Origin of the sequence: Caballeronia sp. LZ034LL, from assembly GCF_031451215.1 — a bacterium.
GTDB lineage: Bacteria > Pseudomonadota > Gammaproteobacteria > Burkholderiales > Burkholderiaceae > Caballeronia.
The window spans coordinates 1180032-1236196 of sequence record NZ_JARUXR010000004.1; the positions used below are offsets into that span (position 1 = coordinate 1180032).

At 65.6% G+C, this 56165-nt stretch carries 53 protein-coding genes and 1 riboswitch (2 of these 54 cut by a window edge); of the genes, 30 read left to right on the forward strand and 23 right to left on the reverse strand.

Annotation, left to right across the window (positions count from 1 at the left end):
• The 3 genes in view from QCE83_RS32855 to QCE83_RS32865 are tightly spaced (at most 20 nt apart) and all read left to right on the forward strand, a layout consistent with a single transcriptional unit that may run on beyond the window.
• A protein-coding gene (locus QCE83_RS32855; protein ID WP_309820800.1) for a M20 family metallopeptidase crosses the window boundary here: on the forward strand, nt 1-930 show its 3' portion. 498 nt of this gene lie to the left of the window's left edge; only the last 930 of its 1428 coding nucleotides appear in the window; the start codon falls outside the window, past its left edge; its stop codon occupies nt 928-930.
• 9 nt (nt 931-939) lie between these two features.
• On the forward strand, nt 940-2232 hold the full coding sequence (locus tag QCE83_RS32860; RefSeq protein ID WP_309820802.1) for an MFS transporter: 1293 nt from the start codon (nt 940-942) through the stop codon (nt 2230-2232).
• A 20-nt stretch (nt 2233-2252) separates the two neighbouring features.
• A complete protein-coding gene (locus QCE83_RS32865) occupies nt 2253-3308 on the forward strand; it encodes a serine hydrolase (protein ID WP_309820804.1) in 1056 nt (351 codons plus the stop codon).
• A gap of 4 nt (nt 3309-3312) precedes the next feature.
• On the opposite strand, the gene QCE83_RS32870 is transcribed toward QCE83_RS32865, so the two are convergent.
• The 4 genes from QCE83_RS32870 to QCE83_RS32885 all read right to left on the reverse strand — a co-directional run bounded on the left by QCE83_RS32870 (nt 3313) and on the right by QCE83_RS32885 (nt 6618).
• A complete protein-coding gene (locus tag QCE83_RS32870) occupies nt 3313-3756 on the reverse strand; it encodes an ATP-binding protein (RefSeq protein ID WP_309821208.1) in 444 nt (147 codons plus the stop codon).
• Nucleotides 3660-3872, reverse strand: a complete 213-nt coding sequence (locus QCE83_RS32875) for a PAS domain S-box protein (RefSeq protein WP_309820806.1) — start codon at nt 3870-3872, stop codon at nt 3660-3662. Before QCE83_RS32875 ends, QCE83_RS32870 begins: the two co-directional genes overlap by 97 nt.
• A 383-nt stretch (nt 3873-4255) precedes the next feature.
• Nucleotides 4256-5221 carry a 2-hydroxyacid dehydrogenase gene (locus QCE83_RS32880; protein ID WP_309820808.1) on the reverse strand — a complete coding sequence of 322 codons (966 nt, stop codon included), beginning with the start codon at nt 5219-5221 and terminating at the stop codon, nt 4256-4258.
• 41 nt (nt 5222-5262) lie between these two features.
• Nucleotides 5263-6618, reverse strand: a complete 1356-nt coding sequence (locus QCE83_RS32885; RefSeq protein WP_309820809.1) for an MFS transporter — start codon at nt 6616-6618, stop codon at nt 5263-5265.
• 134 nt (nt 6619-6752) lie between these two features.
• Here QCE83_RS32885 and QCE83_RS32890 point away from each other — a divergent pair, with 134 nt between their 5' ends.
• On the forward strand, nt 6753-7904 hold the full coding sequence (locus QCE83_RS32890; protein ID WP_309820812.1) for a citrate synthase family protein: 1152 nt from the start codon (nt 6753-6755) through the stop codon (nt 7902-7904).
• Nucleotides 7905-7998: 94 nt separating this feature from the next.
• Here QCE83_RS32890 and QCE83_RS32895 read toward each other — a convergent pair whose 3' ends face one another.
• The 4 genes from QCE83_RS32895 to QCE83_RS32910 all read right to left on the reverse strand — a co-directional run bounded on the left by QCE83_RS32895 (nt 7999) and on the right by QCE83_RS32910 (nt 13265).
• The gene (locus tag QCE83_RS32895) at nt 7999-10221 is read right to left on the reverse strand and encodes a TonB-dependent receptor (RefSeq protein WP_404986057.1); all 2223 of its coding nucleotides are present in this window, start codon (nt 10219-10221) and stop codon (nt 7999-8001) included.
• A 280-nt stretch (nt 10222-10501) separates the two neighbouring features.
• Entirely contained in the window at nt 10502-11725 is a 1224-nt protein-coding gene (locus QCE83_RS32900; RefSeq protein ID WP_309820814.1) for a PepSY-associated TM helix domain-containing protein, read from the reverse strand.
• Between the two features lie 187 nt (nt 11726-11912).
• Complete coding sequence (locus QCE83_RS32905) at nt 11913-12287, reverse strand: H-NS histone family protein (protein ID WP_309820816.1); 375 nt, start codon at nt 12285-12287, stop codon at nt 11913-11915.
• A gap of 105 nt (nt 12288-12392) precedes the next feature.
• Nucleotides 12393-13265, reverse strand: coding sequence for a LysR family transcriptional regulator (locus QCE83_RS32910; protein WP_309820818.1), 873 nt, complete (start codon nt 13263-13265; stop codon nt 12393-12395).
• A 138-nt stretch (nt 13266-13403) separates the two neighbouring features.
• Between QCE83_RS32910 and QCE83_RS32915 the strand changes: the two genes are divergently transcribed.
• The gene (locus tag QCE83_RS32915; RefSeq protein ID WP_309820821.1) at nt 13404-14648 is read left to right on the forward strand and encodes an MFS transporter; all 1245 of its coding nucleotides are present in this window, start codon (nt 13404-13406) and stop codon (nt 14646-14648) included.
• 1 nt (nt 14649) lies between these two features.
• Here QCE83_RS32915 and QCE83_RS32920 read toward each other — a convergent pair whose 3' ends face one another.
• Both QCE83_RS32920 and QCE83_RS32925 read right to left on the reverse strand, forming a co-directional pair.
• On the reverse strand, nt 14650-15141 hold the full coding sequence (locus QCE83_RS32920) for a YbaK/prolyl-tRNA synthetase associated domain-containing protein (RefSeq protein WP_404986060.1): 492 nt from the start codon (nt 15139-15141) through the stop codon (nt 14650-14652).
• Nucleotides 15141-16109 (reverse strand): threo-3-hydroxy-L-aspartate ammonia-lyase, encoded by a 969-nt coding sequence (locus tag QCE83_RS32925; RefSeq protein WP_309820823.1) that lies wholly within the window; start codon nt 16107-16109, stop codon nt 15141-15143. Before QCE83_RS32925 ends, QCE83_RS32920 begins: the two co-directional genes overlap by 1 nt.
• A 188-nt stretch (nt 16110-16297) precedes the next feature.
• On the opposite strand from QCE83_RS32925, the gene QCE83_RS32930 reads away from it, so the two are divergent.
• Nucleotides 16298-16930, forward strand: coding sequence for a PAS domain-containing protein (locus tag QCE83_RS32930; RefSeq protein ID WP_309820824.1), 633 nt, complete (start codon nt 16298-16300; stop codon nt 16928-16930).
• Between the two features lie 14 nt (nt 16931-16944).
• On the opposite strand, the gene QCE83_RS32935 is transcribed toward QCE83_RS32930, so the two are convergent.
• Nucleotides 16945-17829: an NAD(P)H-binding protein gene (locus QCE83_RS32935; protein WP_309820826.1), complete on the reverse strand. Its 885-nt coding sequence runs from the start codon at nt 17827-17829 to the stop codon at nt 16945-16947.
• 105 nt (nt 17830-17934) lie between these two features.
• Between QCE83_RS32935 and QCE83_RS32940 the strand changes: the two genes are divergently transcribed.
• Nucleotides 17935-18378: a helix-turn-helix domain-containing protein gene (locus QCE83_RS32940; RefSeq protein WP_309820828.1), complete on the forward strand. Its 444-nt coding sequence runs from the start codon at nt 17935-17937 to the stop codon at nt 18376-18378.
• A 7-nt stretch (nt 18379-18385) separates the two neighbouring features.
• Here QCE83_RS32940 and crcB read toward each other — a convergent pair whose 3' ends face one another.
• Nucleotides 18386-18778, reverse strand: coding sequence for a fluoride efflux transporter CrcB (crcB, locus tag QCE83_RS32945; RefSeq protein WP_309820830.1), 393 nt, complete (start codon nt 18776-18778; stop codon nt 18386-18388).
• A 57-nt stretch (nt 18779-18835) separates the two neighbouring features.
• Nucleotides 18836-18897, reverse strand: a riboswitch (Fluoride riboswitch).
• Between the two features lie 207 nt (nt 18898-19104).
• Here crcB and QCE83_RS32950 point away from each other — a divergent pair.
• A complete protein-coding gene (locus QCE83_RS32950; protein WP_309820832.1) occupies nt 19105-20016 on the forward strand; it encodes a sterol desaturase family protein in 912 nt (303 codons plus the stop codon).
• Between the two features lie 70 nt (nt 20017-20086).
• Here QCE83_RS32950 and QCE83_RS32955 read toward each other — a convergent pair whose 3' ends face one another.
• Both QCE83_RS32955 and QCE83_RS32960 read right to left on the reverse strand, forming a co-directional pair.
• Entirely contained in the window at nt 20087-20284 is a 198-nt protein-coding gene (locus QCE83_RS32955) for a hypothetical protein (RefSeq protein ID WP_309820834.1), read from the reverse strand.
• A gap of 274 nt (nt 20285-20558) precedes the next feature.
• Nucleotides 20559-22070 (reverse strand): MFS transporter, encoded by a 1512-nt coding sequence (locus QCE83_RS32960; protein WP_404986064.1) that lies wholly within the window; start codon nt 22068-22070, stop codon nt 20559-20561.
• A gap of 168 nt (nt 22071-22238) precedes the next feature.
• Between QCE83_RS32960 and QCE83_RS32965 the strand changes: the two genes are divergently transcribed.
• Nucleotides 22239-22730 (forward strand): DUF2753 family protein, encoded by a 492-nt coding sequence (locus tag QCE83_RS32965; protein WP_309820836.1) that lies wholly within the window; start codon nt 22239-22241, stop codon nt 22728-22730.
• A gap of 29 nt (nt 22731-22759) precedes the next feature.
• The gene (locus QCE83_RS32970) at nt 22760-23386 is read left to right on the forward strand and encodes a superoxide dismutase (RefSeq protein WP_309820839.1); all 627 of its coding nucleotides are present in this window, start codon (nt 22760-22762) and stop codon (nt 23384-23386) included.
• Between the two features lie 40 nt (nt 23387-23426).
• Here QCE83_RS32970 and QCE83_RS32975 read toward each other — a convergent pair whose 3' ends face one another.
• Together QCE83_RS32975 and QCE83_RS32980 are read right to left on the reverse strand one after the other, a co-directional pair.
• Nucleotides 23427-23825, reverse strand: coding sequence for a hypothetical protein (locus QCE83_RS32975; RefSeq protein WP_309821212.1), 399 nt, complete (start codon nt 23823-23825; stop codon nt 23427-23429).
• A 214-nt stretch (nt 23826-24039) separates the two neighbouring features.
• Nucleotides 24040-24663 (reverse strand): TetR/AcrR family transcriptional regulator, encoded by a 624-nt coding sequence (locus QCE83_RS32980; protein WP_309820841.1) that lies wholly within the window; start codon nt 24661-24663, stop codon nt 24040-24042.
• Between the two features lie 286 nt (nt 24664-24949).
• Between QCE83_RS32980 and QCE83_RS32985 the strand changes: the two genes are divergently transcribed.
• From QCE83_RS32985 to QCE83_RS33000, 4 genes are all read left to right on the forward strand, one after another.
• Nucleotides 24950-26068, forward strand: coding sequence for an efflux RND transporter periplasmic adaptor subunit (locus QCE83_RS32985; RefSeq protein ID WP_309820843.1), 1119 nt, complete (start codon nt 24950-24952; stop codon nt 26066-26068).
• On the forward strand, nt 26065-29196 hold the full coding sequence (locus tag QCE83_RS32990; protein ID WP_309820845.1) for an efflux RND transporter permease subunit: 3132 nt from the start codon (nt 26065-26067) through the stop codon (nt 29194-29196). Before QCE83_RS32985 ends, QCE83_RS32990 begins: the two co-directional genes overlap by 4 nt.
• Complete coding sequence (locus QCE83_RS32995; RefSeq protein ID WP_309820847.1) at nt 29193-30662, forward strand: efflux transporter outer membrane subunit; 1470 nt, start codon at nt 29193-29195, stop codon at nt 30660-30662. The genes QCE83_RS32990 and QCE83_RS32995 overlap by 4 nt, the downstream gene beginning before the upstream one ends.
• An 87-nt stretch (nt 30663-30749) precedes the next feature.
• Nucleotides 30750-32324 carry a methyl-accepting chemotaxis protein gene (locus QCE83_RS33000; RefSeq protein WP_309820849.1) on the forward strand — a complete coding sequence of 525 codons (1575 nt, stop codon included), beginning with the start codon at nt 30750-30752 and terminating at the stop codon, nt 32322-32324.
• On the opposite strand, the gene QCE83_RS33005 is transcribed toward QCE83_RS33000, so the two are convergent.
• Nucleotides 32321-33640, reverse strand: coding sequence for a chloride channel protein (locus QCE83_RS33005; protein ID WP_309820851.1), 1320 nt, complete (start codon nt 33638-33640; stop codon nt 32321-32323). The genes QCE83_RS33000 and QCE83_RS33005 overlap by 4 nt on opposite strands.
• A gap of 172 nt (nt 33641-33812) precedes the next feature.
• Here QCE83_RS33005 and QCE83_RS33010 point away from each other — a divergent pair, with 172 nt between their 5' ends.
• Both QCE83_RS33010 and QCE83_RS33015 read left to right on the forward strand, forming a co-directional pair.
• Nucleotides 33813-34319: an AraC family transcriptional regulator gene (locus QCE83_RS33010; protein WP_309820853.1), complete on the forward strand. Its 507-nt coding sequence runs from the start codon at nt 33813-33815 to the stop codon at nt 34317-34319.
• Complete coding sequence (locus QCE83_RS33015) at nt 34316-34732, forward strand: VOC family protein (protein ID WP_309820856.1); 417 nt, start codon at nt 34316-34318, stop codon at nt 34730-34732. The genes QCE83_RS33010 and QCE83_RS33015 overlap by 4 nt, the downstream gene beginning before the upstream one ends.
• A 17-nt stretch (nt 34733-34749) precedes the next feature.
• Here QCE83_RS33015 and QCE83_RS33020 read toward each other — a convergent pair whose 3' ends face one another.
• On the reverse strand, nt 34750-35772 hold the full coding sequence (locus QCE83_RS33020; RefSeq protein ID WP_309820859.1) for a sulfate ABC transporter substrate-binding protein: 1023 nt from the start codon (nt 35770-35772) through the stop codon (nt 34750-34752).
• Between the two features lie 90 nt (nt 35773-35862).
• Complete coding sequence (locus tag QCE83_RS33025; protein WP_309820861.1) at nt 35863-36495, reverse strand: alpha/beta hydrolase; 633 nt, start codon at nt 36493-36495, stop codon at nt 35863-35865.
• A gap of 178 nt (nt 36496-36673) precedes the next feature.
• Here QCE83_RS33025 and QCE83_RS33030 point away from each other — a divergent pair, with 178 nt between their 5' ends.
• The gene (locus tag QCE83_RS33030) at nt 36674-37453 is read left to right on the forward strand and encodes a GntR family transcriptional regulator (protein WP_309820863.1); all 780 of its coding nucleotides are present in this window, start codon (nt 36674-36676) and stop codon (nt 37451-37453) included.
• Between the two features lie 9 nt (nt 37454-37462).
• On the opposite strand, the gene QCE83_RS33035 is transcribed toward QCE83_RS33030, so the two are convergent.
• Both QCE83_RS33035 and ilvD read right to left on the reverse strand, forming a co-directional pair.
• On the reverse strand, nt 37463-39286 hold the full coding sequence (locus QCE83_RS33035; protein ID WP_309820865.1) for an ATP-dependent DNA helicase RecQ: 1824 nt from the start codon (nt 39284-39286) through the stop codon (nt 37463-37465).
• A 144-nt stretch (nt 39287-39430) separates the two neighbouring features.
• The gene (gene ilvD, locus QCE83_RS33040) at nt 39431-41290 is read right to left on the reverse strand and encodes a dihydroxy-acid dehydratase (RefSeq protein ID WP_309820868.1); all 1860 of its coding nucleotides are present in this window, start codon (nt 41288-41290) and stop codon (nt 39431-39433) included.
• Nucleotides 41291-41600: 310 nt separating this feature from the next.
• Between ilvD and QCE83_RS33045 the strand changes: the two genes are divergently transcribed.
• From QCE83_RS33045 to QCE83_RS33055, 3 genes are read left to right on the forward strand one after another with little or no spacing between them, the layout of a single operon-like run.
• Nucleotides 41601-42731 carry a hybrid-cluster NAD(P)-dependent oxidoreductase gene (locus tag QCE83_RS33045; protein ID WP_309820869.1) on the forward strand — a complete coding sequence of 377 codons (1131 nt, stop codon included), beginning with the start codon at nt 41601-41603 and terminating at the stop codon, nt 42729-42731.
• An 18-nt stretch (nt 42732-42749) separates the two neighbouring features.
• Nucleotides 42750-43934 (forward strand): Xaa-Pro peptidase family protein, encoded by a 1185-nt coding sequence (locus tag QCE83_RS33050; RefSeq protein ID WP_309820871.1) that lies wholly within the window; start codon nt 42750-42752, stop codon nt 43932-43934.
• Between the two features lie 31 nt (nt 43935-43965).
• Nucleotides 43966-44556, forward strand: a complete 591-nt coding sequence (locus QCE83_RS33055; protein ID WP_309820873.1) for a dimethylsulfoniopropionate lyase — start codon at nt 43966-43968, stop codon at nt 44554-44556.
• 13 nt (nt 44557-44569) lie between these two features.
• On the opposite strand, the gene QCE83_RS33060 is transcribed toward QCE83_RS33055, so the two are convergent.
• Nucleotides 44570-45856, reverse strand: a complete 1287-nt coding sequence (locus QCE83_RS33060; RefSeq protein ID WP_309820875.1) for a diguanylate cyclase — start codon at nt 45854-45856, stop codon at nt 44570-44572.
• A 421-nt stretch (nt 45857-46277) separates the two neighbouring features.
• Between QCE83_RS33060 and QCE83_RS33065 the strand changes: the two genes are divergently transcribed.
• Both QCE83_RS33065 and QCE83_RS33070 read left to right on the forward strand, forming a co-directional pair.
• Complete coding sequence (locus QCE83_RS33065) at nt 46278-46481, forward strand: cold-shock protein (RefSeq protein ID WP_309821213.1); 204 nt, start codon at nt 46278-46280, stop codon at nt 46479-46481.
• A gap of 290 nt (nt 46482-46771) precedes the next feature.
• The gene (locus tag QCE83_RS33070; protein ID WP_309820877.1) at nt 46772-46906 is read left to right on the forward strand and encodes a hypothetical protein; all 135 of its coding nucleotides are present in this window, start codon (nt 46772-46774) and stop codon (nt 46904-46906) included.
• Nucleotides 46907-46947: 41 nt separating this feature from the next.
• Here QCE83_RS33070 and QCE83_RS33075 read toward each other — a convergent pair whose 3' ends face one another.
• Nucleotides 46948-47934 (reverse strand): LysR family transcriptional regulator, encoded by a 987-nt coding sequence (locus tag QCE83_RS33075; protein ID WP_309820878.1) that lies wholly within the window; start codon nt 47932-47934, stop codon nt 46948-46950.
• Between the two features lie 216 nt (nt 47935-48150).
• Between QCE83_RS33075 and QCE83_RS33080 the strand changes: the two genes are divergently transcribed.
• The 8 genes from QCE83_RS33080 to QCE83_RS33115 all read left to right on the forward strand — a co-directional run.
• Complete coding sequence (locus QCE83_RS33080; protein WP_404986073.1) at nt 48151-48894, forward strand: ABC transporter permease; 744 nt, start codon at nt 48151-48153, stop codon at nt 48892-48894.
• On the forward strand, nt 48891-50078 hold the full coding sequence (locus QCE83_RS33085; RefSeq protein ID WP_309820880.1) for an ABC transporter ATP-binding protein: 1188 nt from the start codon (nt 48891-48893) through the stop codon (nt 50076-50078). The genes QCE83_RS33080 and QCE83_RS33085 overlap by 4 nt, the downstream gene beginning before the upstream one ends.
• Nucleotides 50075-50791 (forward strand): ABC transporter permease, encoded by a 717-nt coding sequence (locus tag QCE83_RS33090; protein WP_309820881.1) that lies wholly within the window; start codon nt 50075-50077, stop codon nt 50789-50791. Before QCE83_RS33085 ends, QCE83_RS33090 begins: the two co-directional genes overlap by 4 nt.
• Nucleotides 50792-50814: 23 nt before the next feature.
• Nucleotides 50815-51738 (forward strand): glycine betaine ABC transporter substrate-binding protein, encoded by a 924-nt coding sequence (locus QCE83_RS33095; RefSeq protein WP_309820883.1) that lies wholly within the window; start codon nt 50815-50817, stop codon nt 51736-51738.
• A gap of 3 nt (nt 51739-51741) precedes the next feature.
• Nucleotides 51742-52623, forward strand: a complete 882-nt coding sequence (locus QCE83_RS33100) for a nitrilase-related carbon-nitrogen hydrolase (RefSeq protein ID WP_309820884.1) — start codon at nt 51742-51744, stop codon at nt 52621-52623.
• A gap of 85 nt (nt 52624-52708) precedes the next feature.
• Nucleotides 52709-53962 carry an aromatic ring-hydroxylating dioxygenase subunit alpha gene (locus QCE83_RS33105; RefSeq protein WP_309820886.1) on the forward strand — a complete coding sequence of 418 codons (1254 nt, stop codon included), beginning with the start codon at nt 52709-52711 and terminating at the stop codon, nt 53960-53962.
• Nucleotides 53955-55022: an iron-sulfur cluster-binding domain-containing protein gene (locus QCE83_RS33110; protein ID WP_309820888.1), complete on the forward strand. Its 1068-nt coding sequence runs from the start codon at nt 53955-53957 to the stop codon at nt 55020-55022. The genes QCE83_RS33105 and QCE83_RS33110 overlap by 8 nt, the downstream gene beginning before the upstream one ends.
• Nucleotides 55019-56165, forward strand: the 5' portion of a protein-coding gene (locus QCE83_RS33115; protein WP_309820891.1) for an MmgE/PrpD family protein. It continues 257 nt past the right edge of the window; 1147 of the gene's 1404 nt are visible here — the first part of the coding sequence; the start codon lies at nt 55019-55021; the stop codon falls past the right edge of the window. Before QCE83_RS33110 ends, QCE83_RS33115 begins: the two co-directional genes overlap by 4 nt.

The following is a 56165-nucleotide window of genomic DNA, read 5'->3' on the forward strand; positions in this document are numbered from 1 at the left end:
CCGGGGCTGTGGGCGATCTGCGAGCAGTTGCGCGACGAACTCTCGGCGGACGTGCTGATCGCCTCCGACGGTCCGCGTCTTGCCGCGCATCGTCCGACGCTGTTCCTCGGCTCGCGCGGCGTCCTCAATTTCCGGCTCGACGTGAAGCTGCGCGACGGCGCGCATCATTCGGGCAACTGGGGCGGGCTGCTGCGCAATCCGGCCGTCGTGCTCGCCAACGCCATCGCCTCGATGGTCGATGCACGCGGCAAGATCCTGATCGAAGGACTGCGTCCGCCGCCGATTCCGGATTCGGTGCGGCGCGCGTTGCAGGACATCGAAGTGGGCGGCAATCCGGGCGAGCCGGAAGTCGACACAGACTACGGCGAGCCCGGACTCACGCCCGCCGAACGCGTGTTCGGCTGGAACAACATCGAAGTGCTGGCCTTCAAGACCGGCAATCCCGAGAAGCCCGTCAACGCGATTCCCGACCGCGCCTTCGCGCACATGCAGATCCGCTTTGTCGTCGGCACGGACTTGCTCAATCTGCGCGACATCGTGCGCCGTCATCTCGACGCGCACGGCTTTCCGCTGGTCGAGGTCGAGATCGAACGCGGCATGCCCGCCACGCGAGTTGATCCCGACAATCCCTGGGTGCAATGGGCGTTGCGCTCGCTCACCGAGACCACGGGTGCTGCGCCCGTGCTGCTGCCCAATCTCGGCGGCACGCTGCCCAACGACGTCTTCGCCGACATCCTCGGCATGCCCACGCTCTGGGTGCCGCATTCGTATCCCGGCTGTTCGCAGCATGCGCCGGACGAGCATCTGCTCGGACCCGTCGTCTCCGAAGGCCTGCGCATCATGGCCGGCCTGTTCTGGGATCTCGGCGCGCGCGAAGGCGACGCAGCCGCGATCAATCCCGCGTTTCATCTTCCCCGCCAAGCGAAGTGAGGCTTCTTCATGAGCACTGATTCCGTCGGCATGACCGAGGCCGCCTCCGGGCACGCCGAGCAGAGCAAGATCGCGAGGCTCATCGTCGCGACCTCGATCGGCAATGCGCTGGAGTTCTACGACCTCGTCGTGTACGGCTACTTCGCCGGGATTCTCTCGAAGCTGTTCTTTCCCGCGCAGAACCATACCGTCTCGCTGCTGCTGACGCTCGGCACCTTCGCGCTGTCGTATCTCGCGCGGCCCGTCGGCGCGCTCGTGCTCGGCTCGTACGGCGACCGGCACGGCCGCAAGGCCGCGCTGACGCTGTCCATCGCGATGATGACCATCGGCACCGGCATCGTCGCGCTGATGCCGCCGTATGCAACCATCGGCATTGCGGCGCCGATCCTCATCTTCGCGTCGCGCCTGCTGCAAGGCTTCTCGGCGGGCGGCGAGTTCGGCAGCTCGACAGCCTTCCTCGTCGAGCACAAGCCGGAGCGCAGCGGCTTCATGTCGAGCTGGCAGTTCTCGAGTCAGGGCGCGAGCACCCTGCTCGCCTCGCTGTTCGGCGCGGTCCTCACCAGCACGCTGACGCCCGCGCAGCTCGAAGGCTGGGGTTGGCGCATTCCGTTCCTGTTCGGCATGCTGATCGGTCCCATCGGGCTGTATATCCGCCGCCGCATGGACGAGACGCCGGAGTTCGAGCACGCAGAGAAGCTCGCCTCGCCCGTGCGCGTGATGCTCGCGACGCAGAAGGAACGGCTGCTGGTCTCCATCGGCTCGCTGATCCTCACGACCACGGCCAACTACATGCTGCTCTACATGCCGACCTACGCCACGCGGCAACTCGGGCTGTCGCCTTCGTCGGGCTTCATCGCGACGCTCTCGGCAGGCTTCATCATGATGGTGCTCGTGCCGGTGGTCGGGCATCTGTCGGACAAGTACGGGCGTTATCGCATCATGATCACGACCGGCGTGGTGTTCTTCCTGACCGTGTATCCCGCATTCATGTTCATGAACGCGCATCCTTCGCTGCCGACGCTCATTGCCGCCGTCGTCTGGGTCGCGTTGCTCAAGGCCACCTACTTCGCGCCCATTCCCGCGCTGATGGCCGAGCTGTTCCCCACCGCCACCCGCACGACCGGCATGGCGTTCGGCTATAACATCGGCACCACGGTGTTCGGCGGCTTCACGCCGCTCGCCGTGGCCTCGCTGATCGCCGTCACGCACAACAATCTCGCGCCCGGCCTGTATCTGATGATCGCGGCCGTCCTGAGCCTGTTCACCCTGGTGTGGGCGAAGCGGCGCCTGAACATTCGTTGAGTACCGAAGGAGTCAGCAGCATGAATGAGGCTTTGCAACGCGCGATCCGCTTTTCGATCGACCATGAATCCACCTGGGATCGCAAGGTCGACGGCAATTGGGGCGTGCATGTCAACGATCCGCCGCCGTGGAACCGGCTGCTCGGACCCGTGCACGATCGCGGCGGCGTGTCGGGGGCCATTGCCCTCGATGGCAAGCTCATCGCCAGCTGGGGCGAGCCGGACCGCGCGGACCTCACGTTCAGCATCGCCAAGACCTATCTCGCGCTGCTTGCGGGCGTCGCGTTCGATCGCGGCCTGCTGCCCGATCCCGACGAACCCGTGCGCGAACGCATTCGCGGCATCGGCTTCGACGATGCGCACAACGCTCAGGTCACCTGGACGCAATTGCTGCAGCAGACGAGCGAATGGACCGGCGAATGCTTCGGCCTGTCCGATCAGGCGGACCACTATCGCGCGGTCACGTTCGGCGACCCGCCCGCCGGCAAGAAGGGCGAGCGCCGGCCCTTGAACACGCCCGGCACGTACTGGGAATACAACGACGTGCGCATCAACCAGCTTTCGCTGGCGCTGCTGCATCTGTTTCGCGAGCCGCTGCCGGAAGTCTTTCGCACGGCCATCGCGGAGCCGTGCGGTCTCTCCGGCAACTGGAACTGGGCGGGCTATGACCACGCATGGACCGAGATCGACGGCAAGCGCATGCAGTCCGTGCCCGGCGGCACGCATTGGGGCGCGGGCATGTCGATCAGCGCGAACGATCAGTTGAAGATCGCGCAGATGCTGCTCGACGAAGGCGTCTCGAACGGGCGGCGCGTGCTGTCGGCGGAATGGATCGCGCGCATGCGCACGCCGGTGGCGCTCGCGCCCTACTACGGCTACCTCGTGTGGCTCAACAGCGGACAGAAGATGTTCCCGCGCGTGCCGGCATCGAGCTATTTCGGCGTGGGCGCGGGCAGCTCGTTCATGTGGATCGAGCCGCAAAGCCGCCTCGCGCTGATCGTGCGCTGGCTCGACTCCGCTTACGCCGGCGAATTCTTCGGCCTCGTGCATGAGGCGCTGGAACCGCTGCGCCGATGACACTTCAGTGCGCGGCCTCGCGGACCGCGCAACGCGGCAGGTCGAAGTAAAAGCGCGCGCCTTCTTCTCGGTCTTCCGTGCCGATCATGCCGTCGTGTTCCTGGACGATGGACCGGCAGATGGACAGACCGAGACCGATGCCTTCGGGTTCGGTCGTGAAGAAGGGTTCGAAGAGATGCTGCCTCGCATCGAGCGAGAGCCCCGCGCCCGAATCCGTGACGGCCACCCTGAAGTAGCTGTCGCCGACGGTATCCACCGTGATCAGAACGCAAGAAGCTGCTTCATCTCGTCGGCGATGCTGGCCGTCAGTTCCGTCAGCACCGGGAGGCGCGTCACGTGAGTGAGGTTGGTCTATGCTTCCATCAGCGCGTTCTGCGCGTTGCGGGAGTCGGTGACGTCGGCCAGCGCGCCGACGTATTCGACGGCCCCGCTCGTGGCCCGGATCGATCGCGCGACCATGCGCAGATAGCGCAGCGCGCCTGATTTCGCCGTCAGCCGGAACTCTTGCTGGATCGCGTCGTCGCTGGGTTCGTTGCGGAAGAACGCGGCGGCGACGCCTTCCACGTCATTGCACGGCTTTCAGCGTGGAGAATGCCGGCCAGCCTGTCCTGTCTCAGCACCGGCAGAGACTGGCCCGACTTCGGACGATGAGGGGTGTTCATGACCGTGTGAGCGATCGTCATCGGCAGCAAGGCACTGAAGATTTCGTTCGCGCGACAGCTGAGCATCGCCGCAGTCTCGGGGCACGGGAATCGATTCTGGAGATCGTCGATCGCTCGTGTCCATGGTTTCCACCAGGTCAGGGTTCGTCAGGGCGTCTGGCGTGACGAAGCCGGCGAGCAGCGTCGATACGGCGCGGGCGATGTCAGGCAACCCGCATGTTAGGGCCAATGCCGCACGCCTTCTTTCGAAAGCGCACGGCATTTGCGGACGGACACGGAGCCGCGTTACGTGTATTGAAGCGAAGGCGCGCCCATCGCGCGGGTGCGCGGACCGTCGATGTCGAAATGCCTGGCGAGCGCATCCACGACGTGTTCCGCCATCGCGTGACGCGTTTCGTGCGTGCCCGAGCCGATATGCGGCGTCAGCACCAGCCTGCGATCGCGCAGCAGCGCCTCGGGGACCTCGGGTTCATGCTCGAAGACATCGAGCGCGGCGCCCGCCAGTCCATCCACCGCCAGCGCCGCGATCAGCGCGCGTTCATCCACCACCGGACCGCGGGCGATATTCACGAGGAAGCCATCGGGCCCGAGCGCGCGGATCACGTCCGCATTCACGAGATGATGCGTCGCGGGCGAAAGCGGGCACGTGAGGATCAGCATGTCGCTGTCGTGTGCGAGGCGGGTCACGTCGTCGTACCAGGGCAGCTCGACATTCTTGCGGCTCGGCCCGAAATACGCGACGGTCGAACCGAAGGCATGCAGGCGCTTGGCGATCGCCGAGCCGATGGTCCCCAATCCGACAATGCCGATCTTCATCCGCGAGATCGAGCGCCCCAGCCGGTACTGGGCCTGCGTGAGCCATTGGCCCGAGCGCACGAAGGCATCGGCGTTGACGAAGTCGCGCGTGAGCGCCAGCGCCAGGCCCACCGCCGCATTCGCCACGTCTTCAGCCAGGATATGCGAGGTGTTCTCGATGCTCACCCCACGCGCGCGCACCGCGCCGATGTCCACGTTGTCCAGTCCCGCGCTGTAACTCGAGATGATTTCCAGCGCAGGAAGCGCATCGAGGAAGGCGGCATCGATCTTCGTCTTGCGCAGCGCAATGCCGCGAATCTTGCTGCCCTGCTCTTGCAGGAACGCGCGTGCGGCGGCGGGATCGTCGGGCAGATCGAGCACCGTGAAGTGCGTTCTCAACTCCTCGTGAGTCCACTCGGGCAGGTCGGCCGCATTGAGAATGATAGGTCGGGTCATGGTTCGGAATGAATGTTGAAGGCGCTGCCTGCCAAGGCGATTCAGGCCATTTTCACGCGCTCGATCTTGCCCATGAAGAACAGGTAGACCACCGCGGCAACGAGGCAATGTGCGGCGACGAAGTATAGTCCGGCCGTATAGCCGCCCGTCGCCTGCACGATGTAGCCGAAGACGATGGGCGTCACGATGCCGCCGATGTTGCCGATGCAGTTGAAGATCGCACCGGCGAGGCCCACGGCTTCGCGCGGCGCGGTGTCGCTGACCACGGCCCAGGTGCCCGCGCCCGCCGCCGCGCCCTTGCCGAAGAAGGCCAGCGTCATCAGCAGGACGATCACGGCATTGCTTTCGACGACCGCGGACAACACGAGACTGCATCCCAGCCCCATGCCGACGATATACGGCGTCTTGCGCGCCGACGAGACGATCCAGCCGCGCCGGATCATCCAGTCCGAGTTGGTGCCGCCCGCAATGCCGCCGACGAAGCCCGCAATGGCCGGAACCATCGTCGCGAAGCCGGCCTGCATGACGTTCATGCCGCGCGCCTGCACGAGGTAGATGGGAAACCAGGTGATGAAGAAATAGCTCAGCGCGATGGTGCAATACTGCCCGACATAGGCGCACCACAGCATGCGATTGCCGAGCAGCATGCGCATGACGCCGCGCGAGAGCGGCGGACGCGCCTTGAGCGACTGCTTCGAATCGATATCGATCATCGCGCCGCCCGCGATGATGTGCTCGAGTTCGCCGCTGGACACGCGCGGATGATAGCGCGGCTCATGCATGACGACGGCCCATGCGCCCGCCGCCGCGATCCCGATCACGCCGAGCGCGATGAACGGCGCGGGCCAGCCGAACTGCGACGTGAGCCAGCCGGCGAACGGCGAGAAGATCGCCACCGCGAAATACGAAGCCGATGCGAACAGCGACGTCGCCAGCCCGCGTTCCTCCTTGGGAAACCACATGACCGCGACGCGGCCGTTGGCGGGAAAGCTGGGCGCCTCGATCAGCCCGAGCGCGAAACGCAGCGCGAACAGCAGGCTCAGCGCGATCGAGAGATCCGACGTGAAGTTGCCGATGAACCCGACCAGCATCGTAGCGATGGACCACAGGATCAGCGTGGCGCCGTACATGGTCTTGGTGCCGAAGCGGTCGAGCAGCAGGCCGCCGGGAATCTGCCCGACGACATAGGCCCAGCTGAATGCGGACAGCACGTAGCCCAGCTGCACGTGATTCAGGCCGAACTCCTTCGAGATGCCGGGGCCTGCAATCGAGAGGATCGCGCGGTCTGCGTAGGCGACGGTCGCCAGCAGCAAAATCATCGCGAGAATCGAGTAACGCGTGCGCGTCGTGCGGGCCGTGGTGCCCGCTATATACTGGGTCGTCCGATCTGTTGCCACTGTCATCTCCTGTTTCCATGTCCCTGAAGCGGTCGCTTGAACGCGCCGCCCGATGCCCTTGCTCGAACTGCCGGGTCTTCTTTCGGGGTGGTGTGTTTGCTGGATTAAACCGGCGTGGTAGATGAGCGTCAATCTTGATTGATTCGATCAACGTGAAGAACTGGATCACGCAGGAAGAAGCCTGCGAAGCCCTCGGCGTGCGCAAGCAGACGCTGTACGCCTATGTCAGCCGCGGCCAGATCGAGGTGCGCGACGACCCGCAGCAGGCGAACCGCAATCTCTATCGCGCGACGGATATCGCCGGGTTGCTGAAGAAGCGCAGCCTCGGACGCGGCCGCAAGAAGATCGCGGCCAGCACGATGGCCTGGGGCGAGCCGATCATCGATACGCGCATCTCCACCATCGCGCGCGGCACGCTCTATTACCGCGGCAGGGATGCGGTGCAGCTGGCGGCATCGGCGAGTTTCGAGGACGCCGCGCAGCTGCTGTGGGACACGCCCGGGCTGCCGCACTTTCCTTCGTTCGAGCCGGTCGCGTTCGCCGGGGCCGCCGAAGCGCGGGTCTATGCCGCGCTGGCGCACGACGCCGCCCGTCCCTCGCGCGACCATGCTCACCGCTTCGGCGAAGCCTCGCGGCTCGTGGGACTGCTCGCGAGTCAGTTCTTCACATCGCGTTCGGATGAAGGACCGCTGCACGAGCGCATCGCCGATGCATGGAGCGTACCGCGTCACGCCGATCTGTTGCGCCGCGTGCTCGTGCTGCTCGCCGACCAGGAGCTGACGAGTTCGTCGTTTGCGGCGCGTGTCGCGGCATCGACCGGGGCATCATTGGGCGCGAGCATGATCGCGGGACTGGCGGCATTCTCCGGACCGATGCACGGCAACGCCATCGTGCGCGTGCGCGCCTTCATGGACGAAGCACGGCGTGCCGGAACCGAAGCCGCCGTGCAGGAACGCATCGCGCGAGGCGAGCCGCTGCCGGGCTTCGGACACGAACTCTATCCGCAAGGCGACCCGCGCGCCGCCAATCTCCTCTCCGCCTTTGACGCGCCTCACGCCGCGCGCGAGTTGATCGAATGCGTCGGGCGGCTGACGGGCAAGCCGCCCGCCATCGATATCGCGCTCGCCGCGCTCGTCGAGCATTGCGCGTTGCCGGAAGGCGCGGCGTTCGCGCTGTTCTCCATTGCGCGCAGCGTGGGCTGGATGGCGCATGCCATCGAACAGATCGAGGAAGGCACGCTGTTGCGGCCGCGCGCGCATTACATCGGGCCGGCCGTCGTCGATTGAAGCGGAAAGCCCCGCGCCAATGAAAAACACCCCGATCGCCGGAGCGGCATCCGGCTTTCGAGGTGTGCTTTCAGGCTTTCAGTTCAGGCTACGTTCAGAAGTCCGTCGTCATCGAGAGCAGCAAGGTGCGCGGCGCGCCCTGCGTCAGATATCCGCCGATCGTCGAGGCCCAGTACGACTTGTTCGCCACGTTGAGGACGCTGGCGCGGAAGGTCGTCGGCTTGCCGAACACCACGGTCGCATAGCGCGCGCCCAGGTCGAAGCGGTTCCAGTGCGGAATCGACAGCGTGTTGGTCGTGTTCAGATACTGCGAACCCGTGTAGATCCAGCGCGCCGTCAGCGTGAGGCCTTGCAGCATCGGCACGTCGTATTCCGCGTTCACGTTGAACATGAAGGTCGGCACGCCGATCGGCTTGTTGCCGTCCGTCGTCCCGCTGCCGGTGTCGATCTGCGTCGCGTGGATGTACGTGCCGCCCGCGATCAGGCGCACGCCCTTCACCGGCTCGCCGAACACCGACGCCTCGATGCCGCGATGGCGCTGCGTGCCGTCCGCGACGAAGAAGTTGGCCGCGTTCGTGTAGGTCAGCGGCTTCTCGATCTGGAATGCGGCGACCGTCGCGCCGTACTGGCCGTTGTCGTACTTCGCGCCGACTTCCCATTGCTTCGACTTCTCCGGCGGCAGCAGTTGGCCAGTGTTGGCCGCCGTGGACGGCGCCGAATCGCCGATCGTCAGCGCCTCGCTGCGGTTCGCGAACAAGGAGACGTTCTGCCACGGCTTCACGACAAGGCCGAACAGCGGCGTCGTGACCGAATCGTTATAGGCTTCGGTCTGCTTGCCGGTGTAGTCGAAGTTGTTCGCGTGCAGGTCCTGATGACGCACGCCGACCGTGAACAGCACGCGGTCGTTCAGGAAGCCGAGCGTATCCGACACCGACACGCTGCGCAGCAGGCTCAGCGAGACGGTCTGCGGGTCGCCGAGATCGCCGGCCGAACCGACGGTCGCCGGATACGGCACGCGCGGCGTGTCGTAGATGCTCGACGGGAACGAGCTGCTGTAGGTGTAGGCGGACATCGAATCCACCCGCACGATCGACGCGCCCGCCGTCACGAAGTGCGACACAGGACCGGTGTTGAAGCGGCCGCGCACGCCGGCTTCGGCCGAGCTGCCGTCTTCCTTGTGCGGCACGCCGAGGCGCGACTGGGTGATGCCGGTCGTGTTGATGCTCGGCGACGCGTATTCGCCATGCTCGTCCGTATGGCGCATGCCGCCGGCGACATAGGCGGTCCAGCCGGGCAGGAAGTCGTACTCGGCGCGCAGGATGCCGACCGTGTCCTCGATCGAGCTATAGCCCCACGACTGGCCGTAGTTGTAGGTCGCGGCGGGCGGCGCCGGGATGTAGTTTGCGTAATCATAGACCGTCGAACGGCCGCCGTTGATCCGCTGCCGCTGATACAGGAAGTCGGCGTACAGACGCAGCTTGTCGCCGCGCCAGTCGAGCGAGACGGCCGTGGTGTTGTCGCGCTTGTGCTCGCCGTCGATCGCGGTTTCGCCATCGTGATTCGCCTGATTCACGCGAATGCCGAACTGGCCTTCGCTGCCGAATCGACGGCCCACGTCCACGTGCGCGCCGATCATGCCGGACGCTTCGCCGTCCACCGTCACGCGCGTGAGCGGCTTGTCGTCGGCACGCTTCAGTTGCAGGTTGATGCCGCCGCCCACCGCCGAACCGTTCGGCGACGCGCCGTTCAGGAACGCATTGGCGCCCTTGAACAGATCGACGCGTTCGAGAGCATCGGTGGCCACGAGCTGACGCGGCGTGATGCCGTACAGGCCGTTCAGCGAGATGTCGTCGCCCTGGAGTTCGAAGCCGCGGATCACGTAGGTTTCGGCGAAGTTGCCGAAGCCGAACGCCGTCCGCACCGACGGATCGTTCGCCAGCACGTCGCCGATCGTGCGCGCCTGCTGGTCCTCAATCAGCTTCGAGGTGTAGGTCGTCATGCTGAACGGCATGTCGAGGTTCTTCTGCTTGCCGAGCACGCCGTAATCGGCGCCGCGTGCGACCTGGCCGCCGGCGAAGGTCGGCGAGAGATCGCCGGGCAGTTGTTCCTTGCTCGCCTGCACCTTGACGGCCGGCAGCGCGTTGTCCTGCGGCGCGGCAGCGGCCGTGCCGGTGCTTCCGGTATTGCCGGTATTACTCGTATCAGCCGATTGCGCGTGAGCCGACAGGGAGAAAACCATCGCCACCGCGGCGACGATCGCGGCGCGCTGCGCCAGCGCAGGCGTCGCCTGCGAGGTGTAAGAACGGAATGCGGACATGAATCAGGAAAGGGCGTCGGTGATGGTCGGTCTTCCGTCCCGGGGCGTCGTCTGGAATCCGGGCGGCATTGTTCTGCGTCGCAAGACCGGGCGCGCACGGTGCGCGCCGGATGAGACTGGCGTTGTGCGCCGGATTATAGGGTAAATGCGAGTCGTTATCATTTATTGATTGCGCGATTTGCATCGACGCAACATCCCACCCGGCAGGAACTACCGTGTCGAGCATTATTCGAGGGATGGGCGCTGGCTTGAAGAGTGTCGCCAGCGCCTCAAAAAAGACTTACGAAGCGACGGAGCGGCCGCGCGCTGCCCGTTCGCTGGACGCCGCCGCCGATTGCCGGCGTGCCGCGCGCTTGCGGACCCAGATCATCAGGCCGGTGATGCTCAGCACCGCCACCGCGATGCCCACCGCGCTCACGAGAATGCGCCCGCCGACGCCCACGATGCGCCCCGAGTGCAGCGGAAACTGCGCCTGCATGAAAATGTCGCCGGCCGAGCCGCGTCCGGGAATGGTCGAACCGGCCAGCGCGCCGGTCTGCGCGTTGTAGTAGAGCCAGGCGTTGCCGAGGCCCATGTCGCCGTGATCGTGGCCCGGCGCGAAGAAGCCGACGCCGTAGGCCTTGAACATCGGCGCGTAGTAGAGCGCGCCCATCGGCTGGGTGAGGTTCTGACGTTGCGCGTCCTGCGCGGCCTTCTGGAGGATCTCCTCGCGCGTGGCCAGCGGCTGGCCGGGCGCTCCGGCGCGCACCAGCGCGGGGTTGTCGAGGAAGGACGGCGAGAGCTTCGAGAACGCCGAGACGACCGGGCGCACCACCGGTTCGGAGAGGTTCATCGAGATGGACGTGAGCGCCATCATCAGCAGCAGACCCCAGATCCAGACGCCGCCGGAGCGATGCAGGTCGAAGGTCAGCGCGTAGCCGCCGCGCTTCACGCGAAACGCAAACGACTTGCGCCACGCCTTCACGCTCGGGAACGACAGAATCAGCGCGATGCCGCTGTCGAAGAACCACAGGATCCCGACGATGCCGAGCAGCCAGGTGCCCACGTCGATCCCGCCGACGAACGGCAGATGCAGCGTGTAGTGCAGCTTGTAGAGGAACGGCATCAGGTCGATGCGCGCGAGCGACACGGCGCCCCACATGCGCTGCGCTTGCACCTGGCCGGTCGCGGGATCGACGGCGATCTGGTTGTACGCGACATCGAACGGCGCGTTGGTGGCCGGATTCGTGCGCGGCATGACCATCATCTGCGCGGTGTGGCCCGGCTCGACGCCGAGCGGCATGTAGGTCACTTCCACACGCGGATCGGCGGCTTCGATACGGCGCGCGAGTTCGAGCGGCGGCAGCGCCGGGCCGTCCGTGCGGGCGTGGAAGAACGCGGGATTGAGCCACGCGTCGATCTCGTGATCCCACGCGATGATGGCGCCCGTGAGGCCCGAGACGAACAGGAACAGCGCGGTGGCGACGCCAAGCCAGCGATGCAGGCGAACCATGACCGGCCTCATGCCTGCGGGTCCTCGGAACAACGGTCGTACGCGACGGGTTTCATCGAAATCTTGCGACGTAAATAGGAATTGTTCGCAAGTTTATCGACGGCAAGCCTGATTCACAAGGCTTTCGTAAGGTACTGAAGAAATTTCGGGATGTACGCGGCGCTCAGTGCGTGAAACAGGCCTTGCGCCGCCCGATGTCTCAATGACCTTCCGGGAACAGCGCTGCCTGAACCATCGCGCGGGCGGCGGCGTGCCGGTCCGCCAGGAATTCGTCGCGATTCTTGCCCGCGATCCACGTCGGGGCGCGGCCACGGCCGCTCCAGGTGGCGCCGCTGACCGGATCGCGATATTTGACCGCGGACTCGGACGCCGGGGTCTGCGCGGTTTGCCCGGACGGCTCGGAAACCGTCTTGCGGCCCATCAGCTCGGCCAGCGAGATGCCGTATTCGCGCATTTTCTGCACGATTTCGCGCAACACATGCTGGGTTTCCTTTTCTTTCGCTTCGGCCAGTTGTTTGTCCAGGGCTTCTTGCTGCGCCCTCAATTTGGCGATTTCAACGCTTTGATATGCCATGGTCTTCTTGAAGATTCGCCGCGATCCGGCGACTGTTGTGTTGTGTTCGGCGTTCGAAATTCTACGACATTCGCGAATGGACTTCGAACACCCCTCCGGCGTTCCTCAGGCGAGTTCGAGAAAATTGCGCACGACGGATGACGGATCGTCGCGCCGGGACGCAATGGCCAGCCGCGCGCGCAAGCCACGCGCCAGCAGCGGCCGATACACCACGCCCCGCACGCGCACCTGCGTGATCGATTTCGGCACGATGGAAATGCCTAGCCCCGCCGCCACCAGCGTCACGGCCGACGCCATCTGCGGCGCGGGCTGCGCCAGTTGCGGCTGGAAGCCGGCGGCGGCGCACGCGGCGACGATGTCGTCGAACAGCGTGCCGCCCGCCACGCGCGGCACCTGCACGAAGGGTTCGTCGGCGAGATCGGCCAGCGCGATGCGCGTCTTCGACGCCAGCCGGTGCGCGACCGGCAGCGCCACCAGCATCGGTTCCTCGCGCCAGTCGCTTTGCAGCAGCGCATCGGCGACACGCCGCACCGGCCGGATGATCGCGACGTCCAGCTGACCCGCTTCGAGCAGGTCCAGCAGCACGCCCGAGGCCGCCTCGTGCAGCGCCAGTTCAGCTTCGGGATAGCGTTCGCGAAATCGGCGGATCAGACCCGAGACGTGTTCATTGAACGCGGCGGTGCCGGTGAAACCGACCCGCAGATGCCCGGTCTCGCCACGCGCGGCTCGCTGCGCCGCCCGCGCCGCGCGTTGGGCGTCGTCGAGCACGCGCCGCGCTTCGTCCGCGAAGACTCTTCCGGCCTGCGTGAGTTCGGCGCCCCGCGCGCTGCGCCTGAACAGCTCCACGTCGAGTTCCTGTTCGAGCGCCTTGATCTGCTGGCTGAGCGGCGGCTGGCCGATGCCCAGCAACTCGGCCGCCTTGGTGAAGTTCGACGTCTCGGCGACGGCGAGGAAATAGCGCAAGTGGCGAAGCTCCATGTGTTTTTCGATTCCCGATGCTGCCTCGAACTTCAAGGCCAGTGCTGAAACATATCGCTGCCCATGTTTTCATATATTGGACATATGGCTCGACATTGGCAAGAATGAAGTCAACTTTCTTCTCCAAGCAATCAGGCGATGTCCTCCCCTTCCCTCACATCCCCGGTGGATGGCACGCGGCGCGACGCGCCCTCGAACGGCGTTCTGCCCAGTTCGTCCGCCTACCGGCGCATCGCGCTCGCGCTGTTTCTCGCCGGTTTCTCCACGTTCTCGCTGCTGTACTGCGTGCAACCGCTGCTGCCTGCGTTCTCGCGTGAATTCGGCATCGGCGCGGCGGCGAGTTCGCTGTCGCTGTCGCTATCGACCGGCTTCCTCGCGGTCTCCATCCTGTGCGCCGGCGCGCTGTCCGAACGCGTCGGACGACGCGGGCTGATGTTTGCATCGATGACCTCGGCGGCGCTGTTCAACCTGCTGGCCGCCAGTGCGTCGAGCTGGGACCTGATGCTCGTCTGGCGCGCGCTGGAAGGCTTCACGCTCGGCGGCGTGCCGGCCGTCGCCATGGCTTATCTCGCGGAGGAAATCGCGCCCGAAGGACTCGGCCTCTCGATGGGTCTGTATGTGGGCGGCACGGCGTTCGGCGGGATGATCGGACGGATCGGCATGAGCGCGCTGGAACAATACTTTTCGTGGCGCACGGCGATGTCGACGATCGGCGTGATCGATCTGCTCGCGGCCCTCGCCTTCGTGATGCTGCTGCCGCCTTCGCGACGCTTCGTCAAGCGCACCGACCTGACGCTGCGTCATCACCTGCGGCTGTGGCAGGCGCAACTGCTGCACACGCGTCTTCCGTTCGTCTTCATGATCGGCTTTCTCGTGATGGGCGCGTTCGTGACGGTCTACAACTACGCCGGTTTCCGCCTCATCGCCCCGCCCTTCAATCTCGATTCGACTCAGTGCGGGCTCATCTTCGGCGCGTATCTGTTCGGCATGGTGTCGTCGTCGAGCGCGGGCGCGCTGGCCGACAAGCTGGGCCGCGCGCCGGTGCTCATCAGCGGCGTCGTGGTGCTCGCCGCCGGCCTGGCACTGACGCTGTCGGCATCGCTCGTCGCGGTGATCGCGGGCATCGTGCTCGTGACGATCGGCTTCTTCATCGCGCATTCGGTTGCGAGCGGCTGGGTCGGACGGCTGGCCGGCTCGGCCAAGGGTCACGCGGCCTCGCTCTATCTGCTCGCGTACTACCTCGGGTCGAGCGTGCTCGGGTCGATCGGCGGCGCATTCTGGCAGCACGGCGCATGGCCCGCCGTGACGGCCTACGTCGCCGTGCTGCTCGTGCTGTGCCTGTGCGTGGCGCTGCGCGTCATTCGACAACCCGCCGAAGCGTGAATCATGCGCACAACGGACTGACGAGCGGCCGGGCGATGCGCAGATAATCGTCCGACGCCAGCAGCATCGAGCGATCGAGCCGGCCCGCATTGAACGCGATTTCGTCGAAGCGTTCGATCAGCTCCGGATCCACGATCAACTTCACTGCGGGCGAGAACGAAAACGGCGGAATCGCGCCGATCACGCAGCCGGTCTCGCGCTGCGCTTCTTCCGGCATGGCGAGCGTGGCCTTCCTGATGCCCGCTGCCTTGGCCACCTTCTTGAAGTCCAGTTTCCTGTCGCCGGGAAGAATGGCCAGGATCATCTGGCCGTCCGCGTCCTTGCTCTTGCAGAGCATCGCCTTGGCGCCCTGTCCGGGTTCCGTGCCGCGCAACGCCGCCACGAGATCGCAACGCCCTTCCTCCGGATGCTCGAGCACGCGATAGCGCGCGCCTTCCCGCTCCAGCGCGTCGATCAGCTGATCGAACGGCGTGTTCATGGTGGACGTGACCATCACGCCGTCGCCAGCGAGCAGAAACGTTCCAGGTCGATGTTGCCGCCGCTGATGATCACGCCCACACGCTTGCCCGCCAGCTGCTCACGCATGTTCAGCGCAGCGGCCAGGCCGAGACAGCCGGTGGGCTCCACCAGCATCTTCATCCGCGTGGCGAAGAACTTCATGGCTTCGACCAGATCGGCATCGGATGCGGTGAGAATGTCGTTCACATCGCGCTTGATGATCCCGAAGGTGATGTGCCCGAGATGCTGAGTCTGTGCGCCGTCGGCAATGGTCACGGGGGTATCGATGTGCACGATTTCGCCCGTGCGGAAGGAGCGCTGGCCGTCGTTGCCCGCTTCGGGCTCGACGCCATGCAGCACGCATTGCGGCGCCAGCGCGCGCGTGGCCAGCGCCGTGCCGGACAGCAGCCCACCGCCGCCCAGCGGCACGAACAGGTGATCCAGCCCGCCGGTTTCCTCGAACAGTTCCCGGGCCGCCGTGCCTTGTCCCGACAGGATGTCCGGGTGATCGTAAGGCGGAATGAGCGTGAGACCGTTCTGCTCCGCGAGCCGGCGGCCGATCGCTTCGCGGTCTTCCTTGTAGCGGTCGTAGACGACGACCTGCGCGCCATAGCCTTTGGTGGCGGCGACCTTCGCGGCGGGTGCATCGTGCGGCATGACGATGGTGGCCGGAGTGTTCAGCAGCTGCGCGGACAGCGCGATGCCCTGTGCGTGATTGCCGGATGAGAACGCCACTACGCCGGCCTTGCGCTGCTCGGCCGAAAACTTCGACAACGCATTGAACGCCCCGCGAAACTTGAACGCGCCCATGCGCTGGAAGTTTTCGCACTTGAAGAAGAACTCGGCGCCGGTCAGCGCATTGAGCGTGCGGGAAGTCAGAACCGGCGTGCGATGCGCGACACCCGCAATGCGCGAGGCGGCGGCCTCGACATCGGCGTAGGTGGGGAGGCTTGGAGTCGTCATGTCGGACATGCCATGAAAAAGGTTGGCCAGGGTCACGCTACGCATGGCACGTCATGATTCCGTGCTCTCGACGCGTCGCGCATTTTCAACATTATGTCTATTTTTGTACAAAAAATCAATGCGCGCGACGGCTCGAGATGGCATGCTTTGTATTTGTTGAAGCGACCCGACCGATCCGTTCAGACACCATGACCCAAGCCAAACTCACCGTCGAACAGCGGACCATTCTCGAACAGGTCAAGCAGATCGCCGCGGGTCTGGGCGAAACCCTGGCGCCGTTCACCGAGGTCGTCGTGCATGACCTGCGCTCGCCGAAACACGCGGTGCTCGCCATTCACAACAATCTGTCGGGCCGCAAGGTCGGCGATCCGGCAACCGAACTCGGTCTGGCTCGCATCGCCGACGACGCCTATCCGCAGATTCTCGCGAACTACGCCAACCGTTTCGCGGATGGCCGGCAGGCCAAGAGCACGTCGATCGGGATCAAGGATTCGGATGGCCGCTATATCGCGGCGCTCTGCCTGAATGTCGATGTCACGCTGTTCCGCAGCCTGACGAACATGCTCGATCAGTTCTCGTCGTTGGGTACGGACGGCGTGCGGGAATCGCTGGATCCGTCGAGCGCGGATTCGCTGCGCGAGAGAATCGACCGCTTCGCCGTGAGTCAGGCGACCACGCCGCAAGCCCTGCGCGCCGACCAGCGCCGCGCGCTGATGCAGGCGCTGAAACAGGAGGGATTCCTGGATTTGCGGCGCTCGATGGAAACGGTCGCGCAACATCTCGGCGTGTCGCGCGCGACCGTTTATAACGACGCCAAGTAAAGCCACTGCGCGCGTCAGCCCGCGTATCCGGCGCCGGCTTCTTCGAGATGGTGCGCCAGACGTCGCGGCGCGCGGCCGATCAGCGATTCGAGATGATCGGTCACGATGGAAAGATTGCCCGCCCGGGTTTCCACATCGGCTGACACGAGGACATCGACGAATACATCCGGCAGACCGGCCGCTTTCAGGCCCGCTGCAAGCTGTTCGTCCGATACGTCCACGATCGCCAGCGGCTTGCCCGTCGCCCGCCGCGCGAGTTCGGCAATCTCTTCGCGATTCAGCGCTTCCGCGCCCGTCAGCGTGTACGTGTGGCGCCCGGCGTCCGGCGTGGCGAGCGCGGCCGCGATGGCCTCGGCGATATCCTCCCGCGCCACATAGGACGTCCTGCCACCGCGAGCAGCCGAATGCCATGTGCCGCTCGCAAACGCGCCGGGCAATGCCATGTGCAGGTTTTCCTGATACCAGCCGTTGCGGAAAATCGCGTACGGCAGGCCGGTCTGCTTGATTGCGCGTTCGGTGCCGAGGTGATCCGGCGCGAAGCTCAACAGCGAACTGTCCGGATTGGGAAGGGAGGTATAGGCAAGCCGTCCGACACCCGCCGCGACCGCCGCCGCCACGGCATTGCGATGCTGCGTGAGGCGCGTATCGCCGCCGTCGAGCGCATCGGTCGAGATGATGAGCACGGTGCCCGCGCCTTTGAAGGCGTCGGTCAGGCCGGCTGGATCGTCGAAATCGGCGCGGCGCACGTCGATGCCCTGCGCGGCGAGATCCGCGAGCTTGTCGGGGCTGCGGCTGCCCGCGATGATGCGCCCCGGCCCGACGCCGCGCACCAGCAGATGCTTGATGACCAGCCGTCCCAGTTGACCGGCTGCACCGGTCACGAAAATCGTATCGCTCATAGTCCTGCCTCATTTCGGGTGATACTCTCAATTTGAGAGCGCCTCGATGATCGGGCGTCGATCGTCTTCCGTAAAGAGGGCAGTTTTTCAGGAGATAGGCACCGAATGGGAACCACCAAAGTCACCTCCAGGGCCATCAACAACGCCGCCCCCAGCGCAGTCAAGACCATGTTGGATGCCGCGCGGACGAAGTTCGGCGATGTATCGAATTGTCCGGTGAGAGATGTGATCGACGTGATCGACGGGCGATGGACGTCGCTGCTTATGATGGCGCTGGCCGAACAGCCGTATCGGTTCGGCGAGCTGCGGCGGCTCGTGCCGGACATCTCGCAGCGCATGCTGACGCAGACACTGCACGAGCTTCAGCGCGACGGCTATGTCCACCGTGAAGTGTTTCCGACCAAGCCGCCCGGCGTCGAATACAGCCTGACCGATCTGGGCCGCTCGATGTACGCCGCGCTGCATGTGCTGCTGCGCTGGGCCGACGAGAATCATGCGGCGGTCAAGGCGGCGCGCGAAGTCTTCGATGCGGCGAGGCAGTCCGCGTAGCGGCGCTTCACGCGCCCAAAGCAGCGCGAACCAGCGCCAGCCCGCCGAATATCCCGACGAAACCGAGCAGCAGCGTGCCGCCGACATAGAACATGACGGACAGCACATCGCCGCGCTCCCAGAGCAGCGCGGTTTCGAGCGAGAAAGTGGAATACGTGGTGAAGCCGCCGATGATGCCCGTGGTCAGGAACAGGCGCACGCTCTGGTCGGCGTGGCCGCGCAGCGCGAACCAGCCGGCCACCACGCCCATGGCGAACGAGCCGAGGACGTTGATGCCGAGCGTTCCATACGGAAATGACGGACCGAAGAGCGCGAGGGACGCTCGCCCGGCCAGGTGACGCGCCATCGAGCCGAGGCCGCCGCCGACAAAGACCAGAACGAGGGAAAGAAACGATTGCACGAGGAAACTCCTGTCGGACGTGCGCGCACCCTTGCAGGCAACGAGGTCGCGCAACGCAATTCAACAGGAGTCATCAGCCGGACGGCGGTTATCGGGGGTACCCCATCCCCATCGAGCGAGACTTTAGCATCTCTTCCATCAACGGCGCATCTTCGCTCGCCGCGCCTGAAACCTGATGACATGACTCGCCGGAAACGCTTGCCCCACAAGGCATGCGGGTTCCAGCGAACGCCCTGACATAAGGTGAAATAGTTTGCGCGTGGATTTTGAACAGGCTGCTCGCCACAATGGGTTCATTCGCAATCCACCCACCAAGGCGAACCATCATGGAACTGGAACTGCTTGGAAAGATCTCGTTGTACGCGATGGGCATCGTCCTCACCGCGTCGCTGATCGAAGCGCTCGTCCTGCACTTCAAGCACAAGGGCACCGACCGCGCCTTCGACTGGCATGAAGCCTGGATCTCTCTTGCCGATCTCGTCGGCCGCAAGCTGCTCGCGTTTGTGCCGATCTCGCTGGCCACGCCGCTCTTCAACTTCGCATGGGAGCACCGGATCCACACGGTCACGAGCAACACGGCGCTCACGATCTTCCTGCTCTTCATCGGACAGGAGTTCTGCTACTACTGGTACCACCGCGCCTCGCACACGATCCGCTTCTTCTGGGCGAATCACGCCGTGCATCATTCGCCGAACCAGTTGACGCTGTCTTCCGCCTACCGTCTTGGCTGGCTGACCAAGCTTGCCGGCTCAGCGCTGTTCTTCACCCCGCTCGTGTGGTTCGGCGTGAAGCCCGATGTGGTGCTGGCGGTGGTGTCGATCAACCTGCTGTATCAGTTCTGGCTGCACGCCACCTGGATTCCGAAACTCGGCTGGCTCGAATACGTGCTCAACACGCCTTCGGCGCACCGCGTTCACCATGCCTCGAATGCCACCTATCTCGATGCCAACTTCGGCGGCGTGCTGATTGTCTTCGACCGGCTGTTCGGCACGTATGTAGAGGAACGCGCTGAAGAACCCTGCATCTACGGCCTCACGACGCCGACGACTTCGCATAATCCCGTGGTCGTGGAACTGGAACACTGGGCGAATCTCGTGAAGGATGTGGTGCGGGCGAAAAGTGTCTCCGATGCAATCAGCTTCGTGCTGCGTCCTCCCGGCTGGCTGCCGAACGGCGAGGGACATACGACGGAAGCACTTCAGAAGCGCGCCAAAACGTTGAAACACACGAACGCCTGAGCGAGCGCGGGACCGAAACAACGTGGGCGGAACGCATGTTCCGCCCATGTTGCATTTCGGCGGGCGAAGCTTAGAACGTCACCGACTGGCTGATCACTTCCTTGCCATTGACGACGATGGTCGAGCTTGCGCTGCCGGTCGTGCCCGTGGTCGGCGAAATGGTGGAACTGGGAACGCCGGGCACTTCGATGATGGTCGTGGTCGACTGCTTCCTCGCGCCGCCGGCAACGTGGGACACACCCAGAGCGCTTCTTTCGATCTTGATCATGTTGTTCTACTCCTTAGTCAGATAAAAACGGCCAATCAGCCGTTGACCCGAAACTCGGGATCTTTGCCTCCACATTCCCGATTAGTCAGTAACTCCAAACATCAGGAATGTGAAGCCATTGTAAGGTTGAAGTTGAGCGTTCAACTTCGTGAAAACTCTCAAAACACCGGGTGGTTGTATGTCATTTCGTTATCCCATGCAATTTACGCAGTGGTCGGAAACCGCCTATTGTTCTGGCCTTTCGACTCTGCTAAATCACCTCGGCCCGGCGCGTTCAAGCGTGTTTTCGTATCGTTGCCGCCGCGACGCCGGATGCCGCAAATGCGCACAGCGCGGAGAGCAACGCAACGGCACGCAAGCCTGCGGCAATGGCGCCTGGCTCCGCGCCGCCCGCGCGCAACACGGCGTCGCGCGACCACACGAATGCAATGCCCAGCACGGCGATGGCCAGCAGGCCCGCCACGCGCGCCACCGCGTTGTTGATGCCTGAAGCAGTGCCCGCGCGCGAGCCCGGCACCGACGCCATCACGGTCGTCGTCAGCGGCGCGACGGTGATCGTCATGCCGAGGCCGAGGACCACGAGTGCCGGAAGGAACCCCAGCCAATAGCTGGCCGGTGCGACACGCAGCGCCAGCATCACGAAACCGATGCCCGCGATGCCCGGCCCCACGGTCAGCAGCGCCCGCGCGCCGTGACGGCCCGTCAGTCCGCCCGTGAAGCGCGACAGCAGGCCGATGATGAGCGGCATCGGCAGGAGGGCGGCGCCTGCTTGTGCCGCGTTAAATCCATACGCGCGAATCAGCGTGAACGGCAGGAAGAACAGCACGCCGCCCAGCCCGAAGTACAGCAGCAAGGTGACCACGTTGGCGCCGGTGAAATCGCGGGAATGGAAGATGTCGAGGGGAATCATCGGATCGCGGCTTCTGGCCTCGATGACCAGGAACACCGCGAGCAACAGCACGCCCGCGCCGATCATGCCGAGCACCCGCGCAGCGCCGAAACCGTGCGCGGGCGCTTCGGTCAGCCCGTAGGTCAGCGCGGCCAGTCCCGCGGCGGCGCTCACCGCTCCGGGCCAGTCCAGTGTCGACGGCGCGTCGGCCTTCTGGCTGTCGGGCACCGAGAGCAGCGCCAGCAGGATCGTCACGGCGGCCAGCGGGACGTTGAGAAAGAAGATGGCGCGCCAGGAGAACGCATCGACGAGCCAGCCGCCCGCCGCCGGTCCCACCGACGACGTGATCGCACCCACACCCGCCCACGTGCCGATGGCCCGACCGCGCTCGGCGCCGTCGAACACCGCGCCGATGATCGCGAGGCTGCTCGGCACCAGCAGCGCCGCGCCGATGCCCTGCACCGCGCGCGCCGCGATGAGCCAGCCGGTGTCCGGCGCGAAGCCGCACGCCGCCGACGCCACCGTGAACAGCGCAATGCCGGCGACGAAGATCGTGCGCCGTCCGAGCTTGTCGCCGAGCGATCCGCCGACCAGCACGAGCGCGCCGAGGAACAGCAGGTAGGCGTTCACGACCCACTGCATCGCCGCGATGCTCGCGCCGAATTCACTCTGGATCGACGGCAAGGCGACGTTCACGACCGAGCCGTCGATGAACGCCATGCTCGAACCGAGAATGGTCGCGGACAACGCGAGCCGCTTGCGGGTACACGGCGCGTCGTTGGCGCACGTCTGCACGCGGATGATGCCTTCGTCGCAAGGACTTGCTTGCGCCGCGACTGCATGCGGTCGTTCGCGGAGTTTGTGGTGTTCGTGCTTTTCGGAGGGTGCGCTGGCCAAGATGCCTTCCCTGTCTGGTGGGACACCGCTCCAGTAGAGGCCAAAGCCGTGCGTATGTCCACGTCGGGAACGGGGTTGGCAAGGCCAAATGATAATGGTTATCATTGACTAACCCGAGTACGCAGACGCCAGGTCGACGCAAAGGGCGATGGAACAGGAGCCCTCGCCATGCATCAGCAGATTGCCGACCTCTCATCGGACACGTCCGTTCCCTGCCAGCCGACCCTCGCGTTGTGGGAAGCCGAAATGCGTCAGGCCGTCCAGGCCGAACGCAACGGACGCGCCGCGCTGGCGCTCGCCGGTTACGAGCGGGCGTTGTCGATCGCGCATCGGCTGATCGACGCGCCGCCCGCCGGTCGCGCGGACGATTGCCTCGCCGCGCTGGTCGTCGCGCATCACAATCTGGCGGACCTGCATGTCGCGCAGGGCGCGCCCGATCGCGCGGCGCCCTGGTTGTGCCGCGCGCACGCGACCCTGATCGCACTGACGCAAGCCGCCGACCGGCCCGCGACGCTGCGCCAGGCCGCCTTGCGCCACAGCCGCGAAACCTATGTCGCGCTGATTCGCCATCTCGCCCGTCACGGGCCGCATCCGCTCATTGCACGCGGCATCGCCGACGGCGACGCCGCGCTTCACCCCAGCCACACCGCGCGGCACTGATCCCCACTTCGAACCGAAAGGAGCATTCGATGCCTTACACCCTGCCTCCCCTGCCTTATGCATTCGATGCACTGGAACCGAACATCGACGCCCGCACGATGGAGGTCCATCACACGAAGCATCATCAGACCTACGTGAACAACCTCAATGCGGCGCTGGAAAAATCGGACCGCAAGGACGAGCCGGTCGAGAGCCTGATCGTGAATATCGACGCGTTGCCCGAAGCGCTGCGCGCGCCCGTGCGCAACAACGGCGGCGGCCACGCTAACCACAGTCTGTTCTGGACCGTGATGTCGCCGGAGGGCGGCGGTCAGCCGGACGGCGAACTGGCCCGGGCGATCGACTCGGATCTCGGCGGTTTCGATGCCTTCAAGGAAGCGTTCACAAAGGCCGCGCTGACGCGTTTCGGCAGCGGCTGGGCGTGGCTCGAAGTCGACAAGCAAGGCAAGCTCGCGGTCAGCAGCACGGCGAATCAGGACAATCCGCTGATGAGCGGCATCGGATCGGGCAATAAGCCGATTCTCGGCCTCGACGTCTGGGAACACGCCTATTACCTGAAATACGAGAATCGCCGGCCGGAATACATCGCGGCTTTCTATAACGTGATCAACTGGCCCGAGGTTGCACGGCGCTATGCCGAAGCGCGCGGCAAATAACCGGTTCTTTCAGGGACACTGACGCCGGGAATGCAGAGAATCAGAAACCCCGGCGCATCAGGAAGGTCAATCCTTTCTCGTGCTCGTGATTCACGCCGAGTTGCGGATTGGCCTGAAAATGCCAGTCGTCTTCATCGCTGGCGAAATCGCTACGCGATTTACCGGAATTGCCGAGCGAATCCGCAGGCAATGCCTGCGGATATTGCCGATCCGCCGTATTCGGATCGACGAGACTGACACCGGCGCCGGACAAGGGCGCCGTGCCTGCATGTCTCTCGGAAGCGCCATATGAGAACCGCGCATGCACGGTTCGAACGGTGCGCACGCCGGCCGTTGAAACCACGGCCGGATAAGGAAAGAACACCATGCCTGCGGCGGCTCGTTCCAGAGGAAACAAGCGGGCCTGCTCATTGGCTGAAACCAGACTGCTGGCGATCATCACGACGCCGGCGATCCAGATGTTCCGGATAACGCGTGTCATCGAATGCCTGTGAAAGGCTGAAAATGGGATCCCGCACTCGGGTTTCGATGATACGTCCATCAGCAGTACGGATACTGTCGATGATTACCCTCGTGGTAAATCGGCCACTGATCGGAATGGCAGGCTGCGCAGATGCGAATTGAAGGCGAAAGCCCGCGGCAAAGTTTCCGCGTTACTCCGTGCCGCCATTCAGCGCGACGCGCCGGAAGAAATGCCCGAGCACGCTTTGGGCGAACTCCGCGGGCACGGATTGCGGATCGGACGAATAGAAAAATTGCACGCCGTCGCACAAGGCAATCAGCCCGAGCGCCATTTGGCCGGCGGGCATGCTCAAGGGCGTACCCACCCGCTCGGAAAACGCCTCGATATAGTCCGTCGTGGTCTGCCTGAGCTCACGCATCAGCGCGTTGAAGCTGGTGCGAAAAGCGGCGTCGCGGCTCGCGTGAAGCTTCGCCTCGACCCACAGCAGGAAGCAGGCATTGTCCTGGTAACACTCGCTGTAGTACTGGAGCACGCGCGCTTCCAAGTCCGCACGCGACGCCTCGCCGTCCTCGAAGATGGTCGAGAGGTGCTCCATGGTCGTGTCGTGATCGCGCTTGAGCACTTCCAGCAGCAACTGCGCCTTGCTGTCGAAGTTCGAATAGAACGCGCCGCGCGTATAGCCCGCCTCGGCGGCCACGTCCTCGACGCTCGCCGCGCCGAAACCCTTCCTCATGAAAACGGCTTGCGCAGCGTCGAGCAAACGCTGGCGCGTCTGGTCACGGCTCTGTTCACGGGTCAGTCGTACGGGTTTCATGGGCCGAAGTGTAGCATCGGCCAGCTTACACATTCTGCTTTGCATTCAGATACAGGTGTGTATTAGAATCCACCGCAGTTTCTTTTCGGGATGACTGAAGCCCTTTCCGGGCGGGCCTGACAGACAAATGGAATAAGCCATCCGTCGCGCGAGGTCTCACGGACATCCCCGGTTTTTGCGGCTCTTTCCGGCTTTTGCTTCGCCACCAAGCGGCGCGCTTCGATCGTTGCGGCACGCGCGCACTCATGCCCCGACGGGCGCCGAGGTTCCTGTGAAGCGCTTCTCCTTGACCACGCCAGCCTTCTCGCGCGCGGCAGCCATTCCGATCATCTGCACGACCCTCTGCGTCACGCTCGCCGCCTGTCAGCGCCATGAAGCTGCCGCGCCCGCGCCCCGACCCGTTGTCGCGGTCGAAGCCAAGGCGGATAACGCCGCGCCGCTTGCCACGCTGCCCGGTCAGGTGCAGGCGCGTTATTCGACGCCGCTGTCCTTTCGCATCAATGGCAAGATTCTCGAGCGGCGCGTGCGTATCGGCGATACGGTGAAGGCCGGGCAGACCGTTGCCCGACTCGATCCCGCCGATGTCGAAAAGAACAGCGCCAGCGCCCGCGCGCAACTCGACGCCGCCTCGCATCAACTCGTCTACGCCCAGCAGCAGCTCGACCGCGACCGCGCCCAGGCCGCCGAGAACCTGATCGCGCCCGCGCAGCTCGAACAGACGCAGAACGCCTATGCGTCGGCGCTGGCGCAGCGCAATCAGGCGCAGCAGCAGGCCGCGCTCGCCGGCGACCAGCTGCGCTATGCGACGCTCGCCGCCGATCACGCCGGCGTCATCACCGCCGAGCAGGCCGACACCGGCCAGAACGTCAACGCGGGTCAGGCCGTCTACACGCTGGCATGGAGCGGCGACATCGACGTGATCTGCGACGTGCCCGAATCCTCGCTCAGCGCTTTTGCGGTCGGCCATGAGGCGGACGTGAAGCTCACCGCGCTTCCCAAGCGCACCTTCAAGGCGCGCGTGCGCGAGCTCTCCCCGGCCGCCGACACGCAGAGCCACACCTGGCGCGCGAAGCTCACGCTCGAAGCGCCGACGCCCGAAGTCCGGCTCGGCATGACGGCGGACATCGCCTTCACCCCGGCGCAGGCGGCCGTCGGCGCGTTCACGTTGCCGTCGACGGCCCTGTTCCACGACAACGGTCACCCTGCCGTATGGGTCGTGACCAAACCCGGCGACGCACTCGAACTGCGGCGCGTGGAGATCGCGCGTTTCGGCGAGCGCACCGTGACAATAGCCAGCGGCATCCAGGCGGGCGACCGCGTCGTGTGGCAAGGCGTGCATACCGTCTCGGCGGGCGAAAAGGTGCGCGTGGTCGCGCCCTTGCATCCCGAGGACTTCGCTTCATGAGCGCGCGCGATTCCACGTCCAGCGAAGACGCCGCGCAGCGTCACGAGGAAGGCCGTTTCAACCTGTCGGCATGGGCGCTGCGGCATCGCGCGCTTGTGATCTTCCTGATCGCGATGGCGACGATCTTCGGCATCCTCTCGTACACGCGCCTAGCGCAGTCGGAAGACCCGCCGTTCACGTTCCGCGTGATGGTCATCCGCACCTTCTGGCCGGGCGCGACCGCGCGTCAGGTGCAGGAGGAAGTGACCGACCGCATCGCGCGCAAGCTGCAGGAAACGCCGTACACGGACTTCATGCGCAGCTACTCGCGCCCGGGCGAATCCCTGCTGTTCTTCCAGATGAAGGACTCGGCGCCCGCGAAGGATGTGCCGGAAGAGTGGTATCAGATCCGCAAGAAGGTCGGCGATATCGCCGCGACGCTGCCGCCCGGCGTGCAGGGTCCGTTCTTCAACGACGAGTTCGGCGACGTCTACACCAACATCTTCGCGCTCGAAGGCGACGGCTTCTCGCCCGCGCAACTGCACGACTACGCCGATTCGCTGCGCACCGTGCTCTTGCGCGTGCCGGGTGTCGCGAAGGTGGATTATTTCGGCGACCAGGAAGAGCGCATCTATATCGAGATTCCGAATACGACGCTCACGCGCCTGTCGCTCTCGCCGCAGCAGATCGCGCAGGCCATCGACGGACAGAACGCCGTCGCGCCCGCCGGCGTGATGAACACGCCGAACGACCGCGTGTTCGTGCGCCCGAGCGGCCAGTTCAAGAGCATCGACGCGCTCGCCGATACGCTCATCGCCGTGAATGGCCGCTCGTTCCGGCTCGGCGACATCGCGAAGATCACGCGCGGCTACGTGGATCCGCCCGCCACGCAAATGCGTTCGGCCGGTGCGCCGGTGCTGGGCATCGGCGTGACGATGCAGCCCGGCGAGGACGTCGTGCGTCTCGGCAAGTCGCTCGATGCCGAAATGACGAAGTTGCGTGCGCAACTACCCGCGGGCCTGAAGCTCACCGAAGTCTCCAGCATGCCGCATGCGGTGTCGCATTCCGTCGATGACTTCCTCGAAGCCGTCGCGGAAGCCGTGATCATCGTGCTGATCGTGAGCCTGGTGTCGCTCGGCGTGCGCACGGGCATGGTCGTCGTGATCTCGATTCCCATCGTGCTCGCCGTCACCGCGCTCTTCATGTATCTGTTCGACATCGGCTTGCACAAGGTGTCGCTGGGCACGCTGATCCTGGCGCTCGGCTTGCTCGTGGATGACGCGATCATCGCCGTCGAGATGATGGCCGTGAAGCTCGAGCAAGGCTGGAACCGCACGCGCGCGGCGGCCTATGCGTACACCAGCACCGCGTTCCCGATGCTGACCGGCACGCTCGTCACGGTCGCCGGCTTCCTGCCGATCGCGCTCGCCAAGTCGAGCACCGGCGAGTACACGCGTTCGATCTTCGAAGTCTCGGCCATTGCGCTGATAGCGTCGTGGCTCGCGGCGGTCGTGCTGATTCCGCTGCTCGGCTACAAGCTGCTGCCCGAGCGCAAGAAGGAAGCGCATCTGCCCGACGATCACGAACACGACATCTACGACACGAAGTTCTATGGCCGCCTGCGCCGCTGGGTGGGCTGGTGCGTGCGGCGGCGCTTCGTGGTGCTGGCCGTCACGGTGGTGCTGTTCGTCATCGCGATGGCGGGCTTCACGCTCGTGCCGCAACAGTTCTTCCCGAGCTCGGACCGGCCCGAGCTGCTGATCGACGTGCGCCTGCAGGAAGGCGCGTCGTTCGACGCCACCTTGCGCGAAGCGAAGCGCCTCGAAACCGCGCTGAAGGGCCGCGCGGAAATCGATCATGTGGTGAGCTTCGTCGGCACGGGCGCGCCGCGCTTCTATCTGCCGCTCGACCAGCAACTGCCGACGCCGAACTTCGCGCAATTCGTCGTCACGGCGAAGTCGGTGGAGGCGCGCGAACAATTGGCGCGCTGGCTCGATCCGATGCTGCGTGAACGCTTCCCGGCCGTGCGCACGCGCCTGTCGCGCCTGGAGAACGGGCCGCCGGTCGGCTATCCGGTGCAGTTCCGCGTGAGCGGCGACGATATCGGCACGGTGCGGCACATTGCCGAACAGGTCGCCGCCGACATGCGCGCCGATACGCGCACCACCAATGTCCAGTTCGACTGGGACGAGCCGTCGGAACGCTCGGTGCGCTTCGAAGTGGATCAGCAGAAGGCGCGCGCGGCGGGCGTCACGTCGCAGGACATCGCCAGCTTCCTCGCGATGACGCAAAGCGGCACGACCGTCACGCAGTATCGCGAGCGCGACAAGCTCATCGGCGTCGATCTGCGCGCGCCGCGCGCGGAACGCGTGGATCCGGCGCGCCTCGCCACCCTCGCAATGCCCACGCCGAACGGTCCGGTGCCGCTGGGCGCGCTGGGCCGCGTCGTCGATACGCTCGAATACGGCGTGATCTGGGAACGCGACCGGCAGCCGACCCTCACCGTGCAATCCGATGTCACGGGCAATGCGCAGGGCATCGACGTGACGAAGGCCATCGACGGCAAGCTCGACGCCATTCGCCGCGCGCTGCCGGTGGGCTATCGTATCGAGGTGGGCGGACCGGTGGAGGAAAGCGGCAAGGGCCAGGCGTCGATCAACGCGCAGATTCCGGTGATGGTGATCGTCGTGCTGACGCTGCTGATGATCCAGTTGCAGAGCTTCTCGCGCGTGATGATGGTCGTGCTGACCGCGCCGCTCGGTCTGATCGGCGTGGTCGTCACGCTGCTGGCCTTCGGCAAGCCGTTCGGCTTCGTCGCGATGCTCGGCGTGATCGCCATGTTCGGCATCATCATGCGCAACTCGGTGATCCTCGTCGATCAGATCGAGCAGGACATTGCCTCGGGCCACAAGCGGTTCGACGCCATCATCGGCGCAACGGTCCGACGCTTCCGCCCGATCACGCTGACCGCCGCGGCCGCCGTGCTCGCGCTGATCCCGCTTCTGCGCAGCAACTTCTTCGGCCCGATGGCCACCGCGCTGATGGGCGGCATCACGAGCGCGACCGTGCTCACTCTGTTCTACCTGCCCGCGCTCTATGCCGCGTGGTTCCGCGTGAAGCTCGACGAACGCGAGGGAGCCTCGTCATGAACCGCACTCGTACGCTGATCTTCGCCGCGAGCGCCGTGCTCGCCGGCTGCGCGTTCGGCCCGGACGGCAAGCCGCCCGCGATGCCCACGCCCGCGCATTACGGCGCCCAGCCGCAAGCCGATGCCACCGTCACCGCCGAGGGCGCATCGCAACGTTTCGTCGCCGGTGCGCATCCGGTGCCCGAGTGGTGGAAGGCGTATCGCTCGGACACGCTGAACGCGCTCGTCGATGAAGGCCTGCGCAACAGCCCGGATCTCGCCGCCGCGGACAAGACGCTCGTCGCCGCGCGCGAGCAATTGCGCGCACAGGTGGGCTCGTCGCTGTTGCCGTCCATCGACGCGGGCGGACAGACCACTCGCCAGCGTGCCCTCACCATCCCCGACTTCGGCCCGCCTACCGCGCTGTACAACCTCTTCGTCGGACAGATCCAGGCGCAATACACCTTCGACCTGTTCGGCGCGGCGCGCTTCGCGAACGCATCGCTGGCGGCGCAGGTCGATCAGCAGGCCTTCCAGCTCGACGCCGCACGGCGCGCGCTCGCCGCGAATATCGTGACGGGCGCGATCGGCGCGGCTTCGCTGCATGCGCAGATCGACATCACGGAACGGCTCATTACGCTCGCGGGCGACGACGCCCATGACACCGAACGCCGCTACGCGCTCGGTTCGGCCTCGCGCGCCGACGTGCTCACGGCCCAGCAGAACGCGGCCTCGCTCGCGGCGCAACTGCCCGGCTTGCGCGCGCAATGGCTCGCGAACCGTCATGCGCTGGCCGTGCTGCTCGGCCGCACGCCCGACCAGGCCCCCGACGATCTCGATCTCGCGAGCCTCACCGTGCCGCCCGACGTGCCGCTCGTGCTGCCTTCGGAACTGCTGCAGACGCGCCCCGACATCCAGGCCGCCGACGCCGCATTGAAGGCCGCCGCCGCGCAAGTGGGCGTCGCGACGGCGCAGTTGTTCCCGAGTCTGTCGATATCGGCATCGATGGGCCGGGGCGGCTTCAGCTGGCCGACGGCGCTGTCCGGCGCGGGCGCGTTGTGGAGCATCGGCGCTTCGCTGTCGGCGCCGATCTTCCACGGCGGCGCGTTGTTCGCGCAGCGGCGCGCGGCCATCGCCACGTACGACGCCGCCGTCGAGCAATACAAGCAGACGGTGCTGGCGGCCTTCCGCAACGTCGCGGACACGCTGGCGGCGCTGGAAAACGACGCCGAGGCGCTCGCCTTCGCGGACAGCGCGAGCAGCAAGGCGCGCGATGCATCGGCCGATGCGCTCGCACGCGTACGGCTCGGCGCCATTCCGCCACGCGCCGCGCGCGGCAGCGAGCAGCAGTCGCTGAATGCACGCCTCACCGCGATCCGCGCCGGCAGCGCGCGCATGAGCGACACGGCCGCGCTGTTCCAGGCGATGGGCTCGCCGCTCGCCGCCGCGCAAAACGTGACGAATGCGGATGCAAGCGGCCTAAAGTAAAACGAATCTGCTCCGTAAACAGTTTGAAAGCATAGGATTTGCTCGCGAGCGCGAATCCGCGTCAACCCGTCTACGGAGAAGTCGAACATGAAGGTGGTCACCAAACTCAGTCTGGGCTTTGGCATCGTGCTGTCGATGCTGCTTGCCGTGCTCGCCTATGGGCTCTTCAGCATGGCGCAGATCCAGGCGCGCTTCGACGAAGTGGTCGAGGTCAACAATGAGGATGCCAAGCTCGCGCACGAACTGACGCTCTCGATCAGCGACCGCATGATCGCGCTGCGCAACGTCGCGCTGATGAGTGACATCGCCGCGATCGAAACCGAGAAGCAACGCATCCGCACGCAGGCGCAGGGCTATGCGGAAGCCTTCGACGCGCTCGGCAAGCGGTTCGCACAGAACGACAAGACCGAAGCCCGCGAACGCGCGCTCTACGACACGTTGCGCACCCAGGCAGCCGCTGCCGCGCCGGTCATCGAGCGAGCGGTGGCGCTTGCCGAGGCGCGCGACCAGCAGGGCGCGACGCACGTGCTGATCGACGAACTGCGTCCCGTGCAGCGCAACTGGATGAACGCCGCGAAAGAACTGGTCGCGTTGCAGGACCAGCAGAACGTGAGCGCCAATCGCGATGCCGACGACGCCTACGCCCGCGCGAAAGCCATCATGATCGCGCTCGGCGTGCTCGCCACATTGAGCGGCGCAGCGGCCGCGCTGCTCATCACGCGCGCGCTGACCCGTGCGCTCGGCGGCGAGCCGAACGAGGCCAAGGCGCTGGCGGCGCGCATCGCGCAAGGCAATCTGCGCGAGCCGGTCGCAACGGCGCATCGTCATCCCGACAGCCTGATGGTTTCGCTCGAAAGCATGCGCGCAAGGCTCAACGCCATCGTGCTCGGCATCCAGTCGTCGAGCGTCACGATTGCCGGCGCGGCGCGCGAGATCGCACAGGGCACCGTGGATCTGTCGCGGCGCACCGAATCGCAGGCGGCTTCGCTCGAAGAAACCGCGGCGAGCATGGAGGAACTGGCGAGCACCGTCGCGAAGAACGCCGACAACGCTGCCCAGGGCACGCACGCCGCCACCCAGGCGTGCGGCGACGCCACGCAGGGCGGCGCGAACGTCCACGAGGTCGTCGCGACCATGCGCGGCATCGCGCAGGGCTCGTCGCACATGGCGGACATCATCGGCGTGATCGAGGGCATCGCGTTCCAGACCAACATTCTCGCGCTCAACGCCGCAGTGGAAGCCGCCCGCGCCGGCGATCAGGGACGCGGCTTCGCGGTCGTCGCCGGCGAGGTGCGGGCGCTGGCTCAGCGCAGCGCCGTCGCCGCGAAGGAGATCAAGACCCTCATCGACGATTCCACCACGCGCGTGGCCAGCGGCTCGGCGCTCGTCGAGCATGCGGGCAGCGCAATCGAAGGACTGGTGGCTTCCGTGAACCGCGTGACGGTCATCATGAGCGAAGTGGCCGCCGCATCCGGCGAGCAGCGCACGGGCATCGATCAGGTCAACGTGGCGGTCGCGCAAATGGACGAGGTGACGCAGCAGAACGCGGCGCTCGTCGAACAGGCTTCGGCGGCCGCACAGTCGCTCGCCGAACAGGCCGAGTCGCTGCGTGAAGCGGTGTCGGTGTTCCAGGTCGAGCGCAACGCACATCAATATGCCTAATCCGACACCCCGTGCAGTCCCTGCGCGGGCGCAGGAGCCGGCGTGGTCGCAGGCGCAAGCGCCGACGCCGGACGCGTCTCGCCCAGCGCGCGGAAGGTCATCATGGCGCCCGCGATCGCCAGCGCCAACGGAATCAGGAAGCCCTGCTCGATGTTCGTGAACTCGAGCGTCAGCACCAGCGCCGTCAGGGGCATCTGCATCGCCGAGGCCAGGAAGGCCGCCGCGCCGATCACCGCGAACGCGCCGAGCGGCGTGCCCGGCCAGAACACATTCCAGACGCTGCCGAGCACCACGCCGAGCAGCGCGCCGTTCGTCAGGCTCGGCGTCAGCAGGCCGCCTTGCGCGCCCGCACGCAGCGAACTCACCTCGATGATTACCTTCAGCACGAGCAGCACGCCGGCCAGCGCAAACCCGAGATGGTCCTCGAAAGACAATCCGGCAGCGCTCTTGCCGTTGCCCGCGAGTTGCGGGTAATAGATCACCAAAGCGCCGACGAACATGAAGTTCAGGAACAGCAGCACGGGCAGCGACGTGCCGCGCGCCGCGTTCGCGCGCGCCGCCTTGGTGAACTTCACGAAGAGCCGCGCGGCCGCGCCGAACAGCGGACTCGTGACGACGGCCCAGACGATCAGTTGCGCATCGAGCGAATAGACCGGCAGACGATAGGTCTGCGCATCGCCCAGTCCGATCCAGGCGACGAACGCGCCGATGGCCGACGTCAGCAGCGCGGCCACGACGATGCGTGCTTCAAACGTGGCGAGCAGCACCTCCAGCACGAACACCGCGCCGCCGAGCGGCACGTTGTAGACCGCCGCGAGCCCCGCGCCCGCGCCGCACGCCACCATGATCCGCGCTTGCGCCGGCGTGAGTTTCGCGGAGTGCGCGAGCCAGCCGGCCCAGAGCGCGCCGATTTCGCGCGGCGCGACTTCGCGGCCGAGCGGCGAGCCCATCGCGACGGTCACGATCTGCAACAGCGAATTGGCGACGGTGCTGACGGGCGGCATGCGCGGACCGTCGGCCTTGATGGCGTCCGCGACGCTGACGAGCGGCTTGCCGAAGCGATACAGGAGCCACCAGCCCGTGCCCCCAATCACGCCGCACAGCGTCAGGACGATGAAGCGCCGTTGCGGCGACGCGCTGCTGATGCCTTCGAGGAAGCTTTCCTTGCCGGGCAACGAATCGACGCTGTAGCCGAACGCGACGTGCTGCACCGCATGCAGCAGCAGTGCGAGCAACATGCCGCCGAGCCCCGCGCCCACGCCGACGAGCACGGTAACGACGACGAGTTTCGCGGCCGGATTCGAAGTCGTGGACATCGCGTTCACCTTGTGAACAGAAGAATAGATAGGGGATCAGCTTGAGGCTACGTGGGCGTGCGCCGTTTCGCGCGCGTGCCTTGCTTGCGGAATCGCACGGATTCGTGCACATGCTTATCCGACGCCGCGTTCGCGCCTACACTAAACGAAATTTGCCTGCCGTTCCGGATTCATGCCACCTCGCCCGCTGCCCTCCGCCGCTCCGCTCGAAGACCCCGCCCTGCTGCGCCGCCTGCTGCGCGCGAAGGACCGCATGGACGCCGCCTCGCACGAAGCGTGGCCGGTCGCCCGGCTGGCCGACGTGAGCGGCGTCTCCGAAGCGCATTTCGCGCGGTCCTTCAAGCGCGCGTTCGGGCTTCCGCCGCATCGCTATCTGCTGACGCGGCGCATCGAGCAGGCGACCAGCCTGCTGCGCGATACCGAACTGAGCATCACCGAGATTGCCTTCGCCACCGGCTGGGAAAGCCTCGGCACGTTCGGCCGCGTGTTCCGCGACATCAAGGGCAGCAGCCCCGGCGCCGTGCGCACCGCGCTGCGCGCCGCAGACAGTCCGCTGCGGCAGGTGCCCGCCTGTGTCCTGAAGGCCGCGCTGCGTCCCGATCTGACGATGGCAGTTTTGGAGAAGCGCCGCCGTTCGGCCACGGCTACAGTGCGCTCATCAACCGAGGAGGAAACATGAGCGACGGTATCAATGTGGTGGGCGTGTATGTCGACGATCAGGACGCAGCGCTGGAGTTCTACGTCGACAAGCTCGGATTCCGCGTCCATACGGACGTGCGCAACGGCGACTATCGCTGGCTCACGGTGCAGCATCCGGACCAGCCCGCGTTCCAGCTGGGGCTGTTCGCACCCGGCCCGCCGATTCACGACGACGCCACCGCGCAAACCCTCCGTTCGATGGTCGCCAAGGGCGCGATGCCGCCGCTCGTGCTCGCGGTCGCCGATTGCCGCGCGGCTTACGCGCGGTTCAAGGCGCGCGGCGTGGAGTTCACGCAGGAGCCGGTGGAGCGCTACGGCAGCGTGGATGCGGGTTTCCGCGATCCCGCCGGCAACGGCTGGAAGATGATCCAGGCGCCGCGCGGCGGGCAGTAATCAACAGTGCAGCGCGCTCAGTTCTTGTCGGCGACGACCTGATCGAAGGTACCGCCATCGGCGAAGTGAAGCTTCTGCGCGTTCTGCCAGCTGCCGAACAGCTGCTCGACCGTGAAGGTCTTCAACGGCTTGAACTCGCTCGCGTGTTTCGCCAGCACGCCGGGATCGCGCGGACGCAGATGATGCTGCGCGATGATCTCCTGCGCCGCCGGCGTGTACAGGAAGTCGAGATACGCCTGCGCCTCCTTGCGCGTGCCGCGCTTGTCCACCACCTTGTCGACGATCGACACCGGCGGCTCGGCCAGCAGGCTCACTGACGGATACACCGCCTCGAAGTCCTTCGCGCCCGGTCCCGCGCTCATCAGGCCCACTTCGTTTTCGAAGGTGACCAGCACGTCGCCGATGCCGCGCTGCGTGAAGGTGGTCGTCGCGCCGCGGCCGCCGGTGTCGAGCACCGGCACGTTCTTGAAGATGGCTTTTTCGAAGGTCTGCGCCTGCGCGTCGGTGGCGCCCTGCTGCTTCTTGTAGCCCCAGGCCGCGAGATAGGTATAGCGGCCGTTGCCCGAGGTCTTCGGATTCGCGATCACCACCTGCACGCCGTTGCGCGCCAGATCGTTCCAGTCCTTGATGTTCTTAGGATTGCCCTTGTGGACGAGGAACACCATCGTCGTGGTGTAGGGCGCGCTGGCATCCGGCAGACGGCTGCGCCAGTTTGCCGGCACCAGTTGCCCGCGTTCGGCGAGCAGGTCGATGTCGTTCGGCTGGTTCATCGTCACGACGTCCGCCTGAAGACCCTGCGTCACCGAGAGCGCCTGCGCGCTCGATGCACCATGCGACTGCCGCACCGAAACCGTCTCGCCGGTCTTCTTCTTGTAGTCCGCGATGAAGGCGGAATCGATGTCCTTGTACAGCTCGCGCGTGACGTCGTAGGACACGTTGAGGAGCGTCGTGTCCGCATGCGCGACGCCGGTCATGCCGAGTGTGATACCGAGGGTGACACCAACCGCGGCTGCGATCAGCAGCTTCTTGTGTACCGCCATTCTTGTTCTCCAGTGACAGGGTTTCGATACTGCACAACACACGAAGGCCGCTCGAAGGCGGCCATTTTTATACGACGGGAGCAACAGCGCTTATCCGTACGCGCGCTGTTGCTCCGTGTCGTCTTCTTGTTCAAGTTCGTCGCCGGACGGTGCGCGCCGCGCGAGCGTCTCGACGAAATGCTTCGCCAGCGGCCACGGTCCGAAACCCGCCGCCGTGTTCACGTGCCCCGCGTCGCCGAGATTGATGAACGCGCTGTTCCAGTGCTGCGCCAGCGTGCGCGCTTCGTCGAGCGGCATCCACGGGTCAGTTTCGCTGCCCACCACGAGCGAGAGCGTATCCAGACGCCGTGCGCTGAAGTTGCCGGCAAAGCGGAACTTCGCCGGGCTGGCCGGCGCGACGAACAGCACGCCCTGCACGTGCGCGCCGGTAGGCTTCAGATGCGCCAGCGCATGCGCGGTCGCGAGACAGCCGAAGCTATGCGCCGCGATGACCACCGGACCGTCGATATCCGCCAGTTCGTCGCGTACCGCGTCGCTCCAGGTATCGAGATGCGGCAGGTCCCAGTTGCGCTGCTCGACGCGCCGCGCCGACGCCACCTCGCCTTCGAGCCAGCTCTGCCAGTGCGCGTCCTCGCTGCCGTACAGACCCGGCACGGTGACGAGCGTGACGGCCGCCCGCGAGACATCCGCTTCCCGTGTTCCACCCGCGCTGCGTTCGCTCATGTTCATCCTCGCTGCGACCCGAATCGATCAGGCCTCATTCTCGGCGAGCGCACCGCAACGGCTAACCAATATTTCGTCATTTCTTTATGGCTGGAGGGCCGCGCGGCAGGCATCGTTATAATCGCTGCACGCCGCGTCCGGACGCGCACATGCGCCCGCCTTCTGCCCCGCCACCTTCATGCCGACCCGCCGATCCGCCGCTCCCCCCGCTGTTTTCCCGGACTCGCCGGTGCCGCTGTATGCGCAGATCAAGGACACGCTGCGCGTCGGGATTCTCGACGGACGCTATCCGCCGCACAGCCGCATGCCGTCGGAGAGCGAGCTCCAGGCGATGTTCGACGTGAGCCGCATCACCATCCGCCAGGCGCTCGGCGATCTGCAAAAGGAAGGCTTGATCTTCAAGGTGCACGGCAAGGGTTCGTTCGTCTCCCAGCCGCGCGCGTTCCAGAACGTGACGTCGCTGCAGGGTTTTGCCGAGGCGATGTCGGAAGGCGGGCACGACATCCTCAACCGCGTGCTGAGCTTCGATATCGTGCCGGCGGCCGACGACGTCGCCGCCCGGCTCGGTCTTGCGCCGGGCAGTCCGGTAGCGGAGATTCATCGCGTGAGGTTGCTGAATCGCGCGCCGGTTTCCTACGAGATCAGCTTTCTTCCCGAACACTTCGCGCGGCCGCTCGCGCGCGCGGACCTCGTGACGCGCGACATCTTCCTGATCCTCGAGAACGATTGCGCCGTGCCGCTCGGCAGCGCGGATCTCGCCATCGACGCCATCGCGGCGCCCGTTGATATCGCCCGGTCGCTCGATGTGAAGAAAGGCGCGCCGCTGTTGCGCATCGAGCGCCTTACGCACGGCGCGGACGGCACGCCGCTCGATTTCGAGTACCTCTATTTTCGCGGCGACACGTTTCAGTACCGGCTGCGCATCGACCGCGAGCGCCCGGCGAGCACAGCCCGCTGAAGCCGCGAGTCAGGACGCCTTGCGTGCGCGCTTCACATACTCGCCGATAAAGGTGCGCACTGCGTCGTCCGCGAAGCGCACCGCGACGCGATCGCCGCTGATCATCTCGACAACGCCCTCGCCATAACGACGCACGCGCACGCGATCGCCCTCCTTGAAGCGCGCTGGTTCCGGACGTGACGACTCGCTCTGTTCCGCGCGTTCCTGTTCCCGCTGTTCGCGCGGACTTTCGCTCACTTGCGGCGGATGCAGGCAGTTGTCGCAGGTGCCGCAGCGCTCGCCGCCGAGTTCGTCCTCGGGCTTGCGATAGCGGATCTCGCTCGCCTGCCGCGGCTCTGCTTTTCGCGTAGCCTCGATGTCTTCCGCGAAGTAGTCGAGCAGCGTGCGCCAGCGGCATTGCGCGCCCTGCGCATAGCCGATCATGCGTTCGAGCACGGCGCGATCGCGCTCCGAGCGCGCCGCATACTCTTCGGCGGCGGCATCGAGCCGGGATTCGTCGAAGTGGTCGTCGCTTAGTTTCAGTCCGCCGCGCCGCGTGCGCCGCGTCATGCCGATATCGCCAAGCAGCGCCGTCGCGACCCGCAGCTTGTTCGCGCCGATATCCGGCAGCGCTTCACGCAAGCGCGCGAGCGGTTTCTCCAGCGTCCCGCTTCCGCTTTCCTGCGCGAACTCTCGCACCTTCAGCGCCACGCGCGCGATGGTCTCGCGGCTCGGATAGCGGCCGCTCATGAAGAACTGCTGCACTTGCCGGTCCTTCATCTCGAACAGCAGCGTGCAGCGCGCGGGCTGTTCATCGCGGCCGGCGCGGCCGGCTTCCTGATAGTAGGCATCGAGGCTGCCCGGCATCTGCGCATGGATCACGAAGCGGATGTCGGGCTTGTCGATCCCCATGCCGAACGCGTTGGTCGCGACCATCACGCGCACGCGGTCCTCCATGAACGCATCCTGCGACTCCGACCGCTCGGCCGACGACAGCTTGCCGTGATAGCGCCCCGCCTCGACACCCGCTTCGACGAGCGCGGCATGCAGCGCCTCACATTCGGCGATGGTCGCGCAATAGACGATGCCGCTGCCCTGCGCGTCGCGCACGCATTCGATCGCGCGCCGCCGCTTGTCTTCCGGATTGGTCAGCTGTTCGACGCTGAAGTGCAGGTTGTCGCGATAGACGCCGGTATGGATCACGCGAGCGTGCCGCATCGCCAGTTCGCGCACGATGTCCTCGATGACGGCGGGCGTTGCCGTCGCGGTGAGCGCGAGCACGGGCGGCCGGCCGAGCGCCTTGATGGCATGCACGAGTTCGACATAGGCCGGGCGGAAGTCGTGACCCCACTGCGAGATGCAATGCGCTTCGTCGATCACGACGAGCGCAATGGCCGGCATGCCGGGCGCGGCGAGTTCGGCGGTGAAGTCGGCGTTCGAGAGCCGCTCGGGCGTGACAAAGAGCATGCGCACCGCATGCCCGGCGACGGCTTCCATGACCTCGCGCGCCTCGCCCGCCGTCAGCGTGCTGTTGAGCACGGCGGCCGCGATACCAGCCTCGGCGAGCTTCGACGCCTGGTCGCGCATCAGCGAGATGAGCGGCGACACGATCACCGTCATGCCGTCGAACTGGAGCGCGGGTAGCTGATAGCACAGCGACTTGCCCGCGCCGGTGGGCATCACGGCGAGCGTGTCGTGGCCGTCAAGCACGCTGCGGATCACCTCGTCCTGGCCCGGCCGCAGGTGCGGAAAGCCGAAGACGCGACGCAAGGCGCTTTCGAGTTCGTCGTCGAGCGGTTTGCGCTTTCGCGCGCTGCGTGCGCTGTGTGCTTCGTGGGCGTGTGGGTCGTTCATGTATGCGGCTCATATGCCCGTCCGCCGGGTGCGGTCAGCGCGCAAGGCTTCGAGCAAACCCCGTACCTCGACACACGCCGCAGCAGGCGAAAAAAAACCGCTCCCGAGGGAGCGGCTTGCGCGCTTGAACGCGGAGCGAGGCAATCAGTCGTCGAGCAGCGACAGATCGCGCACCGCGCCCTTGTCCGCCGACATCACCAGCTTCGCATACGCCTTCAGCGCCGCCGATACCTTGCGCGGACGCGGCTTCGCCGGCTTCCAGCCCTTCGCGTTCTGCTCCTCGCGGCGTTGCGCGAGTTCCTCGTCGGAGAGCAGCACGTCGATACGACGATTCGGAATGTCGATGCGAATGCGGTCGCCGTTGCGCACCAGGCCGATCGCGCCGCCCGCCGCCGCTTCCGGCGAGCAATGGCCGATCGACAGCCCCGACGTGCCGCCCGAAAAGCGGCCATCCGTCAGCAGCGCGCAGGACTTGCCCAGTCCCTTCGACTTGATGTAGCTCGTCGGGTAAAGCATTTCCTGCATGCCCGGGCCGCCCTTCGGACCTTCGTAGCGCACGATCACGATATCGCCCGCCTTGACCTTGTCGTTCAGGATGTTCTCGACCGCTTCGTCCTGCGATTCCGTCACGTGCGCGCTGCCTTCGAACACCAGGATGCTTTCATCGACGCCCGCGGTCTTCACCACGCAGCCATCCAGCGCGATGTTGCCCGTCAGCACCGCTAGCCCGCCTTCCTTCGAGAACGCGTGCTCGTACGAGCGGATGCAGCCTTCCGCGCGGTCGCTGTCGAGGCTCGGCCAGCGCGTGTTCTGGCTGAACGCCACCTGCGTCGGAATGCCGGCCGGACCCGCCATGTAGAAGGTCTTCACGGCTTCGTCTTCGGTGCGCTTGATGTCCCACTGCGCGAGCGCATCGCCAAGCGTGGGCGCATGCACGGTCGGCACGTCCGTGTGCAGCTTGCCCGCGCGTTCCAGTTCGCCCAGGATGGCCATGATGCCGCCCGCGCGATGCACGTCCTCGATGTGATACTTGTTCGTGTTCGGCGCAACCTTGCACAACTGCGGTACCGTGCGCGAGAGACGGTCGATGTCGGCCATCGTGAAGTCGATCTCGGCTTCCTGCGCAATCGCCAGCAAGTGCAGGATGGTGTTGGTCGAGCCGCCCATCGCGATATCGAGCGTCATCGCGTTCTCGAACGCCTTGAAGCCCACCGAGCGCGGCAGCAGACGCGTTTCTTCCTCTTCGTAGTAACGCCGCGCCAGCCCCACAATTTCGCGTCCCGCGCGCTTGAAGAGCTGTTCGCGGTCGGCGTGCGTCGCGACCACGGTGCCGTTGCCCGGCAGCGAGAGGCCGAGCGCTTCGGTCAGGCAGTTCATCGAGTTGGCGGTGAACATGCCCGAGCACGAACCGCACGTCGGGCACGCGGAGCGTTCCACTTCGGCCACTTCGGCGTCCGAGTACTTCTGGTCCGCGGCGATCACCATCGCGTCGACGAGGTCGAGCTTCTTGAACTCCATGGCCTTCGTGACGGGATTCGCGAGGCGCGTCTTGCCGGCTTCCATCGGACCGCCGGACACGAAGATCACCGGAATGTTGAGGCGCATCGCGGCCATCAGCATGCCGGGGGTGATCTTGTCGCAATTGGAGATGCACACCATGGCGTCGGCGCAATGCGCGTTGACCATGTATTCCACCGAATCCGCGATGATCTCGCGGCTCGGCAGCGAGTACAGCATGCCGTCGTGACCCATGGCGATGCCGTCATCCACCGCGATGGTGTTGAATTCCTTGGCCACGCCGCCCGCGGCCTCGATCTCGCGCGCGACCAGCTGTCCCAGGTCCTTCAGGTGCACGTGGCCGGGCACGAACTGGGTGAACGAATTGACCACCGCGATGATCGGCTTCGAGAAGTCTTCGTCTTTCATGCCGGTGGCACGCCACAGCGAGCGCGCCCCCGCCATGTTGCGGCCGGCGGTGGAGGTTTTGGAACGGTAAGTGGGCATCGTGGGTGGCTTTGAGAATTGTCGCGAAAATGAAAGCGGGCCACGAGGATAAAGGCCCTTTGCCCTTGCCTGAACGGCCTGCGGCATGCCTTTTGGGCGCCGCTTTTGAGCAAAGGCTGAATTATCCCACAGCGGCGCGCAGCGGCCCTGTGCCGGTCACCCAGACGCATAACCTCAGGTAATGACAGCGCGAAATTAAAGCGCATTGACGCTGTCCGGGCGCAAATCGATACTCGATGCCAACCTCCTCCCGGCCCCGCGCCGCCCCGCAAACCCGCGCCAGACAGGGCGCTCCGACCGTTCCGACGCCATGAACATGCCTGAGAGAAGCCTCGCCCCCGCCCCGGACGCCGACAGCGTGTTTTCGAGTCCCGGCACCTGGGAGCGCGGCGGCGAGCCGTGGGCCAGCAGCGAGCAACGCACGCTGACGTGCTGCCGCGTCACCGACGAGACCCACGACGTCAGGAGCTTCGAATTCCGCGTCGGCGACGGCGCGCCCGTGCGCTTCGAACCCGGCCAGTTCCTGACCATCCGGGCAAACGTCGCCGGAATGCCGGTGGAGCGCTGCTACACGATTTCCTCGCCGCCGACGCGTCCCTGGCTCGTGTCGATCACCGTGAAGCGCGTGCCGGGCGGGATCGTCTCGAACTGGCTGCACGACACGCTGAAGCCGGGCCATGCGTTGCGCGCCTACGGGCCGTCCGGAAGCTTCACGGCCACCGCCGCCGCGTCTCCGAAGTCGCTTTACCTGTCCGCCGGGTCCGGCGTGACGCCCTTGATGTCGATGACCCGCGCCGCCCTCGATCTCGGACTCGACCGCGACGTGATCTTCATCCACAGCGCGCGAACCCCGGCCGACATCGTCTTCCGTGACGAACTGCGGCGCCTCGCCGCCCTGTCGCCGCGCCTGCGGACGTTCTTCGTGTGCGAGGGCAGCGGCGACGAAGCGGACTGGAGCGGCGCCATCGGCCGGCTGAGTCTGCGCTTGCTGTCCGAGTGGGCGCCCGACTACGCCGAGCGCGAAGTCTTCACCTGCGGTCCCGCCGGCTATATGAGCGCCGTGCGCGACCTGCTGCGCGAAGGCGGGCACGACCCGGCGCGCTCTCACCAGGAAAGCTTCGACCTCGGCGCGGGGGTCGCGCCGGAGCCGGCGGACGATGCGCCGTCGATTGCACAGGAAAGCTTCACGGTGAAGCTGTCCCGCTCGTCGAAGAGTTTCACGATGAACCCGTCCGAAACGGTGCTGGCGGCGGCGCGCAAGGCGGGCGTGGCGATCCCGTCGTCGTGCAGCCAGGGCGTATGTGGCACCTGCAAGACGAAATTGCTGGACGGCACGGTCGACATGGAGCACAACGGCGGCATTCGCGAGCGCGAGATCCAGAAGGGCTTTCGGCTGCTGTGCTGCAGCCGGCCGACCTCCGACCTGACGCTCGAACTCTGAATCACGAGGGGGAACAGCATGGCGGTCGATGCAAACTTGCGCGACGTGCGGGCCTACCGGTTCGCGCGCGTGCTGGAGCAGATGCGCGAACACGCAGTGCCCGCACTGCTGCTGTATGACCCGGTGAACATCCGTTACGCGACGGATACCTCCAACATGCAGGTGTGGTGCGGCCGCAATCCGGCGCGCTACGTGATGATCCTCGCGGACGGCCGCATCGTCGCGTGGGAATTCCACAGCAGCGAACATGTGTGGGACGGCATCGATCTCGACGTCGAATGGCGCGGCGCCACCAGCTGGACCTTCTTCAATGCCGGTCACGAAGCCGAACGCCGTGCCGAGACCTGGGGCGCGGAGATCGTCGATGTGCTTCGCACCCATGCGCCAGGCGAGACGCGGCTTGCCGTCGATCGGCTCGATCCCTTCGGCACCGTTTATCTCGAACAACACGGCATCGCGCTATCCGACGGCCAGCTTCTCATGGAAAGCGCGCGCCTCATCAAGTCGCCGGGCGAACTCATGCTGATCGGCGCATCCCTGCGCACCGCCGAGCAAGGCATCCAGCGCATGCGGGAAGCGCTTCGGCCGGGCATCACCGAAAACGAACTGTGGGCGCATCTGCATTTCGAGAACATCCGTCACGGCGGCGAGTGGATCGAAACGCGGCTGCTCGCTTCCGGCGAACGCACCAATCCGTGGATGCACGAATGCTCGGCGCGCGTGCTGCAAAACGGCGATCTCCTCGCCTTCGATACCGACATGGTCGGCCCGCACGGCTATTGCTCGGATATCTCGCGTACGTGGCTGGTCGGCGACGGACGCCCGTCCGGCGAACAGCGCGCGCTCTACGAACAGGCCTATGCGCAAGTCCACACCAACATGGATCTGCTGAAGCCCGGCATGACGTTTCGCGAGTTCTCCGAGAAGGCGTGGCGCATTCCCGAGCGCTTCATCAAGAACCGCTATTGCTGTCTGGCGCACGGCATCGGCATGGTGGATGAATATCCGTCGATCGCCCATCAGGTCGATTGGGACAGCGCCGGCTATGATGGCCGTTTCGAACCGGGCATGACGGTGTGCGTCGAGAGCTATATCGGCGCCGAGGGCGGCACGCAGGGCGTCAAGCTCGAACAACAGGTCGTCCTCACCGAGCATGGCTGCGAGCCGCTCACGGCCTGCCCCTTCGAAACCGACTGGCTATAGCACGTATGCACATATAGCGCGAGGGCACATCATGACGAAACGACCTGAAGCCGTATCGACCTTCCTTGCCATCGCGGAACGCCTGTTCCAGTCCACGCAGCTTCCCGAAGGCGGACGCGTGGTTGCGTCGAAGGTGTTTGAAAAATTGCGCACGCCGTCCGACGACGGCACGCGGCATGCGGACCGCTTCCCCGCCTGCGCGTGGTTCGATGCCGCCGTCGCACCGCGCATCGGCGAGGATACGGATCTCGGCGCCGCCGCGCGCGCGCTCAAGGCGCTGGAACCCTCGCTGGGCTGGTCGCGCCGGTATTCGGGTGAGAACGGCAGCGAGAATTACATCGAAGGTCACGTACACGGCATGATCTGCGGAACGGGCGGCGCCGAAAGCCGTCATGACGTGCGGCTCGGCTTCTCCGTGATGGCGCCCGAGGTCCGCTATCCGGATCACTCGCATCCGCCGGAAGAAGCCTATGTGCTGTTGAGCGCCGGCGAGTTTCGTCAGCGCGACGGCGACTGGTTCAATCCGGGCATCGGCGGCGGCATCCATAACCTCCCGGGCAGCCGCCATGCAATGCGCTCAGGCCGCGAACCCTTCATCGCGATCTGGTGCCTGTTGCCGTAAGCCGTACGCCTCGCTATCCCACCTCGACGCGGTTGCGCCCGCGCTCCTTCGCCTGATACAGCGCGCGGTCGGCGCGCCGCATCAACGCATCGACGTCGGACTCGCCCGGCTCGCGCGTCACCACGCCGATGCTCACCGTGAACGGAATCGGCTTCACGCGCCACGCGTGCTCGAAGTCCTGCTGCTCGAAGCACCGGCGCAGTGCGTCGGCGATCTCACAAGCAAGCCGTGCATCCGCGCCCGGCAGCGCCGCGACGAACTCCTCGCCGCCCCAGCGCGCGAACAGCTTCGACGCATGCGGAATCGACATGCCGACCTGCGCCAGCACGCACAGCACTTCGTCGCCGATATCGTGGCCGTGACTGTCGTTGATCTTCTTGAAGTAATCGATGTCGAGGATGAACACCGACAGCACCTGATCCGTGCCCAGCACCTTCTCGACGAAATCCAGGAACTCGCGACGGTTCGGCAAACCGGTCAGGGCATCGGTCGCGGCCTGCTTCCTGAGCAGTTCCATCAGCTGCGCGCGCTCGGTGATGTCGCGGATGACCGCCGTGAATTCGATCACGCCATCCACCTTGATCTTGGAGATCGCGATCTCCACCGGAATGATCCGTCCGTCGCGATGCCGTCCGTACACGCTGTTGCTTTCGTCCATGCGCGGCGGCGTGATCGAACGCAGGTTCATCTTGTCGGAGTCGGCGAACTGCCTGACATTGCGCGAGTGGTTCGCGCGGAAGCGTTCGGGCAGGAGCGTCTCGATGCGCCGGCCGAGCACTTCGTCCGAACGGTAGCCGAACAGGTTTTCCGCCGCGCGATTGAACAGCGTGATGTTGTGCTGCTCGTCGATCGTGACGATCGCGTCATAGGCCGAATCCACGACCGCGCGAAACCGCGAGTCGCTGACTTCGAGTGCGTGGGTCAGATCGCGCTCCGGCGGATTGACGAAGCCCGTCAGCAGGATCTCCTTGGCGTCCGCGCCGCCGAGCGGCTTGAGCGTGAGGCGCCATAGCGGTTTATTCGCGCTGCGCGTTGCGGGATGCTCGAGTTCCTGCTTCTCGCCCGACGTAAAACCTGCCTTCAGCTTCTCGCGCAACGCGGACCATCCGTGATCCGGAATCAGCGTATCGAACAGGAAGGGAAATGAAAGCGGCTCTGCGTGCGCTACGCCCGCCATCGCGAGGAACGCGTCATTGCAAGCGTTGATGACAAAAGCACCGTGCGCATCTCGCGCGAAGACAGCGACGCAGATCGTCACGCCATCCGCGGGCTCCTGAATTGTGTTGGGCAAACCGGACATAGTCTCACCTGGGCGACACCGCCTTACGGTAGCGAAAGCAAAAAGCGCGTGACGTTGTCGGGCGTCACATCGCCCATGGTTATCGGCGCGGAGTCATGAGCCTTGAGCTTGAATTCGATGATGATCGACATGGCAGGGCTCACCGTCTCACACGAACGGCTTGCCCTCCCGCAAGGACATCGCGCAAGAAGCGTGCTTCGCCCGGCAAGGCCGACGAACTTTCGTTCGAATTTCGTTCGAAAATTGTTGACCAATTCACTAAGGATTTGGTAGCATCCATGGCTGGAGTACAAGAAGTCGATTGCTGTTCATCAATAGTCCGTTTATCTCTTGCGGTATTCGTTGTCCATTCCCCTCCTTGCTGCTTCGTCCGCTCATTCGAGCACTTTCTTTTTTTGTTGTATTTCAATTCAGGATTTTCATGGACACCGGTATTGTCAAGTGGTTCAACGACACCAAGGGTTTCGGTTTCATCACGCCGGACGCAGGCGGCGATGACCTTTTCGCGCATTTCTCGGAAATTCGCGCTGACGGTTTCAAGACCCTGGCAGAAGGCCAGAAGGTAAGCTTCGAAACGAAGCGCGGCCCGAAGGGCATGCAGGCTTCGAACATCAAGCCGCTGTAAATTTGCCGCTGCAGATTTGCCGCTGTTAATTCGCGGCACGCCGGGAGCCTCCAAGACAAGGCTTCCGGCTTCCTCCGGTTCACCTTCGCGGCTCCGCGACACTCCTTCGGCCTGGCCCTGGTTGCCGCCATCTTTCGATCGCGTTAAAGACGCGCATCGCCTCGTGTTCTCTGGTTGCGCCGGAAACACTCTCTCTTAAAATTAAAATGACACAACTCAATCAATACCGCGGTTATGCGGTACACGCCTTTACGCATCGCCTGCACGACAAAACGTTTTCCGCGAATGTCATGCTGGAACGTCCCGAAACGGATTCGGACGAATCCACGTATCGCTTTTTCTCGCTGGATTACTTTACCCAGGAATCCGATGCGATCGAGTATTCGCGCCGCTGGGCGCGCGACTGGATCGACACGCGCGGCTGACGGCATCAGCAACACGCGCACTGCACTCAACTCAACTCAACTCAACGCAACGCGTCGTCCGGCAGCGTCGGCACGGCGCGCACGAGCGCCGGGCGAATAAGATGCTCGAGCACGCGGCGCGTGAGCGTCACGGTCTCGTCGACGAAACCATCCCACTCTCCCTGCCGATGCAGCACGAAGAACTCGCGCCGCGCGAGCCGTCCTTCGGGCAGCGGCAACACGGCGATCTCGTCGAGATAATGCCGTGCCTGCCACAGGCACAGCGGCGTCGAGATGGCGAAGCCGAGCTTCGCGCTGACGAGGCTCAATAGCGGATCGGTGGCGTCGAATTCGTAGCGGCGCGGGCTCTCGATACCCAGATGCCGCGCAAAGCGATCCACCTGCTGGCCAATCACCGAACGCGCCGTATAGCGGATCAGCGGCAGTTCGTCCGCCAGCGTGCGCCAGTCCGGCGTGCTGCCTTGCGCGCGCCCGGCCGCGCGTTCCTCCAGCCAGCGCCGCGACACCACCGCGACGAACGCCTCCGAAAACAACGGCACTTCGACGATGCGCGCATCGGTCAACGCCGTCTGCGTGCAGACGACGACGTCCACTTCGCGCGCGTGCATCTGCGCCGCCAGCCCGGGCGTCAGGCCCGACCACAGGGTGATCTGTCGCGCCGGACCGGACATCGCGCGGATCAGCTCGGGGCCGACCGTCGCCGCGAAGGAATCGACGCAACCGAGCCGCAAAGGCAACGTCCCCGCCAGCGATTCGGCGCCGATCCGCGCGCTCACCGTCTGCGCATGTTCCAACAGCGGGCCTGCGAGTTCGAGCAGCGCGCGCCCGGCGCGATTCGGACGCGGCGGCCGGCTGTCGCGATCGAAAAGATCGGCGCCCTGTTCGCGCTCCAGTGCGGCAATCGACTGGCTCACCGCGCTCTGGCTCAGGCCGAGGCGGCGGGCGGCGGCCGTCATCGAGCCGGTCTCGCAGACGGCGACGAACGCCTGCAACGCGCGCAAATCGATCGGGGCTGGGGTACGTCTCATCAAGTCTCCGCAAGAAGAACGGCCGCCCGCGCGGCACCCATCATCAGTTTGCCTTCTACAGAACCGCCACGCGCACTTTAAAACAGAGTCCAGGCTTTGATGCACCCGCACAGGCCCGGTCGGTTTGGTGACAGTTGATGTCGAGTTTGTGTTGGTTCACCTGTTATTGGCCCGTTACATTCGATCCACACCCGCATCGGGTGCACGGAGGCCGCATTGGATACGCTGGTTTTCATCTGGAGTAATGCGGCATCGATCGGCCATATGCTGGTCGATCACGTGCTGATCGTGCTGGCCGGCGTCGGCTGCGCGATCGTGACGGGCGTCACGCTCGGCATCGTCATCACGCTCAACGAACGGCTCGCGCGCGTCGTGCTCTATACCGCCGCGATGCTGATGACGATTCCGTCCATTGCGCTGTTCGGCCTGCTGATCCCGGTGCTGTCGCTGATCGGCCAGGGCATCGGCTTCCTGCCGGCGGCCATCGCGCTGTTCCTCTATTCGCAGTTGCCCATCCTGCGCAACACCTACGCGGCCATCCGCAATCTCGATCCCGCACTGCGCGAAGCCGCGCAAGGCATGGGCATGACTTCGTGGCAGCGGCTGCGGCGCGTCGAAATGCCGATTGCCGTGCCGATCATCATGGCCGGCGTGCGCATGGCGGTGGTGATGAACATCGGCATCGCGGCGATTGCGACGTATATCGGCGCGGGCGGACTCGGGCGGCTCATCAGTCGCGGCATCTCGCAGTCGGACCCGCGGCAGCTGGTGGCGGGCGCGCTGATCGTCGCGCTGCTTGCCATCCTCGCCGATCTCGGCCTGGCCGCGCTGCAATGGCGGCTGACGCCGGAAGGCATGCGGCCTCGCCGGGCGCGCTTCCTGTGGCGCCGCGCCACGGCCCGGCCGCCGCTCGCGGCGCCTCTTGCACACACGCCTGCCACTCCGGCGGAGGGACGATGATCGAGCTTCGAAACCTGACCAAGCGCTTCGCTGCGCGCGGCGACAAGGCGGTCGTCGACGACATCTCGATGACGGTCGAGGAGGGCGAACTGTGCGTGCTGCTCGGACCGTCCGGCTGCGGCAAGACCACGACGCTCAAGATGGTCAACCGGCTCGTGCAGCCGACCTCGGGCCGCATCCTGATCGGCGGCGTGGATACGGCGGGCTTCGATATCGTCGAACTGCGGCGGCGCATCGGCTATGCAATTCAGCAGGTGGGGCTGTTTCCGAACATGACGGTGGCGGACAACATCGCGCTCGTGCCGGAGATGCTCGGCTGGAACAAGACGCGCATCCGCGAGCGCACGGAACAGCTGCTGGCAATGGTCTCGCTCGATCCGGCCACCTTCATGCCGTGCTATCCGCGCGATTTGTCGGGCGGGCAGCAGCAGCGCGTCGGCGTGGCCCGGGCGCTCGCCGCCGATCCGCCTGTCATGCTGATGGATGAACCCTTCGGCGCGATCGATCCGATCAACCGCACGTCGATCCAGGACGAGTTCCGGCATATCCAGAAGAGCCTGCGCAAGACCGTGATGTTCGTGAGCCACGACATCGACGAGGCCATGAAGATGGGCGACAAGGTAGCCATCTTTCGCGACGGCAAGATCGAGCAGATGGCCAGTCCCGACGAATTGCTGGCGCGTCCGGCGAGTGCGTTCGTCGCGGATTTTGTCGGCACGGACCGGGCGCTGAAGCGCCTGCGTTTGATGCGCGCCGCCGACGCCGCAATGGAACCGGCACGCGTCGCACGGCTGGGTTTCGCCAGCGCCGATGCACGTACGCTCCTGCGCGATCATCTGGCCGACACGCTGGTCGTGCTCGATGCGCAGAATCAGCCCGTAGGCCATGTCGGACCGCTGGAACTCGCCGCAGCAGGCGCGACGCTGGACGCCGCCCGAGTCCGCCCGCTGCCCGCCGTGGTACGCGCGACGGACGACCTGCGCTCCGTCATGTCGATGCTGCTCGCGCACGGCGTCACGTGGCTGCCGGCCGTGGATGCCGAGGGCGGTTTCATCGGCTATGTGACGCACGAACGCATCGCCTTGATGGCGCGCGCGGCATGCGTTTCGGGCGAAGCGTCGCCGCAGGTCGCCGCCGCGCCGCGTGCGGACGATATCGCGCTCGTCGCCGGAGCCGTGCGATGAAGCCGCGCGGCGCTCGCCTCGCGTGTGCTCTGGCGGTGGCATGCGTCAGCGCGTCGGCGCATGCGGACAACTGGCTGGCATCGATCGGTCAGTATCGCGCGGACATCGTCTATCAGGCCGGCCAGCAGATGCTGATGGTGCTGATCGCGGGCGTCGCGGCCATTCTCGTCGCCGTGCCCGCCGGCATCTGGCTGAGCCGTCCGGAGAACGGCCGCGCGGCGCATTTCGTCATGTTCACGCTGAACGCCGGCCAGGCCGTGCCGAAGCTCGCGATCCTTGCGCTCGCCATGAGCGTGCTCGGCATCGGTGCGAAGCCCGCGATTCTCGCGCTGTGGCTGGCCACGCTGCTGCCCATCGCGATGAACACCTACGAAGGCATCCGCGCCGTGCCGCCCGCGCTGATCGAGGCGGCCAACGGCATCGGCATGACGCAGTGGATGATCCTGCGCAAGGTCGAACTGCCCAACGCGATGTTCGTGATTCTCGCCGGCGTGCGCACCGCGCTGGCGATCACGGTCGGCACCGCGCCGCTGGCGTTTCTCGTCGGCGGCGGCGGACTGGGCGAACTCATCTTCACCGGCATCGACCTGAACGACTTCACGATGTTGCTTGCCGGCGCCATCCCGACCGCCCTCCTGGCGGTCGCCACCGACCTGTTCGTCGCGCAGCTGCAGCACTGGCTCGTGCCGCGCGGCGTCAGTCCTCAACGTTGATCCTTCTCCCGGAACCGAAGCCCATGTTCAAGCCGCTGTTGTCACGCATGTCGTGGTCACGCCTGCTCGGCGCATCCCTGTTCACGCTCGCATTGAGTGCGCTGGGCGCGAGCCAGGCGGTGCAGGCCGCATCGACCATCACGGTCGGCGGGAAGAACTTCACCGAGCAGGTCCTGCTCGCGGAGATGACCACGGAACTGCTGAAGGCCAAGGGCTTCGACGTCGTGAAGAAGGACGGCATGGGCAGCACGGTGCTGCGTCAGGCGCAGGAGAACGGTCAGGTGGACGTGTACTGGGAATACACCGGCACGTCGCTCATCACCTACAACAAGGTCACCGACAAGCTCGATCCGCAGCAGACCTACGCGCGCGTAAAGGAACTCGATGCGCAGAAGGGCCTCGTGTGGCTGGACCCGTCGAAGGCGAACGACACCTATGGCCTCGCGATGAACCGCGATGTCGCGCAGAAGCTCGGCATTGCCACGTTGAGCGATCTCGCGAAGGTGCTGAACAGCGGCAAGGAACTCACGTTCGCGTGCAACTCCGAGTTCTACGCGCGCCCCGACGGCCTGCGTCCGCTGGAGAAGGAATATGGCTTCCACTTCGGCCCGGCGCAGATCAAGCGGATGGATTCGGGTCTCACGTATCAGGCGCTGAAGGATCGTCAGGTCGATACCGCGCTGGTCTTCACGACTGATGGACGCGTACCCGCGTTCAACTTCATCGTGCTGCGTGACGACAAGAACTTCTTCCCCGCCTATGCGCTGACGCCGGTGGTGCGCAAGGCGACGCTCGACGCCAATCCGAACCTCGCGGGCATCCTGAACGCGCTGTCCGCCAAGCTCGACGACGCGACCATGGCCCGTCTCAACGCCGAAGTCGACGTGCAGAAGAAGTCGCTCAGCGATGTCTCCGGCGCGTTCCTCAAGTCCGCCGGCCTGCTCTGATCCATGCGGGCGCAGCCAGCCTTGCGCGTCGCGGCCGCGCAGATCGAGACGATTCCCGGCGATCTCGCGGCGAACCTCGCCGTGCATCGGCGGGTGATCGAACAGGCGACGGAACGCGGCGTGCGGCTGCTGGTGTTTCCAGAACTGTCGCTGGCCGGACACGGCGCCGGCGAGCACGCGCTGAAGCTTGCCCTCACCCGCGATGACGCAGCCTTGCTCGAACTCGCGCGCGGTTGCGCGGAGCTATCGGCGGTGGTCGGGTTCATCGAGGAAGCGCCGGGCGCGCTGTTCTACAACAGCGTCGCGACGCTGCATGCGGGACGCGTGGTGCAGGTGCATCGCAAGATTGCGCTCGCGACCTACGGCAAGCTCGACGACGGCAAGTACTACGGACACGGCGAGCGCCTCGATCAATTCGCGCTGCCGGACGATCCGCGCTGGCGTGTCGCGACGCCGATCTGCGCAGACCTGTGGAGTCCCGCGCTGATGCATCGGCTGGCGCGCGACGGCGCTACGCTGTGCGCCGCGCCGGTGAGTTCGGCGGTGGAAGCGGTGGGCACCGAGTTCGACAACCCGCGCGGCTGGGACACCGTATTGCGCGCCCATGCACTCGTCTATGGCCTGCCGATCGTGTTCGCCAATCGCGTCGGACGCGAAGGCGCGCTGCACTTCTGGGGCGGCTCGCGCATCGTCGGCCCGCGCGGCGAGATCCTCGCGCAGAGCGAGACGGCGCACGAGGAACTCGTCGTGGCCGACCTCGACTACGGCGCGGTGCGCAACGCGCGCTTCGACTTGCCGACGGTCCGCGATGCCCGCGCCATCGACACGGCTCTGTCCCGCCACGCTTCCGGAAACGATGAAAACGACATCGTGTCGGTTTCGTGATCGGGTAGGTCGTGTGGCTGTCGGCATGCGCCAAATCAGCGGCAGACAATCGGTCTAACTGATCGTTCGCACGGAGAACACGACGATGATCGACCCGACACGCGTGCGCGACGCCCTCGCGCAACGCCGTGACAACTTCTCGCTGCCGCAGCCTTTCTACACCGACGACGCGTTTCATCAACTCGATATCGACGCCGTCTTCAACAACGAATGGCTCTTCGCCTGCAACAGCTGCGAACTGCGAGAACCGGGCGATTACCTGACACTCGAAATCGGCGCGACCTCGGTCATCGTCCTGCGCGACCGGGACGGCGAGATTCGCGCCTTCTTCAATACCTGCCGACATCGCGGCTCGCGCATCTGTCTCGACGAAAAGGGCCATGCGCACCGCCTCACCTGCGCCTATCACCAGTGGGTCTACGAACTCGACGGTTCGCTGCTGCATGCGCGGCAGATGCCCGCGGACTTCGAGCGCGAAGCGTACGGACTGCGTCCGGTGCATGTCGGGATCGTGTGCGGGATGGTCTATATCTGCCTCGCCGATACGCCGCCGGACCTCACGCGCTTTCGCGAAGCGGTGACGCCTTACATCGCGCCGCATCAGCCGTGGCGCACCAAGGTGGCCGCCGTCTCGACGATGATCGAGGACGCAAACTGGAAGCTCGTCATCGAGAACAATCGCGAGTGCTATCACTGCGCGGGCAATCATCCCGAACTGCTCGCGACGCTGGTTGAATTCGCGCTGCCCGACGATCCCGCCGGCTCGCGCGACTTCCGTTTGCTGATGGACACGCAGGCGGCCAAGTGGGAACGTCATGGCCTGCCGCATCTGCCGGCCGATGGCGGCGACGAGTTCCGCTGCATCCGCCTGCCGTTTCATCGCGGCGCGGTGTCGTTCACGCCGGATGGCGCGCCTGCCTGCGGCAAGCTGCTCGGCGATCTCACCGAGCCCGACCTCGGCTCGGTACGCATGTTCCGCGTGCCGAACAACTGGAATCACTTCCTCGCCGATCACATCATCCACTTCCGGATCCTGCCGCTGTCGGCGTCGCGCACGATGCTGCGCACGACCTGGCTCGTGCATGAAGACGCGGTGGAAGGCGTCGATTACGACGTCGATACGCTGACCTCCGTGTGGAACGCCACCAACACGCAGGACGCGCGGCTGGCGGCCAACAATCAGCTGGGCGTCGGCTCGATCGGCTACACGCCGGGACCGTATGCGCCATCCGAATTCATGCTGCGCAACTTCACCCACTGGTACGCGAACAAGCTGGCGGCGTATCTGGACGGCTCGCACCCGCATCGTTCGATTGAACTGAAGGTGTCGAATGGCTGACGTGCTGATCGACCCCGACACCGTGAATGCCTTCGATGAAGCCGCCGCGCGCACGCTCGAATGCATCGGGGTGCGTGATGAAGCGCCGGGCGTGCGGACCTTTTTCCTGCGCGATCACCATGCCGACGGCGCGCGCCGCTATGCGCCCGGGCAAGCCGTGTTGCTGACGCTCGATATCGACGGCGTGCGGCATGACCGGACCTTCTCGATTGCGTCGTCGCCGCTCGGGCGCGGCGTGATCGAACTGACCATCAAGGCGCAGCGCGACGGCGTCGTGACGCGCTGGCTGCACGAACACTGCGTGCCGGGCCTGCACATCGAGGCACGTTATCCGCTCGGCCGCTTCACGCTCGACGTGGCGAATCCGGAGCCGCTTGCGCTGGTGTCGGCGGGATCGGGCGCCTCGCCGCTGATGTCGATGCTGCGCACCCTCGCACACAGCCGGCCGGATGCGGACGTCGCCTGGCTGCACAGCGCGCGTCACGCCGACGACATCCTCTTCGCCGCCGAACTCGCCGCGCTGCAAACGCGCATGCCGAACCTGCGGATCAGCGTCTGGCTCAGTGCGCCGGAGCCGGGCTGGTTCGGACTACGCGGACGCATGACGCGCGGCACGCTCTGGGCGATGACGCCGGACTTCGGCCGCCGCACGGTGTACTGCTGCGGCCCGACGGGCTTCATGCAGGGCATCCGGCAGATTCATGCAGCTGAAGGCGCGCGGCGCGCGGCGTTTCATATCGAGCATTTCGGACCGGCACCGGTCGATCCGGCCACACCGACGCCCGATGACACGCCCGGCGTCATCCATCGCGCCACCTTCGGCGACAAGCGCTTCGACGTGCGCGCGGGCGAAACGCTGCTCGTCGCGGCGACGCGTCAGCAAGTGGTGATTCCCTGCGGCTGCGCGAGCGGCATGTGCGGCACCTGCAAGGTCCGCCGCGTGTCCGGCGAAGTCTCGATGCAGCACGCGGGCGGATTGTCCGCCGCCGAGGAATCGCAAGGCTGGATTCTCGCGTGCTCGAGCAGCCCTTCCACCGACATCGAGATCGCCCTCAGATGACACGCACCGCCGCACCCCTGCAAGACGACGCCAGCCGCTTCACGCACGCGTTGCGTTTCGACATGCTGCCGGAGACGGTGGTCCGTGACGCACAGCGCCGCCTGCTCGATCTCTTCGGCATCGCGGCGGCGGGCACGAGCACGCGGATGTCGTCGATTGCGCGCGAACATGCGCTCGACTGTTTTGCCGCCGGCCGCAGTCCGGCACGCATGCTGTTCGACGGGCGCATTGCCAGCGCGGCGGGCGCGGCCTTCGCGGGCGCGGCGACCATCGACAGTTTCGATGGCCACGACGGCCACGCCCTCACCAAGGGCCACGCGGGCGTCACGGTGCTGCCCGCACTGCTCGCGATGACCGAACGCGCGCCCGGCATGAGCGGCCGCGAGTTCATCGTGCAGACGGTGCTCGGCTATGAGCTCGGCACGCGCGCGGGCATCGCGCTGCACGCGACGAGCCGCGAATATCACACGTCGGGCGCGTGGAATGCGCTTGCGGCGGCGGCCATCGCGAGCCGCGCGCTCGGCTTCGACCTGCCAACGACGCGTCATGCGCTCGGCATCGCCGAGTATCACGGACCGCGCTCGGACATGATGCGCTGTATCGACCATCCGACCATGCTGAAGGACGGCTCGTGCTGGGGCGCGCTCGCGGGCATCAGCGCGGCGTGGCTCGCGTCGCGCGGCTTCACGGGCGCGCCGGCCACGACCGTCGAACGCGATGCGCCCGCCGTCTGGGCCGATCTCGGCGAACGCTGGCTGATCCTCGAACAGTATGTGAAGCCGTATCCGGTGTGCCGCTGGGCGCACGCTTCGATTGCGGCGGCGCTCGCGGTGCGCGCGCAAGCCGGTTTCGATGCGGCGGACATCGTGCGCGTGGAGATCGAGACTTTCCATCAAGCTGCGCGCCTGTGGTCCGACGCGCCGCGCACGACCGAGGAAGCGCAATACGGCGTGCTGTTCCCGGTGGCCGCCGCGCTGCTGCATGGACGCGTGGATGCGGACACCATCGGCGATGCCGGTCTCGCCGAATCCGCCGTGCGCGCGCTGCTGCCGCGTCTCATCACGCGCGAACACGCGGACTTCAACGCGGCCTTTCCCGCCGAGCGCTGGGCGCGCGTGAGCGTCGAATTGCGCGACGGACGCC

Bases quoted from the DNA above. Each gene is read 5' to 3' on its own strand.
- QCE83_RS32860 (WP_309820802.1), top strand. From the start codon at position 940: ATGAGCACTGATTCCGTCGGCATGACCGAGGCCGCCTCCGGGCACGCC.
- QCE83_RS32865 (WP_309820804.1), top strand. From the start codon at position 2,253: ATGAATGAGGCTTTGCAACGCGCGATCCGCTTTTCGATCGACCATGAA.
- QCE83_RS32880 (WP_309820808.1), bottom strand. From the start codon at position 5,221: ATGACCCGACCTATCATTCTCAATGCGGCCGACCTGCCCGAGTGGACT.
- QCE83_RS32895 (WP_404986057.1), bottom strand. From the start codon at position 10,221: ATGTCCGCATTCCGTTCTTACACCTCGCAGGCGACGCCTGCGCTGGCG.
- QCE83_RS32900 (WP_309820814.1), bottom strand. From the start codon at position 11,725: ATGAGGCCGGTCATGGTTCGCCTGCATCGCTGGCTTGGCGTCGCCACC.
- QCE83_RS32905 (WP_309820816.1), bottom strand. From the start codon at position 12,287: ATGGCATATCAAAGCGTTGAAATCGCCAAATTGAGGGCGCAGCAAGAA.
- QCE83_RS32910 (WP_309820818.1), bottom strand. From the start codon at position 13,265: ATGGAGCTTCGCCACTTGCGCTATTTCCTCGCCGTCGCCGAGACGTCG.
- QCE83_RS32915 (WP_309820821.1), top strand. From the start codon at position 13,404: ATGTCCTCCCCTTCCCTCACATCCCCGGTGGATGGCACGCGGCGCGAC.
- QCE83_RS32920 (WP_404986060.1), bottom strand. From the start codon at position 15,141: ATGGTCACGTCCACCATGAACACGCCGTTCGATCAGCTGATCGACGCG.
- QCE83_RS32925 (WP_309820823.1), bottom strand. From the start codon at position 16,109: ATGACGACTCCAAGCCTCCCCACCTACGCCGATGTCGAGGCCGCCGCC.
- QCE83_RS32930 (WP_309820824.1), top strand. From the start codon at position 16,298: ATGACCCAAGCCAAACTCACCGTCGAACAGCGGACCATTCTCGAACAG.
- QCE83_RS32935 (WP_309820826.1), bottom strand. From the start codon at position 17,829: ATGAGCGATACGATTTTCGTGACCGGTGCAGCCGGTCAACTGGGACGG.
- QCE83_RS32940 (WP_309820828.1), top strand. From the start codon at position 17,935: ATGGGAACCACCAAAGTCACCTCCAGGGCCATCAACAACGCCGCCCCC.
- QCE83_RS32950 (WP_309820832.1), top strand. From the start codon at position 19,105: ATGGAACTGGAACTGCTTGGAAAGATCTCGTTGTACGCGATGGGCATC.
- QCE83_RS32955 (WP_309820834.1), bottom strand. From the start codon at position 20,284: ATGATCAAGATCGAAAGAAGCGCTCTGGGTGTGTCCCACGTTGCCGGC.
- QCE83_RS32965 (WP_309820836.1), top strand. From the start codon at position 22,239: ATGCATCAGCAGATTGCCGACCTCTCATCGGACACGTCCGTTCCCTGC.
- QCE83_RS32970 (WP_309820839.1), top strand. From the start codon at position 22,760: ATGCCTTACACCCTGCCTCCCCTGCCTTATGCATTCGATGCACTGGAA.
- QCE83_RS32975 (WP_309821212.1), bottom strand. From the start codon at position 23,825: ATGATCGCCAGCAGTCTGGTTTCAGCCAATGAGCAGGCCCGCTTGTTT.
- QCE83_RS32980 (WP_309820841.1), bottom strand. From the start codon at position 24,663: ATGAAACCCGTACGACTGACCCGTGAACAGAGCCGTGACCAGACGCGC.
- QCE83_RS32990 (WP_309820845.1), top strand. From the start codon at position 26,065: ATGAGCGCGCGCGATTCCACGTCCAGCGAAGACGCCGCGCAGCGTCAC.
- QCE83_RS32995 (WP_309820847.1), top strand. From the start codon at position 29,193: ATGAACCGCACTCGTACGCTGATCTTCGCCGCGAGCGCCGTGCTCGCC.
- QCE83_RS33000 (WP_309820849.1), top strand. From the start codon at position 30,750: ATGAAGGTGGTCACCAAACTCAGTCTGGGCTTTGGCATCGTGCTGTCG.
- QCE83_RS33005 (WP_309820851.1), bottom strand. From the start codon at position 33,640: ATGTCCACGACTTCGAATCCGGCCGCGAAACTCGTCGTCGTTACCGTG.
- QCE83_RS33010 (WP_309820853.1), top strand. From the start codon at position 33,813: ATGCCACCTCGCCCGCTGCCCTCCGCCGCTCCGCTCGAAGACCCCGCC.
- QCE83_RS33015 (WP_309820856.1), top strand. From the start codon at position 34,316: ATGAGCGACGGTATCAATGTGGTGGGCGTGTATGTCGACGATCAGGAC.
- QCE83_RS33020 (WP_309820859.1), bottom strand. From the start codon at position 35,772: ATGGCGGTACACAAGAAGCTGCTGATCGCAGCCGCGGTTGGTGTCACC.
- QCE83_RS33025 (WP_309820861.1), bottom strand. From the start codon at position 36,495: ATGAGCGAACGCAGCGCGGGTGGAACACGGGAAGCGGATGTCTCGCGG.
- QCE83_RS33030 (WP_309820863.1), top strand. From the start codon at position 36,674: ATGCCGACCCGCCGATCCGCCGCTCCCCCCGCTGTTTTCCCGGACTCG.
- QCE83_RS33035 (WP_309820865.1), bottom strand. From the start codon at position 39,286: ATGAACGACCCACACGCCCACGAAGCACACAGCGCACGCAGCGCGCGA.
- ilvD (WP_309820868.1), bottom strand. From the start codon at position 41,290: ATGCCCACTTACCGTTCCAAAACCTCCACCGCCGGCCGCAACATGGCG.
- QCE83_RS33045 (WP_309820869.1), top strand. From the start codon at position 41,601: ATGAACATGCCTGAGAGAAGCCTCGCCCCCGCCCCGGACGCCGACAGC.
- QCE83_RS33050 (WP_309820871.1), top strand. From the start codon at position 42,750: ATGGCGGTCGATGCAAACTTGCGCGACGTGCGGGCCTACCGGTTCGCG.
- QCE83_RS33055 (WP_309820873.1), top strand. From the start codon at position 43,966: ATGACGAAACGACCTGAAGCCGTATCGACCTTCCTTGCCATCGCGGAA.
- QCE83_RS33060 (WP_309820875.1), bottom strand. From the start codon at position 45,856: ATGTCCGGTTTGCCCAACACAATTCAGGAGCCCGCGGATGGCGTGACG.
- QCE83_RS33065 (WP_309821213.1), top strand. From the start codon at position 46,278: ATGGACACCGGTATTGTCAAGTGGTTCAACGACACCAAGGGTTTCGGT.
- QCE83_RS33070 (WP_309820877.1), top strand. From the start codon at position 46,772: ATGCTGGAACGTCCCGAAACGGATTCGGACGAATCCACGTATCGCTTT.
- QCE83_RS33075 (WP_309820878.1), bottom strand. From the start codon at position 47,934: ATGAGACGTACCCCAGCCCCGATCGATTTGCGCGCGTTGCAGGCGTTC.
- QCE83_RS33085 (WP_309820880.1), top strand. From the start codon at position 48,891: ATGATCGAGCTTCGAAACCTGACCAAGCGCTTCGCTGCGCGCGGCGAC.
- QCE83_RS33090 (WP_309820881.1), top strand. From the start codon at position 50,075: ATGAAGCCGCGCGGCGCTCGCCTCGCGTGTGCTCTGGCGGTGGCATGC.
- QCE83_RS33095 (WP_309820883.1), top strand. From the start codon at position 50,815: ATGTTCAAGCCGCTGTTGTCACGCATGTCGTGGTCACGCCTGCTCGGC.
- QCE83_RS33100 (WP_309820884.1), top strand. From the start codon at position 51,742: ATGCGGGCGCAGCCAGCCTTGCGCGTCGCGGCCGCGCAGATCGAGACG.
- QCE83_RS33105 (WP_309820886.1), top strand. From the start codon at position 52,709: ATGATCGACCCGACACGCGTGCGCGACGCCCTCGCGCAACGCCGTGAC.
- QCE83_RS33110 (WP_309820888.1), top strand. From the start codon at position 53,955: ATGGCTGACGTGCTGATCGACCCCGACACCGTGAATGCCTTCGATGAA.